Annotated in this window: 53 protein-coding genes (2 of these 53 only partly in view); 30 read left to right on the forward strand and 23 right to left on the reverse strand. The window is 70.4% G+C overall.

Features of this window, described 5'->3' with window-relative positions:
- The 5 genes from BJ969_RS09135 to BJ969_RS09155 form a co-directional block, all read right to left on the reverse strand.
- Positions 1–517, reverse strand: partial view of a type 2 lanthipeptide synthetase LanM family protein gene (locus BJ969_RS09135; protein ID WP_184478416.1) — the 5' end (the start) only. The gene continues 2,693 nt to the left of window position 1, outside the view; 517 of the gene's 3,210 nt are visible here — the first part of the coding sequence; the start codon lies at positions 515–517; its stop codon lies beyond the left edge, outside the window.
- 71 nt (positions 518–588) lie between these two features.
- The gene (locus BJ969_RS09140; protein WP_184478418.1) at positions 589–825 is read right to left on the reverse strand and encodes a cinnamycin family lantibiotic; all 237 of its coding nucleotides are present in this window, start codon (positions 823–825) and stop codon (positions 589–591) included.
- Positions 826–865: 40 nt separating this feature from the next.
- The gene (locus BJ969_RS09145; protein WP_184478420.1) at positions 866–1,237 is read right to left on the reverse strand and encodes a DurN family substrate-assisted peptide maturase; all 372 of its coding nucleotides are present in this window, start codon (positions 1,235–1,237) and stop codon (positions 866–868) included.
- Between the two features lie 369 nt (positions 1,238–1,606).
- Positions 1,607–2,251 (reverse strand): response regulator transcription factor, encoded by a 645-nt coding sequence (locus tag BJ969_RS09150; RefSeq protein WP_184478422.1) that lies wholly within the window; start codon positions 2,249–2,251, stop codon positions 1,607–1,609.
- A complete protein-coding gene (locus tag BJ969_RS09155; protein ID WP_343071308.1) occupies positions 2,248–3,369 on the reverse strand; it encodes a sensor histidine kinase in 1,122 nt (373 codons plus the stop codon). Before BJ969_RS09155 ends, BJ969_RS09150 begins: the two co-directional genes overlap by 4 nt.
- 131 nt (positions 3,370–3,500) lie before the next feature.
- On the opposite strand from BJ969_RS09155, the gene BJ969_RS09160 reads away from it, so the two are divergent.
- A complete protein-coding gene (locus BJ969_RS09160) occupies positions 3,501–4,178 on the forward strand; it encodes a methyltransferase domain-containing protein (RefSeq protein ID WP_184478426.1) in 678 nt (225 codons plus the stop codon).
- Positions 4,178–4,813 carry a DedA family protein gene (locus BJ969_RS09165; RefSeq protein ID WP_184478428.1) on the forward strand — a complete coding sequence of 212 codons (636 nt, stop codon included), beginning with the start codon at positions 4,178–4,180 and terminating at the stop codon, positions 4,811–4,813. The genes BJ969_RS09160 and BJ969_RS09165 overlap by 1 nt, the downstream gene beginning before the upstream one ends.
- A gap of 2 nt (positions 4,814–4,815) precedes the next feature.
- Here BJ969_RS09165 and BJ969_RS09170 read toward each other — a convergent pair whose 3' ends face one another.
- Complete coding sequence (locus BJ969_RS09170; RefSeq protein ID WP_184478430.1) at positions 4,816–5,637, reverse strand: BTAD domain-containing putative transcriptional regulator; 822 nt, start codon at positions 5,635–5,637, stop codon at positions 4,816–4,818.
- A gap of 611 nt (positions 5,638–6,248) precedes the next feature.
- On the opposite strand from BJ969_RS09170, the gene BJ969_RS09175 reads away from it, so the two are divergent.
- From BJ969_RS09175 to BJ969_RS09185, 3 genes are all read left to right on the forward strand, one after another.
- Positions 6,249–7,619 (forward strand): MFS transporter, encoded by a 1,371-nt coding sequence (locus BJ969_RS09175; protein WP_343071309.1) that lies wholly within the window; start codon positions 6,249–6,251, stop codon positions 7,617–7,619.
- Between the two features lie 527 nt (positions 7,620–8,146).
- Positions 8,147–9,340 carry a CaiB/BaiF CoA transferase family protein gene (locus tag BJ969_RS09180; RefSeq protein WP_184478435.1) on the forward strand — a complete coding sequence of 398 codons (1,194 nt, stop codon included), beginning with the start codon at positions 8,147–8,149 and terminating at the stop codon, positions 9,338–9,340.
- Positions 9,337–10,110 carry an enoyl-CoA hydratase/isomerase family protein gene (locus BJ969_RS09185; protein WP_184478437.1) on the forward strand — a complete coding sequence of 258 codons (774 nt, stop codon included), beginning with the start codon at positions 9,337–9,339 and terminating at the stop codon, positions 10,108–10,110. The genes BJ969_RS09180 and BJ969_RS09185 overlap by 4 nt, the downstream gene beginning before the upstream one ends.
- 15 nt (positions 10,111–10,125) lie before the next feature.
- On the opposite strand, the gene BJ969_RS09190 is transcribed toward BJ969_RS09185, so the two are convergent.
- Both BJ969_RS09190 and BJ969_RS09195 read right to left on the reverse strand, forming a co-directional pair.
- Positions 10,126–10,899 (reverse strand): IclR family transcriptional regulator, encoded by a 774-nt coding sequence (locus BJ969_RS09190; protein WP_221315757.1) that lies wholly within the window; start codon positions 10,897–10,899, stop codon positions 10,126–10,128.
- A gap of 54 nt (positions 10,900–10,953) precedes the next feature.
- Complete coding sequence (locus tag BJ969_RS09195) at positions 10,954–12,273, reverse strand: SLC13 family permease (RefSeq protein ID WP_184478439.1); 1,320 nt, start codon at positions 12,271–12,273, stop codon at positions 10,954–10,956.
- Between the two features lie 147 nt (positions 12,274–12,420).
- On the opposite strand from BJ969_RS09195, the gene BJ969_RS09200 reads away from it, so the two are divergent.
- From BJ969_RS09200 to BJ969_RS09230, 7 genes are all read left to right on the forward strand, one after another.
- On the forward strand, positions 12,421–13,587 hold the full coding sequence (locus BJ969_RS09200; protein ID WP_184478441.1) for a pyridoxal-phosphate-dependent aminotransferase family protein: 1,167 nt from the start codon (positions 12,421–12,423) through the stop codon (positions 13,585–13,587).
- Positions 13,587–16,457, forward strand: a complete 2,871-nt coding sequence (locus BJ969_RS09205; protein ID WP_184478443.1) for an FAD-binding and (Fe-S)-binding domain-containing protein — start codon at positions 13,587–13,589, stop codon at positions 16,455–16,457. The genes BJ969_RS09200 and BJ969_RS09205 overlap by 1 nt, the downstream gene beginning before the upstream one ends.
- Before the next feature lie 405 nt (positions 16,458–16,862).
- The gene (locus tag BJ969_RS09210; RefSeq protein WP_184478444.1) at positions 16,863–17,324 is read left to right on the forward strand and encodes a YbaB/EbfC family nucleoid-associated protein; all 462 of its coding nucleotides are present in this window, start codon (positions 16,863–16,865) and stop codon (positions 17,322–17,324) included.
- Positions 17,325–17,326: 2 nt separating this feature from the next.
- The gene (locus tag BJ969_RS09215) at positions 17,327–17,641 is read left to right on the forward strand and encodes a type VII secretion target (protein ID WP_184478446.1); all 315 of its coding nucleotides are present in this window, start codon (positions 17,327–17,329) and stop codon (positions 17,639–17,641) included.
- The gene (locus BJ969_RS09220) at positions 17,638–18,339 is read left to right on the forward strand and encodes a WXG100-like domain-containing protein (protein WP_184478448.1); all 702 of its coding nucleotides are present in this window, start codon (positions 17,638–17,640) and stop codon (positions 18,337–18,339) included. The genes BJ969_RS09215 and BJ969_RS09220 overlap by 4 nt, the downstream gene beginning before the upstream one ends.
- A 123-nt stretch (positions 18,340–18,462) precedes the next feature.
- On the forward strand, positions 18,463–22,317 hold the full coding sequence (locus BJ969_RS30780; protein WP_184478450.1) for a DUF6531 domain-containing protein: 3,855 nt from the start codon (positions 18,463–18,465) through the stop codon (positions 22,315–22,317).
- Complete coding sequence (locus BJ969_RS09230; RefSeq protein WP_184478452.1) at positions 22,314–22,757, forward strand: hypothetical protein; 444 nt, start codon at positions 22,314–22,316, stop codon at positions 22,755–22,757. Before BJ969_RS30780 ends, BJ969_RS09230 begins: the two co-directional genes overlap by 4 nt.
- 272 nt (positions 22,758–23,029) lie before the next feature.
- Here BJ969_RS09230 and BJ969_RS09235 read toward each other — a convergent pair whose 3' ends face one another.
- Positions 23,030–23,209, reverse strand: a complete 180-nt coding sequence (locus BJ969_RS09235; RefSeq protein ID WP_184478454.1) for a hypothetical protein — start codon at positions 23,207–23,209, stop codon at positions 23,030–23,032.
- Positions 23,210–23,440: 231 nt separating this feature from the next.
- Here BJ969_RS09235 and BJ969_RS09240 point away from each other — a divergent pair, with 231 nt between their 5' ends.
- On the forward strand, positions 23,441–24,280 hold the full coding sequence (locus tag BJ969_RS09240) for a helix-turn-helix domain-containing protein (RefSeq protein ID WP_343071310.1): 840 nt from the start codon (positions 23,441–23,443) through the stop codon (positions 24,278–24,280).
- Complete coding sequence (locus BJ969_RS09245; RefSeq protein ID WP_184478456.1) at positions 24,280–24,459, forward strand: DUF397 domain-containing protein; 180 nt, start codon at positions 24,280–24,282, stop codon at positions 24,457–24,459. Before BJ969_RS09240 ends, BJ969_RS09245 begins: the two co-directional genes overlap by 1 nt.
- A gap of 53 nt (positions 24,460–24,512) precedes the next feature.
- Here the strand turns inward: BJ969_RS09245 and BJ969_RS09250 are convergent, their stop codons facing one another.
- The 4 genes from BJ969_RS09250 to BJ969_RS09265 form a co-directional block, all read right to left on the reverse strand.
- Positions 24,513–24,782, reverse strand: coding sequence for a hypothetical protein (locus tag BJ969_RS09250; protein WP_184478458.1), 270 nt, complete (start codon positions 24,780–24,782; stop codon positions 24,513–24,515).
- Between the two features lie 14 nt (positions 24,783–24,796).
- The gene (locus tag BJ969_RS09255) at positions 24,797–26,140 is read right to left on the reverse strand and encodes a TRAP transporter large permease subunit (RefSeq protein ID WP_184478460.1); all 1,344 of its coding nucleotides are present in this window, start codon (positions 26,138–26,140) and stop codon (positions 24,797–24,799) included.
- A 109-nt stretch (positions 26,141–26,249) separates the two neighbouring features.
- Entirely contained in the window at positions 26,250–27,086 is an 837-nt protein-coding gene (locus BJ969_RS09260; protein WP_184478462.1) for an HpcH/HpaI aldolase/citrate lyase family protein, read from the reverse strand.
- Positions 27,083–28,270 (reverse strand): CaiB/BaiF CoA transferase family protein, encoded by a 1,188-nt coding sequence (locus tag BJ969_RS09265; protein WP_184485045.1) that lies wholly within the window; start codon positions 28,268–28,270, stop codon positions 27,083–27,085. Before BJ969_RS09265 ends, BJ969_RS09260 begins: the two co-directional genes overlap by 4 nt.
- Positions 28,271–28,406: 136 nt before the next feature.
- On the opposite strand from BJ969_RS09265, the gene BJ969_RS09270 reads away from it, so the two are divergent.
- The 3 genes from BJ969_RS09270 (at position 28,407) to BJ969_RS09280 (ending at position 30,044) form a co-directional block, all read left to right on the forward strand.
- Positions 28,407–29,057 (forward strand): FCD domain-containing protein, encoded by a 651-nt coding sequence (locus BJ969_RS09270; protein ID WP_221315758.1) that lies wholly within the window; start codon positions 28,407–28,409, stop codon positions 29,055–29,057.
- A gap of 142 nt (positions 29,058–29,199) precedes the next feature.
- Positions 29,200–29,598 (forward strand): hypothetical protein, encoded by a 399-nt coding sequence (locus BJ969_RS09275; RefSeq protein WP_184478464.1) that lies wholly within the window; start codon positions 29,200–29,202, stop codon positions 29,596–29,598.
- Positions 29,599–29,609: 11 nt separating this feature from the next.
- Entirely contained in the window at positions 29,610–30,044 is a 435-nt protein-coding gene (locus BJ969_RS09280; RefSeq protein WP_184478466.1) for a protein-tyrosine phosphatase family protein, read from the forward strand.
- A 17-nt stretch (positions 30,045–30,061) separates the two neighbouring features.
- Here BJ969_RS09280 and BJ969_RS09285 read toward each other — a convergent pair whose 3' ends face one another.
- Together BJ969_RS09285 and BJ969_RS09290 are read right to left on the reverse strand one after the other, a co-directional pair.
- Positions 30,062–30,847 carry an alpha/beta fold hydrolase gene (locus BJ969_RS09285; RefSeq protein WP_184478468.1) on the reverse strand — a complete coding sequence of 262 codons (786 nt, stop codon included), beginning with the start codon at positions 30,845–30,847 and terminating at the stop codon, positions 30,062–30,064.
- Positions 30,848–30,864: 17 nt separating this feature from the next.
- A complete protein-coding gene (locus BJ969_RS09290) occupies positions 30,865–31,716 on the reverse strand; it encodes an HTD2 family dehydratase (RefSeq protein ID WP_184478470.1) in 852 nt (283 codons plus the stop codon).
- Positions 31,717–32,038: 322 nt separating this feature from the next.
- On the opposite strand from BJ969_RS09290, the gene BJ969_RS09295 reads away from it, so the two are divergent.
- Positions 32,039–33,205: an acyl-CoA dehydrogenase family protein gene (locus tag BJ969_RS09295; RefSeq protein WP_184478472.1), complete on the forward strand. Its 1,167-nt coding sequence runs from the start codon at positions 32,039–32,041 to the stop codon at positions 33,203–33,205.
- 116 nt (positions 33,206–33,321) lie between these two features.
- Positions 33,322–34,074 (forward strand): GntR family transcriptional regulator, encoded by a 753-nt coding sequence (locus tag BJ969_RS30785; protein WP_184478474.1) that lies wholly within the window; start codon positions 33,322–33,324, stop codon positions 34,072–34,074.
- A 61-nt stretch (positions 34,075–34,135) separates the two neighbouring features.
- On the opposite strand, the gene BJ969_RS09305 is transcribed toward BJ969_RS30785, so the two are convergent.
- Positions 34,136–34,531 carry a cold-shock protein gene (locus BJ969_RS09305; protein WP_184478476.1) on the reverse strand — a complete coding sequence of 132 codons (396 nt, stop codon included), beginning with the start codon at positions 34,529–34,531 and terminating at the stop codon, positions 34,136–34,138.
- Positions 34,532–34,838: 307 nt separating this feature from the next.
- Between BJ969_RS09305 and BJ969_RS09310 the strand changes: the two genes are divergently transcribed.
- Together BJ969_RS09310 and BJ969_RS09315 are read left to right on the forward strand one after the other, a co-directional pair.
- Entirely contained in the window at positions 34,839–35,303 is a 465-nt protein-coding gene (locus BJ969_RS09310; RefSeq protein WP_343071701.1) for a MarR family winged helix-turn-helix transcriptional regulator, read from the forward strand.
- Positions 35,304–35,448: 145 nt separating this feature from the next.
- Positions 35,449–36,909, forward strand: coding sequence for an aldehyde dehydrogenase family protein (locus BJ969_RS09315; RefSeq protein WP_184478478.1), 1,461 nt, complete (start codon positions 35,449–35,451; stop codon positions 36,907–36,909).
- A 627-nt stretch (positions 36,910–37,536) separates the two neighbouring features.
- Here the strand turns inward: BJ969_RS09315 and BJ969_RS09320 are convergent.
- Together BJ969_RS09320 and BJ969_RS09325 are read right to left on the reverse strand one after the other, a co-directional pair.
- A complete protein-coding gene (locus BJ969_RS09320) occupies positions 37,537–39,030 on the reverse strand; it encodes an acyl-CoA synthetase (protein WP_184478480.1) in 1,494 nt (497 codons plus the stop codon).
- 113 nt (positions 39,031–39,143) lie between these two features.
- Positions 39,144–40,010: a p-hydroxycinnamoyl CoA hydratase/lyase gene (locus tag BJ969_RS09325; RefSeq protein WP_184478482.1), complete on the reverse strand. Its 867-nt coding sequence runs from the start codon at positions 40,008–40,010 to the stop codon at positions 39,144–39,146.
- A 442-nt stretch (positions 40,011–40,452) separates the two neighbouring features.
- Here BJ969_RS09325 and BJ969_RS09330 point away from each other — a divergent pair, with 442 nt between their 5' ends.
- Positions 40,453–42,234: an FAD-dependent oxidoreductase gene (locus tag BJ969_RS09330; protein ID WP_221315759.1), complete on the forward strand. Its 1,782-nt coding sequence runs from the start codon at positions 40,453–40,455 to the stop codon at positions 42,232–42,234.
- Positions 42,235–42,473: 239 nt separating this feature from the next.
- Here the strand turns inward: BJ969_RS09330 and BJ969_RS09335 are convergent, their stop codons facing one another.
- Positions 42,474–42,995, reverse strand: a complete 522-nt coding sequence (locus BJ969_RS09335) for a hypothetical protein (RefSeq protein ID WP_184478486.1) — start codon at positions 42,993–42,995, stop codon at positions 42,474–42,476.
- 132 nt (positions 42,996–43,127) lie between these two features.
- Positions 43,128–44,255: an NDMA-dependent alcohol dehydrogenase gene (locus tag BJ969_RS09340; protein WP_184478488.1), complete on the reverse strand. Its 1,128-nt coding sequence runs from the start codon at positions 44,253–44,255 to the stop codon at positions 43,128–43,130.
- Between the two features lie 442 nt (positions 44,256–44,697).
- Between BJ969_RS09340 and BJ969_RS09345 the strand changes: the two genes are divergently transcribed.
- Together BJ969_RS09345 and BJ969_RS09350 are read left to right on the forward strand one after the other, a co-directional pair.
- On the forward strand, positions 44,698–45,339 hold the full coding sequence (locus tag BJ969_RS09345) for a carbonic anhydrase (protein WP_184478490.1): 642 nt from the start codon (positions 44,698–44,700) through the stop codon (positions 45,337–45,339).
- Positions 45,340–45,477: 138 nt separating this feature from the next.
- On the forward strand, positions 45,478–46,239 hold the full coding sequence (locus BJ969_RS09350) for an MBL fold metallo-hydrolase (protein ID WP_184478492.1): 762 nt from the start codon (positions 45,478–45,480) through the stop codon (positions 46,237–46,239).
- A gap of 7 nt (positions 46,240–46,246) precedes the next feature.
- On the opposite strand, the gene BJ969_RS09355 is transcribed toward BJ969_RS09350, so the two are convergent.
- On the reverse strand, positions 46,247–47,266 hold the full coding sequence (locus tag BJ969_RS09355; protein ID WP_184478494.1) for a GTP-binding protein: 1,020 nt from the start codon (positions 47,264–47,266) through the stop codon (positions 46,247–46,249).
- 283 nt (positions 47,267–47,549) lie between these two features.
- Here BJ969_RS09355 and BJ969_RS09360 point away from each other — a divergent pair, with 283 nt between their 5' ends.
- The 4 genes from BJ969_RS09360 (at position 47,550) to BJ969_RS09375 (ending at position 52,421) form a co-directional block, all read left to right on the forward strand.
- Complete coding sequence (locus BJ969_RS09360) at positions 47,550–48,125, forward strand: 2Fe-2S iron-sulfur cluster-binding protein (protein ID WP_184478496.1); 576 nt, start codon at positions 47,550–47,552, stop codon at positions 48,123–48,125.
- Complete coding sequence (locus BJ969_RS09365) at positions 48,122–49,117, forward strand: FAD binding domain-containing protein (protein WP_184478498.1); 996 nt, start codon at positions 48,122–48,124, stop codon at positions 49,115–49,117. Before BJ969_RS09360 ends, BJ969_RS09365 begins: the two co-directional genes overlap by 4 nt.
- Entirely contained in the window at positions 49,114–51,204 is a 2,091-nt protein-coding gene (locus tag BJ969_RS09370; protein ID WP_184478500.1) for a xanthine dehydrogenase family protein molybdopterin-binding subunit, read from the forward strand. Before BJ969_RS09365 ends, BJ969_RS09370 begins: the two co-directional genes overlap by 4 nt.
- Positions 51,205–51,626: 422 nt before the next feature.
- A complete protein-coding gene (locus BJ969_RS09375; protein WP_184478502.1) occupies positions 51,627–52,421 on the forward strand; it encodes an acetoin reductase in 795 nt (264 codons plus the stop codon).
- 156 nt (positions 52,422–52,577) lie between these two features.
- Here the strand turns inward: BJ969_RS09375 and BJ969_RS09380 are convergent, their stop codons facing one another.
- On the reverse strand, positions 52,578–53,492 hold the full coding sequence (locus BJ969_RS09380) for a CPBP family intramembrane glutamic endopeptidase (protein ID WP_184478504.1): 915 nt from the start codon (positions 53,490–53,492) through the stop codon (positions 52,578–52,580).
- 188 nt (positions 53,493–53,680) lie between these two features.
- Between BJ969_RS09380 and BJ969_RS30060 the strand changes: the two genes are divergently transcribed.
- Entirely contained in the window at positions 53,681–55,039 is a 1,359-nt protein-coding gene (locus tag BJ969_RS30060; protein ID WP_184478506.1) for a histidine kinase, read from the forward strand.
- Between the two features lie 16 nt (positions 55,040–55,055).
- On the forward strand, positions 55,056–55,706 hold the full coding sequence (locus tag BJ969_RS09390) for a response regulator (protein ID WP_184478508.1): 651 nt from the start codon (positions 55,056–55,058) through the stop codon (positions 55,704–55,706).
- Between the two features lie 795 nt (positions 55,707–56,501).
- Here the strand turns inward: BJ969_RS09390 and BJ969_RS09395 are convergent.
- Positions 56,502–56,779, reverse strand: the 3' end of a protein-coding gene (locus BJ969_RS09395) for a carbohydrate ABC transporter permease (protein WP_343071311.1). The gene runs 547 nt beyond the window's last position; the window shows 278 of its 825 coding nt (coding positions 548–825); its start codon lies off the right edge, out of view — the gene reads right to left on this strand; the stop codon is at positions 56,502–56,504.

Raw genomic sequence — 56,779 nt, forward strand, 5'->3', positions numbered from 1 at the left:
GGTCGTCGATCAGCCCGTCGCCGATCGAGCCCGGCAGCCCGGCGCGGGCCGCCGCCAGCCGCCGCCCGAGTTCGACGAGGAAAGGTTCGCAGGCCGTGGCGAGCCTGCCGTAGTACACGTCGACCTGCCGCCAGGTCGCGCGGGCGTCGGACCGCGCCGGGTCCCATCCGAGCACGGCCGCCCGGTAGGTCGGCAACCAGTCCCGGTGCAGTTCGTCGAGCAGCTCCCGCACCTCCGCCGCGGCCTGGTCCGGGGCCGATTCGAAGCGGCGGTAGGCGGTGAGCGCGTCCACGAGCTGCTCGCGGTCGTGGCGCTGGGGCTTCGCGCAGTGCTGCGCCTCCTGCTCGAACTTGTCCGCGAGCCGCCCGGCCAGGTGCTCCAGGCGCCACCGCTCGACGGGATCGGACAGCGGCTCGTCCTGCGGACGACCGCGGGCGCGCAGCGCCGCGACCACGCGCAGCCGCTCGCTCAGCGTGGCCGCGCGGGCCGCCAGATCGAGTGCACGGTCGGTCTGCATCGAACTCCTGTCCGGCGATCGGAGGCGGGCGAGGAAACGCGGTGAGCCCGGAGGCTCACCGCGCCGGTGCTCTACTTGGTGGAGCCGTCGCACAGGATCGTGGCCGGGCCCGAGCTGCACGTGGAGGCGCAGGCGAAGATCTCGGTGGCGGCGACCCCCTCGGTCCAGAAGTCGAGCGTCTCCTGGTCGATGCGCTCGACCGCGTCGGGCAGGTCACCCGGGGTGACGCCGAACGCGGCCGGGTTCTCGATCAGCGCGGTGCGGAACTCGGCATCGATGACGGCTTGGCGCAGAATGGTGTCGGACATGACTTCCTCCTGAACATCGGCTTTCTCGGACTGCTTGCGATCATTCGGATGGTTCAGCGCGCAACCGGGCGACCAGCGAGATGCCCAGTTGTTGTTCGACGTTCTTCAATTCCACGAGCGCCGGGCTCATGTTCTCGTCCTTGTTCTGCCAGGCGACCACCTCCTTCTCGTTCGCGGGCAGGTCTGCGTGCATCCACAGCGACTCCATCCATTCCTTCGTGGAGAAGGGATGCAGGTCGGTGACCGGCCGGAGCCGGGACAACATCGGTTCCTCGTGCAGGGCGAGGGCGAGCTCCAGCACCTCGCGCAACTTCCCGTCAGGGGGCAGCAACGAGCAGAACAAGACGAGTTCCTGGATCTGCCGGATCGCGTCGACTTCCGGGTAGATGGTCGGAACATCCGAGTGCTTCATCGACGGTTCCCATTCCGGTCGGAGGCCAGTGGGAACAACGCTAGGAGGAACCGGTTGCAGTCCGCCTTCAATCCTGTTTCACCGCACGACGCCCGAGGTGCAAGAAAGGTCGATCCCCCACCGAGAACCAGTCCTCGCCCCCGATTCCAGGCGAGCAATGCTTTTTGATCATTGTCCTGTCAGCGGCGAAGCCGCTGAGCAGTGACCACCAGAGCAACCGGCACCGCCGCGGGTTCTCAGGTGCTTCCTCGCGAGGACGGCTTTTTCCCTCGTGGCGGAGCCACTCGGGAAAAAGATCCCGCAGCGAGGAAGCACCTGAGGTTCCGCCACCCGAACCCCTGCTCAAGCCGAGACCGACAGCAGGCGGGCTCAGTTCTCGGCCAGCCAGGCGCAGAGGGCTGCTTGGACGCGGTTGCCCACTTCGAGCGCGGCGAGGATGCGGCTCACGTGCGCCTTCACGGTGCTCTCCCGCATCCCGAGGGCGGTCGCGATCTCGGCGTTGCCGCCGCCCGCAGCCAGCTCGGCCAGCACTTCGCGTTCCCGCGAGGTGAGCCGGTCGATCTTCGCGCGCGCCGCGGCGGCTTCCGCGCCGGTGTCGCGGTGGTAGTGGTCGACGAGCCTGCGCGCCGCCGCCGGGTGCAGCATCGCCTGCCCGTGCGCGACGACCCGCACGGCGCGCACGATCTCGGCGGGTTCGCTGTCCTTGAGCAGGAATCCGGCCGCGCCCGCGGCGAGCGCGCCGTGGACGTACTCGTCGAGGTCGAACGTCGTCAACGTGACGACCTGCGGCGGATCGGGCAGCGCGCGCAGCTTCCCGGTGGCCTGGATGCCGTCCATGCGCGGCATCCGCACGTCCATCAGCACGACGTCGACCCGGTGGGCGGTAGCCTGCTCGACCGCTTCGAGCCCGTCGCCGGCCTGGGCGACGACGTCGATGTCGGGGGCGTCGTCGAGGATGTCGGCGAGCGCGAGGCGCACCAGCGTGTCGTCGTCGACGATCAACGTGCGGATCATGTCCCCTCCGGGGAGTGGTCGCCGGCCGGGATGCGCGCGCTCAGCCGCCAGCCGCCCGCGCCGGACGGCCCGTGCTCCAGCGTTCCGTGCAGCGCGTCCACGCGCTCCGCCAAGCCGAGCAGGCCGTGCCCGCCCGGTTCCCGGCGCGAGCCGGGATCGCCCGCCGTGTTCTCCACGTCCACTGTGGACTCCGGCGGGCCGTGCTCCACCCGCACCCGCACGCTCGATCCCGGAGCGTGCTTGCGCGCGTTGGTCAACGCCTCCTGCACCACGCGGTAGATCGCGAGCCGGTGGCTGAACGGCAGCGCGGTCGCGGCGCCCCGGATCTCCGCCTCCACCTGCTGGCCCGCCGCGCGCGCCTCGTCCAGCAGCACCGGCAGCTCCCGCAGCTGCCGCGGTCCCGGAGCGCCCTCGGTCTCCGGGGCGCGCAGCCCGCCGAGCACGTCGCGCAGGTCCCGCAACGCGTCCGTGGAGGTGGCCCGCAGCAGATCGATGCGATCGGCGACCTGCGGGGGCAGGTCCGCCGAATGCCGTTGCAATGCGCCGGTGTGCAACGCCAGCACGCTCAGCGAGTGCGCCAGGGCGTCGTGCAGTTCGGAGGCGACGCGGATCCGCTCGGCCATCCGGGCGTGCTCGGCCCGCAGCTCCCGCTCCACCCGCAGCTGTTCGACCTGCGCGGTCATGCTCGTCAGCAGCCGCCTGCGGCTGCCCGCCCACATCCCCAGCGCCACCACCGCGACCAGCAGCAGCACCGGCCCGTACGAACGGGTGCTCCACAGCGATTGCTGCGGCTGCCCCAGGAAGTTCCCCGCCATGGCCGCCGCCGCGCACACCGCCGCCGCCACCAGCCTGCCGCGGGAGGCGAACGAGAACAGCACCACCACCAGCGGCAGCACCGCGCCCAGCGCCGCCGCGAGCGCCGTCGCCAGCACGGCGGGCACGGCCGGGTACCTCGTGCGCCACGCGAGCGCGGCCGTGGTCAGCACCGCCGCACCGACCTGCGGGCTGAGCACGGTGCCTCCCGCGACCACGTACCCCTCCTGCGCGGACAGCAGGCCTACCGCCAGCAGCAGCGCCGCCTCGGCCCACGGCCGGAGCGGACGTTCGGTCCCGTCCACCGCGCACCTCCCGCCGCGTCCGCGGTCATGACGGTCGAGCATAGAAATCAGCCGACCCCCTACTTTCGTACCGGTCGCCGTGTCCGAGCGACCGATGCCGATTCGGCCACCGCGCCCTACCGTGGGCGAACGTGGCCCAGATCCAGACACCGAACACCAGAGCCGGATGGCTGAACTTCTCCCGCGAGGCCGTCCGCAGCTTCCACACGACCGGCGCGTTCGCGCCGAGCAGCGCCCGCCTGGCCGCCCGGCTCGCCGCACCGCTCGCGCCGCCGCAGCAGCGGAACCCGGCGCGCGTGCTGGAAGTCGGCGCGGGCAGCGGTGTCGTGACCCGAGCGCTTGCCCGGCGGCTCGGCCCCGCCGACCGGCTCGACGTGGTCGAGGTCAACCCCCGCTTCGTGCGGATGCTCGCCGAGTCGCTGCGCACCGACTTCGCGCTCTCGGCGGCGTCGGACCGCATCCGGCTGCACGAGCGGTCGATCCTCGACGCGGAGCTGGAACCCCGCTACGACGTCGTCGTCTCCGGATTGCCGTTCACGAACTTCGACCCGGCCGTGGTGCGGTCGATGCTGCAACGCCACGTCGACCTCCTGGTGCCGGGTGGGGACCTGACGTTCTTCGGCTACCTCGGCACCCAGCGGGCGCGGACCGCGTTCGCCGGTCGCGCCGAAGCGCGGCGGCACCGCGGGGCGGTGGCGGTCGAACGCGAGTTCATCGACCGCTACGGCCTCGGCCGGGCGACGGTCTGGCGCAACCTGCCGCCCGCGCACGTCTGGCACCTGCGCGCGCCGAGCCCGGAGCAGACCTGATGCCCGCCCCGGCCGAGTGGCTCGCGCAGCTGCCGCCGCTGACCGCGTACGGGCTGCTCGCGGGCCTGGTGTTCGTCGAGGGCGTCCTCGTGGTCAGCCCGTTCGTGCCGACCTTGGGGCCGTTGCTGGTCGCGGGAGCGCTCGCGTACTCCGGCGCGCTCGACCTGTGGCTGGTGGTGCTGTTCGCCGCCCTCGGCGCGGTCTGCGGCGACGCCCTGGGCTTCTACACCGGGCTGCGGCTCGGGCCACGGCTGCGTTCCACCCGCGTCGCCCGCCGCGCGCACCGGGCGTGGGACCGGGCGAGCGACCTGTTCCGCCGCCACGGCGGCCCCGCGCTCATCCCGTGCCGCTTCGTCCCGCTGGTCCGGTCCGCGGCACCGCACCTGGTGGGCGCCTCCGGCATGCCGTACCGGCGGATGGCGCCCTACAGCGCGCTTGCCGCGGTGCTGTGGACGTGCGGCGAAGGCGGTGTCGGCTACCTCGTCGGCGCCTCCTACACCGGCCTGTCCGGGGTGTTCGGCGTGGTGCCGGTGGTCGCGGCCGTGGTCGTGGCGCTGGGCATCGTGCTCTGGCGGCGTCGCCGTCGCCGCGAGCGGCACGAGGACCCGCGGGCGGAAGCCGAGCCGGTGTCGTAGCACTACGGTGCGGGCACTCGGCATTCGGTGAGCGCCCGCTCGTCGTCGCGCAGGATCGCCAGGTGCAGCGCGCGCACTTCCGCGCTCGGGTCCACGCCGAACTCGTCGCGGATCCGCACCGTCAGTTCGCCGTAGGCCATCAGCGCCTCCACCCGACGGCCGCAGCGGTACAGCGCGAGCATGAACTGCCGCCAGAACGGTTCGTGGAAGGGGTGCTCGAAGGTCAGCGCGCGCAGTTCCGCGACGAGTTCGTCGTGGCGCCCCATGGCGAGGGACAGCGCCGCGCGGCGTTCCAGCGCCCACATCCACTGCTCGTTGAGCCGGGGGACGACCTCGCGGTGCAGCGAGTCCGAAGCGACGTCCGGCAGCACCCGGCCGCGCCACAGGGCCAGCGCCGCGCGCAGCGCCTCGGATTCCCGGGCAGGGTCGCCCGAGCGGGCCGCCGCCCGCGCGGAGCCCAGCAGCTCGGTGAACCGGGCGAGGTCGAGGTTCTCCGGCGGCAGCTCGATCATGTACCCGGCGTGCGAGGTGCGGATCAGTTCGGCCGCCGGTCCGAACGGGTCCTTCATCGCGTGCCGGAGCCGGGTCAGGCAGGTGTGCAGCGCGCGTCGCGGCCGGTGCGGCGGGGTGGCGTCCCAGATCCGGTCGACCAGTTCCTCCACGGACACGACCTGGTTGAACTTGACGAGCAGGGCCGCGAGCAGCACGCGTTGCCTGCCGCCGGGGACCGGGAGCCCGCGGCCTCCGACCTGCACCGACAGCGGTCCGAGCACGTGGAACGACAGCGACCGGTTCACCTCGAACCTCCCCAGTGTGGCGTCCACCGACCGCCTGCTCGCGGCCGCTCGCCGGCCGTGCGGTGAGTTCCGGCGCGCCGCGGTCGCCGTGGAATGCGCCGGGCCGGGCCGGAATTGGATCGCCTCTTTCTAGCACCGTTGTTCAGGGCGCGGCAATGGAATTGTCCGATGTTCGGCGAAGTGCGGATTCGAGGATCGATGCTTCCTTTGCAGCTCGTATTTGCAATGGTGTCGAGCGATGCTTCGCCGATCGTGAAAGTGGCAAATTATCCACGTTTATGAGAAGTGATCACTCGGCGTGGCGGGGCCTTGTTCCTTCGTTGGGGTGAATATCGTCGGCAACCCGGCGAGTCCGGCGGTCCGGTTTGTCGCGCTTGTTTCTCATGTCCAGGATATGCTGCCTGAACTGCGAAAAGAACAAATCGGACGACGCGGGTGGGGATTCGGCTCGAATTCGCGCGGTGGCTCTCGATTCGCTCGAAGGGGGAACTAGGGTGGCCCCCGAGACCTGGAGATCAGTTGCTCCGCGAGGGCTCGGGGATCGCTCGGGCCGGCGGCGAGAAGCAGGTAGAGGGGTGTTCGCCTTGTCAGGGGATGGCTCGTCCGACGCGAATTCGGGCGAATTTTCTGTATCGGACGTGACGGTCACCGAACCGAACGTGATTCGGCGCGCGGTCGGTGCGGCTGCCATCGGCAACGTCACGGAGTGGTTCGACTTCGGCGTCTACTCCTACTTGGCGGTGAAGATCGAGGGAGTGTTCTTCACCGGCCTGTCACCGACGATGGGCACGATCGCGACGCTGGGGACCTTCGCGGCGGCGTTCCTGGTGCGCCCGTTCGGAGGCCTGTTCTTCGGGCCGCTCGGTGACCGGATCGGCAGGCAGAAGGTGCTGTCGCTGACCGTGATCATGATGGCGATCAGCACGTTCATCATCGGCATCCTGCCCGACTACCACGCCATCGGTGTCGCGGCACCGATGCTGTTGTTGCTGGCCAGGCTGCTGCAAGGCTTCTCCACCGGTGGCGAGTACGGCGGGGCGATGGCGTTCATCGCCGAGTACGCGCCGGACCGCAGGCGCGGATTCCTGTGCAGCTTCCTGGAGTTCGGCACGCTGACCGGCTACGCGCTCGGCGCCACGTTCGCGACGGTGCTGGAGGCCACGCTCTCCGAGGACGCCCTGCTCAGCTGGGGCTGGCGCATCCCGTTCCTGATCGCGGGCCCGATCGGCGGCGTCGGGTTGTACCTGCGGATGAAGCTGGAGGAGACCCCGGCGTTCGCGAAGATCGCCGCGGAGTCCGAGGGCCGCGAGGGCAACCAGACGCTGAGCGAGTTCCGCAAGATCTTCATCAACCACTGGCCCGCGATGCTGGTGTGCGGCGGGATCGTGCTGGTCTTCAACGTCACCAACTACATGCTGACCAGCTACATGCCGACCTACCTCACCCAGACGCTGCCGCAGCACGGGCACGCGGGCACGCCCAGCGTGGTCTCCGAGGTGCTGCAGATCCTCGTGCTGCTGGCGTCGATGGTGCTGATCACGTTCGTGGGGCGGCTCAGCGACAAGATCGGGCGCAAACCGGTGCTCTACACGGGCTGCGTGCTGCTGGTGGTGCTGTCCATCCCGGCGATCATGCTGCTGAAGATCGGTGGCACGGTGGCGACCTTCGGCGGCCTGCTGCTGATGGGGTTGATGCTGCTGTGCTTCAACTCCACGTGTCCGTCGGTGCTGCCCGCGCTGTTCCCGACCGACATCCGCTACGGCGGGCTGTCGATCGCGTTCAACATCGCGGTGTCGCTGTTCGGCGGCACGACGGCGACGGTGGTGGCGAGCTTGATCGCGCTGACCGGCAACATCGACATCCCCGCCTACTACCTGATGGGGGCCGGGGTGATCGGCGCGGTCGCCGTGTACTTCGCGAAGGAGACCGCGGGCAAGCGCCTGCCCGGTTCGCCCCCGGCCGCCGTGGACCACGCGGAGGCCGAGCGACTGGTCGCCGCCCAGAAGTAACCCGACCGGAACGACCGAAGGGGCCCGTCGCGCGTGCGACGGGCCCCTTCGGCGTCGGCACCCGTCGGAAAGCGGTGCCGCCTGCTAGGGCGGGGACGTGTCCGGAAGCCGTCCCTGCGGTGGGCTCAGCGGGGGGTGGCGCGCAGGACCGAGCGGGTCCAGGCGGTGATGGCGCCTGCGATCGAGAACAGTCCGAGCGCTTCGACCGACAGCGCGACGATGATGTGGTTCATCCGGAACTCCTGTGACAACGCGACGTGATCATGTCCGGGAAACGTCGTGAAGGCTGATCGAGGCGACCTGCCGCCTCTCGTTGCCACTGCTCGACCCATCTCCCGCCCGGTGCATCGCTGCGCTCGACCTGTGTATTTCAAGCGACCGGGAAGTCGATGTGTGAGTCGGGTCACCTGATCGCGGGCGCCTTCTCCCGGTGGTTCGCGGCGGTTGACCGCGCCTTCGATGTGCTCGTACGGTTATGCCGTCACAAACAGGCTGTGCCGCATGACGGCACGGATCGGCGGGCAACGATGACGTTCGCGCTGGAGAACCTGACCGTGCTCGACCTGACCCAGGTCATGGCCGGGCCCTACTGCTGCCAACTGCTCGGCGACCTCGGCGCCGACGTGATCAAAGTGGAGCCGGTCGGCCGGGGCGACGCGACCCGCCAGGCGACCGGGCACCGGCTGCCGCACGGCGAGAGCGCCGCCTTCCTCGCGGTGAACCGGAACAAGCGCGGCATCGCGCTGGACCTCAAGTCCGAGGCCGGGCGGGAGACCTTCTACCGCCTGGTGGACGAGGCCGACGTCGTGGTGGAGAGCTTCCGGCCGGGCGTGGCGGCCCGGCTCGGCGTGGACTACCCGACGCTGCGCGAGCGCAACGAGCGGATCGTCTACGCGTCCATCTCCGGTTTCGGCCAGACGGGTCCGTATTCGCAGCGCGCCGGTTACGACCTGATCGCCCAGGCGATGTCGGGGATCATGAGCGTGACCGGGGACGCGGGCGGTCCGCCCACCAAATCCGGGGTGCCCGTCGCGGACCTGTCCGCCGGGCTGTTCTGCGCGGTCGGCATCCTCAGCGCCTGCCTGTCCCGTGCGGCCACCGGCCGGGGCCAGGCCGTGGACACCTCGCTCTACGACGCCGCGCTGGCGTTGTCGATCTGGGAGACCTCCGAGCTGTGGGCCACCGGCCGGGCGCCGGGCAGGCTGGGCTCGGCGCACCGGGTGAACGCGCCGTACGAGGCGCTGCCCACCCGCGACGGCCACCTCACGATCGGCGCGAACAACGAACGCCTGTGGCAGCGGCTGTGCGCGGTGCTGGAACGGCCGGAACTCCCGGCCGACGAGCGGTTCGCCACGAACACCGATCGGGTGCGCCACCGCGTGGAGCTGGCGGGCGAACTCGCCCGGACGCTGCGCACCCGCGACACCGAGGAGTGGGCGGAGCTGCTGCTGGAAGCGGGCGTCCCGGTCGGGCCGATCCGCGACTACGCGCAGTCCTGCGCCGATCCGCACACCCTCGCCCGCGAGATGGTCCTGGAACTGGAGCACCCGACCGAAGGCACCGTCCGATCGCTGGGCGTGCCGGTGAAGCTCAGCGGCACCCCCGCCGGAGTGCGCCGGGTCGCGCCGGGACTGGGGGAGCACACCGACGAACTGCTGCGCGCCACCGGGCGCTCCGACGAGGAGATCCGGGCGCTGCGAGCCGAAGGAGCCGTGGAATGACCGGGCAGCTGCGCACCGAGTTCACCGGGACCGTCGCCACCGCCACCTTCGACCGGCCCGCGGCGCGCAACGCGATGACCTGGGAGATGTACGACGGGCTCGCCGAGTTCTGCGAGCGCGTCGCCGCCGATCCGCGGGTGCGGGTCGCGGTGCTGCGCGGGGCGGGCGGCAAGGCCTTCGTCGCGGGCACCGACATCGCCCAGTTCCGCGATTTCCGCACCGGCGCGGACGGGCACGAGTACGAGCGCCGCATCGACGCGGTGGTGGACGCGGTGGAGCGGATCCCGGTGCCGACGATCGCGGTGATCGACGGCTACGCGACCGGCGGCGGGCTCACCCTCGCCGCGTCGTGCGATCTGCGGATCTGCTCGCAGCGCGCGAAGTTCGGGCTGCCCATCGCCCGGACCGTCGGCAACTGCCTGTCGATGCGCAACTACGCGCGCCTGGTGAGCCTGATCGGAGCCGGACGCGCGATGCACTTGATCTGCACGGCCGGGTTCATCGGCGCGGAGCAGGCCGAACGCGCCGGCCTGGCCTCCGAGGTGCTGGCGGAGTCCGAATTGGACGGACGGGTCGCGGAGCTGTGCGCGCAGCTCGCCGACCAGGCGCCGCTGACGATGCGAGCGAGCAAGGAGGCGATCCGCAGGCTGCGGGAGCACGCGCTGCCCTCCGGCGACGACCTCGTCGAATCCTGCTACGGCAGCGAGGACTTCCGCGAAGGGGTGCGCGCGTTCACCGAGAAGCGCCGCCCGCAGTGGCGTGGCCGGTGATGGCCGGTGGGTGGTTCAACGAGGATCCACCGCCGGTCGGTGTCCCAGTGTCGCGCTGACCCTGGCCGCGGCCTCGACGACCAGCGCGCCGTAGCGCTCCCGCAGTTCCGGTGTGATCCGGTCGGCGGGAGCGGAGATGGACAGGCCCGCGATCGGTTCCCCGGTGTCGTCGAAGACGGCCGCCGCGACCGCCGCGATGTCCGCGCGCCACTCGGCGAAGTTCGCCGCGTACCCGAGCTCGGCCACCCGGTCGAGCTCGGTGGAGAACTCCGACCAGTCGACGATGGTGTTGTCGGTGTAGCGCGCCAGGTCCTCGCCGACGATCCGCCGCGCCGACTCGCGCGGCATGCCCGCCAGCATCGCCTTGCCGTTGGACGAGCCGTGCAACGGCACGGTGCTGCCCAGCGGCAGCACGGCCCGGATGGGGTGCTCGGTCTCGATCCGCTCGATGAGCACGGCGTGATCACCTTCGCGCACCATCAGGTGCGCGGTCTCGCCGGTCTCCCGGCGCAGCTCGTGCATGACCGCGGTGGCCGCGTCCCGCACGCCGATGTCGGACACGGCGTGCTGGCCCACTTGGAACGCGCGGGTCGTGAGCACCCAGCGGGTCACGTCGGCGCCGTCCGGGCAGATCCAGCCCGCGGTCCACAGCGTCCGGAGCGCGCGCTGCACGGTGCTCTTCGGCATCCGCAGCCTGCGGGCGAGTTCGCCGACTCCGGCGGGCTGGGTGTGCGCGACCTCTTCGAGCACCCGGAAAGCGGAGAGCACGGTGCGCATTCCTTCGCTCATACCGGCAGTTTATCCGGTTCGGCCCGCCGAGCCGCTGCTCGGCGGGCCACCGGATCACAGCCAGCCGGGCAGCACGAACAGCGCGCAGGCCACCACGGGGCCGACGGCGATCATGCTCATGCCCCAGGCCATCAGCTTCCGGAACACGCCGTCGCGCAGTTCCGGCGGGGAGCTCGCGACGACCAGGGCTCCGCTGGTGGAGAACGGCGAGGAGTCCACCACGGACGACGCCACGGTCAGCGCGATGATCAGGCCCATGGTGCCGACCTGACCGGTCAGCAGGAACGGCACCGCGAGCGGGATGAGCGCGCCGAGGATGCCGGTGGTGGAGGCGAACGCGGACACCGCCGCGCCGATCAGGCAGATCACGAAGGCCGCCAGCAGCGGAACGCCGATGCCCGCCACGCCGTCGCCGAGGAATTCGATGGTGCCGATGCGTTCCATCATGCTCACGTACGTCACCACCCCGCAGATCAGCAGCACCGTCGGCCAGGCCACCTGGCCCACGCACGCGGTGGTGGTCCGCGGGAAGATCACGCACAGCACGGTGGCGATGCTCAGCGACAGCAGCCCGACGTCGAATTCGAGCGCGAGCGCGCCGATCGCGAGCACGATCAATCCGGTCAGCGTCAGCGCCCGCTGCGCGTTGAGCGCGGTGACTTCGGTGATGGTGGCCGTTCCGGAAGCGGTGATCGTAGTGGTCCCGGCACCGCCGGACGGTTCTTCCTCGATTCGGACGGGCGGTTCGGATTCGGTTTCGACTTTTCGGTGCAGCAGTTCTCGGCCGCCGAAGATGAAGAAGACGACCACGCTGAGCGCCAGGTTGAACGCGAATTGGCTGCCCCAGAGCAGCAGCGGGTTCCCGGGAAGTCCGCTGCGTTCGACGACGCCGTTGGTGATGCTGCCGAAAATGCTGATCGGCGAGAAGCCGCCCGCGGTGGCGCCGTTGATGATGAGCAAGCCCATCAGCATCGGGCTGATCCGGTAGCGCGCCGCGAAGCTCAGCCCGATCGGGGCCATGATCGCCACGGCGCCCGGAACCACCGCGCCGACCATGGTCAACAAGCTCGTGACCAGGAACATCACCCAGGGTACGAGGGCGATTCGCCCGCGCACCGCGCGGACTCCGGCGTGGATGAGCCAGTCCACGGTCCCGTTGCTCTTGGCGATGGCGAACAGGAGGGTGACGCCGACGAGCACCGCGAAGAGGTCGCCGGGAAAACCCGCGAACAGATCATCGGCACTCTCGCGGATCAGGAATGTGCCGACCAGGAATGTTCCGAGAAATGCCACGGCTCCCATGTTCACCGAGCGCAACGTGGCGATGAGAAATATGAGGACAAGACCGATGATGGACCAGATCTGTACGGACATGTGACTCCTCGATTCGAGGCGGTCGTCGGCTCGGGGAGGGAGCGGAATCAAATTCCGTGATGCGAGATCAACGTCTCGCCGCCGGGGAAGTATGACCCCGGACACAATTGACGGTCAAGAGCTCTGAATAGACCAGGAGAGATTCCGATGGCGCAGCCGATCGGCCGGCACTTCCTGCAAATTCCCGGCCCCACGAACGTTCCCGACCGCGTTCTCCGCGCGATGTCCGCCCCCACCATCGACCACCGCGGGCCCGAGTTCGCGGCGCTCACCCGCGAAGTGCTGTCCGCGGTGCGGCCGGTGTTCGGCACCAGCGGGCCGGTGCTGATCTACCCGTCCTCGGGGACCGGGGCGTGGGAGGCCGCGCTGGTGAACACGCTGAGCCCCGGTGACCGCGTGCTCGCCTTCGAGACCGGCCACTTCGCGACCCTGTGGCGGGAGATGGCCGAGAACCTGGGGCTGCGAGTCGATTTCATGCCGGGGGACTGGCGGCGCGGCGTCGACCCGGAGGTGGTGCGGCAGCGGCTGGCCGACGACGCCGACCACGAGATCAAGGCCGTGTGCGCCGTGCACAACGAGACCTCGACGGCGGTCACCAGCCGCATCGAGGAGGTGCGGCGGGCGATCGACGACGCGGCGCACCCGGCGCTGCTGCTGGTGGACACGATCTCGTCGCTGGGCTCGGTGGACTTCCGCCACGACGAGTGGGGCGTCGACGTGACGATCTCCTGCTCGCAGAAGGGCCTGATGCTGCCGCCCGGTCTGGGCTTCAACGCGATCAGCGAGAAGGCGTTGCGCGCGCGGGAATCCGCGACGCTGCCGCGGTCCTATTGGGACTGGGGTCCGATCCTGGCGGCGAACGAGCGCGGGTTCTTCCACAGCACCCCGGCGACGAACCTGCTCTACGGCCTGCTCGAAGCTCTGCGCATGCTGGAAGAAGAAGGCCTGCCGGAGGTGTTCCGCCGCCACCGCCGCCACGCCGCCGCGACCCGCGCGGCCGTGCGCGGCTGGGGCCTGGAGACGTTGTGCCTGGACGAGCGGGAGCATTCGCCCGCGCTGACCGCCGTGCTGCTGCCGCAGGGCCACGACGCCGACGCGTTCCGGGGGCTGGTGCTCAACCGGTTCAACATGTCGCTGGGCGCGGGCCTGGGCAAGCTCGCGGGCACCGTGTTCCGCATCGGCCACCTGGGAGATTTCAACGACGTGTCGTTGGCCGGAACGCTCTCCGGGGTGCAGATGGGCTTGGAACTGGCGGGCGTGCCGATCGACCAGGGCGGCATCACCGCCGCGCTGCGGGTGCTGGAGGAGGCGTGATGAGCGACCTGGAACGGCGGCTGAAGGCGGACGTGGCCGGTGAGGTCGAGTTCGACGACTACACCCGGCACCTGTTCTCCCGCGACGCCAGCATGTACGCGATCACGCCGCTGGGCGTGGTGTTCCCGCGCGACGCCGACGACGTCGCGGCGGCGGTCGCGGCGGCGGCCGAGCACGGCGTCCCGGTGGTGCCGCGCGGCGCGGGGACCAGCCTCGCGGGCCAGACCGTGGGCCCCGGCATCGTGCTCGACATGTCCCGTCACCTGCACCGGATCGTGGAACTGGACCCGGAGGCGCGGACCGCGCGGGTGCAGCCGGGCGTGGTGCAGGACCAGCTCAACCGCGCCGCCGCCCCGCACGGGCTGATGTTCGGCCCGGACACCTCCACGAGCAATCGCGCCACGCTCGGCGGCATGATCGGCAACAACTCGGCGGGCAGCGGTTCGGTCCGCCACGGCATGACGATCGACCACGTCCGGGAGCTGGACGTGGTGCTCTCGGACGCGTCCACGGCCCGGTTCGGACCCGTCGACGACGAGCAGCGGCAGCGGCGGGCGGCCGGGTCGACGCTCGAAGCGCGGCTGTACCGGGAACTGCCGCGGATCGTCGCCGAGGACGCAGACGCGATCTCCCGCGGTTTTCCCGAGTTCTGGCGCCGGGCGGGCGGCTACCGCCTGGACCGGCTGGCCGAGCCGACGCCGTTCGACCTCGCCGAGTTCGTGGTGGGTTCGGAGGGCACGCTCGTCGTGGCCACCGGCGCGCTGGTGAACCTGGTGCCGAAACCGCGCACCACGGTGATCGCCGTCGGCCACTTCACCTCCACGCAGGCCGCGATCGCCGCCACCGACGACGCGCTGTCCTGCGACCCGTCCGGTGTGGAGCTGATGGACCGCACCATCCTGGACCTGTCGCGGCAGCGCATCGAGTACGCCTCGCTCGGCACCATCCTCGAAGGCGATCCGGACGCGCTGCTGTTCGTCAGCTTCACCGGCGACGACGAGGACGAGCTGGTGGGGCGGCTGCGGCGGCTCACCGCGCGGTGGCGCAAGCACGGGCACGGCTACCACACCTTGGAGGCCGTGACCCCGCAGCAGCAGTCGGCGCTGCTGAAGGTCCGCAAGTCCAGCCTGGGCCTGCTGATGGCGGCGGGCGAAGGGACGCGCCGTCCGCTGGCGTTCGTCGAGGACACCGCCGTCGACCCGAAGCACCTCCCGGAGTACACCGCGAAGTTCGCGCAGATCCTCGACCGCCACGACATGAAGGCCGGCTTCTACGGCCACTGCTCGGTCGGCTGCCTGCACATCCGGCCGTTCGTGGACTTGGCGCGGCCCGGCGAGGTGGAGAAGATGCGGGCCGTCGCCGAAGAGGTGAAGTCGCTGGTCACCGAGTACGGCGGGGTGAACTCCAGCGAACACGGCGACGGCCTGGCGCGCAGCGAGTTCAACCGGGAGCTGTTCGGCGAGGAGCTCTACGCCGCGATGTGCCGGGTGAAGCGGCTGTTCGACCCGGCGGGCACCCTCAACCCCGGCAAGATCGTCGAAGCCCCGCCGATGACCGAGCACCTGCGCGACGCCGAACAACCGGTGCCGGGACCGTTCCGCACCCGGTTGTCCTTCGACGTCGTCGGCGGGATGCGCGGCGCGGCCGACCGGTGCATGAACATCGGGTTGTGCCGCAAGAGCTCCAGCGGCGTGATGTGCCCGTCGTACATGGCCACGACCAAGGAAGAAGACGCCACTCGCGGCCGGGCGAACGCGCTGGTGAAGGCGCTGTCCGAACCGGACCCGAAGCGCGCGCTCGGCGACGAGCGGCTGCACGAGGTGCTGGACCTCTGCTTGATGTGCAAGGCGTGCAAGAGCGAATGCCCGCTGGGCGTGGACATGGCCAAGCTCAAGAGCGAAACCCTGTCGCACCACCACGACGAGCACGGGGTGCCGCTGCGCTCTCGGGTGTTCGGATCGATCCGCGCGCTGAACCGGCTCGGGGCGGCGACGGCTCCGCTGTCGAACCTGCCGGGGCGGATTCCGCTGCTGCGCAAGCTGATGCGGCGAGCGCTGGGCATCACCGAGCACCGGCCGCTGCCGCGCTTCGAACGCCGCCACCTCGGTTCGTGGTTCCGCGGGCGCCGGGTTCGCGAGCGGGCGCCGCGCGGGCCGATCCTGTTCCTCGCGGACTCGTTCACCACCTACACCGAACCGGCGATCGGCCGCGCGGCCGTGGAGCTGCTGGAACGCGCGGGCTACGAGGTGCGGCTCGTCGACGAGGGGTGCTGCGGGCGTTCCAGCCTGTCGAAGGGCCTGGTCGACGACGCGAAGGCCAAGGCGCGCGACCTGGTGTCGCGGCTGGCCGGGTCGGACGCCCCGATCGTCGGGTGCGAGCCGTCCTGCGTGCTCACCTTGCGCGGCGAGACCTTGTCGCTGCTGCCCGACGACCCGGCCGCCCGCGACGTCGCGGGCCGGGTGCGCCAGATCGAGGAGGTGCTGTCCGAGGCGATCGACGCGGGCGACCTGGAGCTGTCCGAGGACACCTGGCCGGCGCGGCGGCGAGTGCTGTTCCACGGGCACTGCCACCAGAAGGCCGAAGTGGGCACGGCCGCGACGGTCGGCCTGCTGCGGCGCATCCCGCAGGCGGCGGTGGAGGAGGTCGACGCCGGGTGCTGCGGCATGGCCGGGTCGTTCGGCTTCGAGGCCGAGCACTACGAGATGTCGATGACCGTCGGCTCGGACCGGCTCTTCCCGGCGGTGCGCGCGGAACCCGCCACGACGATCATCGCGGCCACCGGGGTGTCCTGCCGCCAGCAGATCGCCCACGGCACGCCCCGCGAAGCCCACCACCCTCTGGAACTACTACACGCATCACTGAAGCGGTGAGTGCCTGTCTTCGTCTCGGCTTGCGCAGTGGGGCGGGTGGCGGAACCTCAGCGTTCTTCTCGCTGCGGGATCTTTTTCCCGAGTGGCTCCGCCACGAGTGAAAAAGCTGTCCTCGCGAGAAGAACGCTGAGAACCCGCTGCGGTGCCGGTGGGCATGGTGGTCGCTGCTCAGCGGCTTCGCCGCTGACAGGACACAGACCGAGAACGCTGCTCACCAGGGGACGACAAGATCAATGTGCTGCCGTTCGTGGATCATCGGTGGCGCTAGGCTGATCGAGTGATCGGCGGGCTTTTCGCTCCCCGTGCGAGTGGTTGGTGGGACGCTGGTGATCGAGTTGTCTGCGCCAGCGTTCCTGGGGGAGTGACCGTGTCGAGCGAAGCACGTGTGGTTGATCGGGGCGCCGCGTGAACGGCGACGTCCTCGACCCGGATGCCGCTCGTGAGCGGCTGGCCGCGTGGCGGGAGCGGGCCGAGCAGGTGGCCGCCAACACCCAGGCCATGAGCGAGCGGATCAACGAGGTCAAGGTCAGCGCCTCGGACCCGCAGGGCTTGGCGGAGGTCACGGTCGACTCCACGGGTTCGCTCGTGGACCTGCGCTTGACCGACGAGATCAAGCGCAAGGCCCCGGCCGTCGTCGCCCGAGCGGTCATGACGGCGCTCGGCCTGGCGCGCAACCAGGCCGCCGACCGCTCCCAGGAGATCGTCACCGACACCCTCGGCGCCGACTCCGCCGCGGGCCGCGAGATCGCGCAGCGCCTCGGCGACCGCCTGCGCAGCGGACCGGCCGCGGAGGAGCCCGCGACCCCCGCGCGGCGTCCTCCCGACGACGACGAGGACTACGACGTGACCTCGGACTTCCGGAGCTGAACATGGGTGACGGTTTCAACGTCGACGCCGAGAAGCTGCGGGCGCACGCGGGCAAGGTCGAGGCGATCCAGGAGCGGTTCGGCGCGGTGAAATCGGCCAGCGGGCACATCGCGCAGGACGACCAGGCCTACGGCGTCCTGTGCTCGTGGATCGCCGGCATCCTGGAGGGCAGGCACACCAAGCAGGACGAACTGCTCGCCTACGTCGAGGAGAACCTCGCGCAGGCCGCGTCCGCGCTGCGCGCCACCGCCGACGACTACGACCGCCGCGAGGACGAGCACGGCCAGAACCTGCGGGCCGCCGGAGGTGGCCTGTGAGCGAGGAATCACTGGTCGCCCCCGTCCAGTCGACGCAGAAGGCGTGGACCGGCGCCGGTACCGCGGAGAGCGTCGAAGGCCTGGTCACGGCGATCCAGAGCGAGGACTGGGTCAGCGGCGTGCTCTCCGGCGTCGGCGTCGGGCTGGAGGTCGCCTCCGCCGTGCTCGACCCGTTCGGCACTTTGCTGTCCAACGGCCTGGGCTGGGCGATGGAGCACTTCGAGCCGTTGCGGGAGATGCTCGACGAACTCACCGGCATGCCCGACGTCGTCACCTCCCACGCCAACACGTGGACGAACATGGCCACCGAACTCGCGTCGATGTCCGAGGACCTGAAGTCGGACCTGGAACGGGACCTGCCCGGCTGGGAAGGCCAGGCCGCCGACGCCTACCGCGCCATGATGGGCGCGAACGTGGACGCGATAGGGGGCCTGGGCGCGACCTCGGCGGCGATGGCCGCCGCGACCGAAGGCGCGGGCGGCCTGGTGAAGATGACCCGCGAACTGGTGCGGGACCTGATCGCGGACCTGGTGGCGCGCGTCATCGTGTGGGCCGCGGAGGCGATCTTCGTGGTGACCATCCCGGTAGTGGCCGCGCAGATCGCATCCGCCGTGGTCAAGTGGGTCGGGCGGATCACCGGCTACATCGGCGACCTGATCGACAGCCTGACCAACCTCACCAAGCTCGTCGACGGCTGAGGACACGGCGGGGGCGATCTCGCGAACCTACGGCGCCGCAACGGATTCTCAGGGGGAACCGTTGCGGGCCCGAGCTGAACATCGAATCGGAACTCGTACTGGGACGACCCGGAGGCGGCGGAAGTGGCGAGGAAACCTCACGGCGGCGACGGCGGCGGTGACGCGCCCGGCAGCAGGCCTTCGCAGCGCCACGGGAACATCGACGCGAGCAGTAGCGTGTCCGGCGCGCAGGACAGCATCCAGCAGTCGGCGCAGGCCGGACGTCCGGGCGGTTCCGGTCCGGCGTCCACCGGCAGCACCAGCGCGCCGCCCGCGAGCAACGGGCACCAGACCGGACCTGAACTCGGCGGTTCCGGCCCGGACAGCACCAAGCCGTCCGGCGCAGACACCCCGGACGGCCCGAACGGGACGTCGCCGTCCGGCCGCACCGGCTCGCCGGACGACTCGTCGATCCAGGGAAACAACCGCGGCGCCGACGCCGAACGAGTGCCGGACAAGGACAAGAACACCTGCGGTGACCCGATCGACGTCGCCAGCGGCGACATGGTGCTCCCGCAGACGGACGTGGAACTGGCGGGCGTGCTGCCGCTGGTGCTGAACCGGACGCACCTGTCGTCGTACCGGGTGGGACGGCACTTCGGCCCGAGCTGGTCGTCCACCGCGGACCAGCGGCTCGAGGTCGACGGGAACGAGGTCTCGTTCGCCGCCGACGACGGCACGCTGCTGTTCTACCCGCTGCCCGCGGACGACTCGCCGGTCCAGCCGCGCACCGGTCCGCGCCGCGCACTGACCCGCACCGCCGACGGCTTCACGATCACCGACGTCGAGCAGGGCCGCACGCTGCACTTCGGCGTCGGCCTGGGGCGCGCGGTGCTGCCGCTGCTGGCGATCACCGACCGCAACGGGCACCGCATCGACTTCGACCGCGACGCGGCCGGAACTCCGCTGGAGATCCGCCACAGCGGCGGCTACCGCATCCGCGTCGACTCTGAAGACGGCCTGATCACCGCGTTGCACCTGCGGGACGCGGCCGACGGCGAAGACGTTGCGCTGGTGCGCTACGGCTATTCCGGACGGCGGCTCACGGAAGTCACCAACGCCTCCGGCATGCCGTTGACGTTCACCTACGACGACACGGGCCGGATCACGAGCTGGACCGACCGCAACGGCGCCTGGTACCGCTACGGCTACGACCACGAGGGCCGCGTCGTGCAGGCCGATGGTTCCGGCGGTTTCTTCAGCGGAAGCATGTCCTATGAGGACGGTGTGACCCGATGGACGAACTCGCTGGGGGAGCAGACCGCCTACCACCTCAACGAACGCGGCCAGACGATCCGGGAGGTGAACCCCGCGGGTGACGAGGTCCGTTCCGAGTGGGACGAGTTCGACCGGCTGCTGTCCCAGACCGATCCGCTCGGGCGCACCGTGCGCTACGACTACGACGAGTCCGGCAACCTGCTGGCCGCGTCCCGCCCCGACGGCTCGCAGACCCGCTTCGAGTACAACGAGCTGCGGCTGCCGACGACGGTGATCGCCCCGGACGGCACCGTGTCGCGCCGCGAGTACGACGAGCGCGGCAACCTCACGCGATCGCTCGACGCGATGGGCGCGGCGACGACCTACGCCTACGACGAGCACGGTCACCTCACGGCCATCACCGACGCGCTGGGCGGAGCACGCCAGGTCGAGACCGATGCGGCCGGGCTGCCGCTCACGATCACCGACGCCGCAGGTGCGACTACCCGCTACGAACGCGACGGCTTCGGCCGGGCGTCGGCCGTGGTCGATCCGCTCGGCGGCACGACCCGCTTCGGTTGGACCGTCGACGGCAAACCCGCGTGGCGCACCCTGCCGGACGGTGCCGCGGAACGGTGGATCTACGACGGCGAAGGCAACCTCCGCACCCACGTCGACGCGCTCGGCCAGGCCACCCACACCGAAGTCACCCACTTCGACCTGCCCTCGGCGGAAGTGCGGCCCGACGGCACCCGCCTGGAGTTCGGCTACGACACCGAACTGCGGCTGACCAGCGTCACCAACGAGCAAGGACTCGTCTGGCGCTACGCGTACGACGAAGCCGGGAACCTCGTGCGCGAGACCGACTTCAACGGCCGCCAGGTCACCTACCGGCACGACGCGGCCGGGCAGCTGCTGGAACGCACCAACGGCGTCGGCGAGACCACCACGTTCGTGCGTAACGTCCTCGGCGACGTCATCGAACGCCGCACCCCCGGCGCCACGACCACGTTCACCTACGACCTGGCCGGCCGCCTCGCCGAGGCGAGGGACGGCGACACCCAGATCCGCTTCCAGCGCGACGCGACCGGGCGGGTGCTCGCGGAGAGCGTCAACGGCCGCACCGTGCACTCCGCCTACGACGCGCTCGGACGACGGGTGCGGCGGATGACGCCGTCCGGCGCGGAGAGCGCGTGGGAGTTCAACGCCGCCCACCAGCCCACCGCATTGCACGCGGGCGGCCGAACGCTGCGCTTCGACTACGACGCCGCCGGGCACGAGACCTCCCGCGCGCTCGGCGCGAACGCCGTGCTCACCCAGGACTGGGACGCCAACCACCAGCTGCTGTCGCAGCACATCACCGGAGCCACCGGTCACCAGGTGCAGCAGCGTTCCTACAGCTACCGGGCCGACGGCCTGCTGACCGGCGTCGACGACACCCTCACCGGCCCCCGCACCTTCGAGCTCGACCGCGCGGGCCGCGTCACCGCGGTGCGCGCCAGCGGCTGGACCGAGCGCTACACCTACGACGCCGCCGGGAACGTCACCGACGCGGCCTGGCCGGTGCCCGCGGGCTCACCCGACGCCGACTCCGTCGGGGACCGCGAGTACTCCGGCACGCTGGTGCGCCGAGCAGGTTCGGTGCGCTACGAGCACGACGACCAAGGCCGGATGATCCTGCGCCAGCGCAGGCGGCTGTCGCACAAGCCCGACACCTGGCGCTACTTCTGGGACGCCGACGACCGGCTGACCGGCGTGCTCACACCGGACGGTTCCCGCTGGCGCTACCGCTACGACCCGCTGGGCCGCCGCGTCGCCAAGCAGCGCCTCGGGCCCGGCGATCGAATCCTGGAGCAGATCGACTTCACCTGGGACGGCGTGGTCCTCGCCGAACAGGCCCACACCGACGGGGTGCCCGGCGGTCTCCAGTTCGCCGACCTGCACGTGACGGTCTGGGACTACGAGCCCGGCACGTTCCGCCCGCTGGCCCAGCGCGAACGCGCGCCCCTGCGCCACGCGCCCCAGCAGTGGGTGGACCAGCAGTTCTACTCGATCGTCACGGACCTGGTCGGCTCCCCATCGGAGCTGATCAACGACCAGGGCGGAGTGGCCTGGTTCCACCGCACAACGCTGTGGGGCAACACCCTCGACCACAGCCGCACCGGCGCCTACACACCACTGCGCTTCCCAGGCCAGTACGCCGACCCGGAAACAGGCCTGAACTACAACTTCCACCGCCACTACGACCCGAGCACGGGACGGTACGGCAGTGGGGACCCGCTGGGGTTGGCGGCGGGGCCTAGGCCCCACGGTTATGTATTCAATCCTCAGGCCCTCGTTGACCCCTTGGGGTTGACGGCGGAGGATTCTACTAGGTGGGTTGACCCAAACACGATTAACTTTTCCCAGCGCACCATTTCCGGCAATGACTACGCTGAACTGATGCGGCAGAATAAGTGGGATTGGAATCGGTCTGATGCTGCGCTGCATGTGCTTGAGGTGGACGGGCAGCTGGTAACGTATGACAATCGAAGGCTTGATGCTGCTCGTGAGGTGGGCACTCCACTTGTTCCAGTGCAGCAGGTCAACCCCAATGCTCCTCATCCTGACAGCAGTAAGGGGATGACTTGGCAAGAAAAGTTTGAGCAGCGATTCAACGATCGAAGAAACAAGAAGGCTGGTGGCGTGGTTCCTGACACGGGCCTTCGGGAAAGGCCAGCGAAGCCGGGGTGTAACAAGTGACCAAGATTCAAGATCTGTGGAACCAATGGATGCTTCCGATTAGAGATGGCATCTATGGTGCCAGTGGTGAAAGCTTCGCTGCAAGGTTGAGCTTCTCGGGGGGTTCGAAAGTTGAGGTGCTGGAGGAGTTTAGTCTCGATGAGATGATGGAGAACGACCCCGAGGAGGTGACCTTTATCGATATTACCAATAAGGTGGAGTGGTCTGGGGCGTACTTCTTCGCGGGGGAAGGGTCGTACGGGTCGGAAGGATTTTTCGGGCGAGAAACATCCGATGGTGAACTGATGTGGGTTGCCTATTTTGAAGAAGGTAATCCATTTCGGGATATCGAAGTTCGCGACGGCGTGGTCGGGTTTACCTCGACCGCGGGTTTTACGGTATACGCCGATGCTGATTCGGTCAGATTTCGTCCCGTGTCCGTTGATGAAGGGTCGGCCTGATGAAGTTCGGGCGGCCCGACCTGTCGGTCGATGTGCAGGGGTGATCGTGGGACACCGCTGCCACGCACCTGGTGCAGCGGTGTTCGGTGGGTGGGTTGTTGAGGAGGCGGCGGTGTACCGGGCCGGTGAGGAAGTGGCCGCAGGCGCAGGGGATTCGGAACGTTTCGTAGTGCGCGGGCACCAGGTGCCATCCGGTTTCCAGGACCGAGGTCATCCACGTGCAGCCCGCTACCGGGTGGTGGTCGGGGAGCGGGACGACTGATCCGCACCGGTCATGAACCGGCATCGCCGTCGCTCCGGGCGAGGGCGGCGAGCGCTTCGTGGATTCGTTCGCACTTGGTCGCGTCCACGGCGGCCCGGTACGGCTGGCGGCAGTAGTAGCAGGTGCGGATCGTCCGTTCCAGCGGTGTCCAGTCGGACGTCTCCGCCGCGTCCGCGCGGTGTTCGATCATTGATTCGGGTGGGTCGTGACGTTGCATTGCTCAGCCCCCTGCTCGGTCAGGTGAATCCGCGACGCCACTTCCGCTGCGACCGGGCCGTTGCCGAATCCGCTGGTAGCTTCGCTCCGTTTTGGTAATGGCGATCTTCGTAGGAGCATGGTGATCGCCTCAACCGAGTTGCCGGCTGCGCAGCGGGTGAACGTCGGGCGAGCGCCGTGCGGACGAGAACCGGGGAGTGAGCAGGTGGCAGCGACTCCGAAAGCACGTGCGCTGGGCATCGCCGTGCGCAAGATCCGCAACGAACGCCAGGTGACGTTGCGCGAGTTAGGGGAGCGGATCGGACGCCACTCCGGCGAGATCTCGCGTTGGGAGAACGGGGAGCGCCCGTTCACGCCGGAGCGGGTTGCGCAGATCCTCGGGGCGTTGGACGTCAACGGGACGCGATTCCAGGAGATCGTGTCGCTGGCTTACGAGACGAAGAACCCGCCGTGGGTGGCGACGGCGTTGCCCGAGCGGGAGCAGCAGCTGTCGGCCTTGATCGACTTCGAGCAGGCCGCGACGCGGATCACCGAGGTCTCTCCGTTGCTGGTGCCGGGCTTGTTGCAGGAAGCGGGATACATTCGGGCGATCATGGGAGCGGGCGGAGTGCCGTCGAGCGAGGTGTCGGCGCGGGTCGCGCTGCGACTGGGGCGCCGCGAAGTGCTCACGCGAACCGATCCGGTGACCATGCGGGCGTTCCTCGGCGAGGCCGTGCTGCACCAGATCGTCGGCGACGCCGGGACCATGGCGGCGCAGCTGCGGCATCTGGTCGACAGCGCACGGCGCCCGAACGTCGAGCTGCGCGTGGTTCCGTTCCGCAGCGGCTGGCAACCGGCGCTGGAAGGCGCGTTCACACTGCTCGAATCGGAGGTGTCCACCCCGATCGTGCAGTTGGAGAACCGCCGTTCCACCTTGTTCCTGCACGAGGACGACGACATCAGGGCGTACCGCCAGGCCGTTGATCACCTGGACGACATCGCCCTCGGTGCGGCGGAAACGAGCAGAGCCATGGCCCGACGGATCCAGAGTCTGGAGCGAATGTGATGAGCGAACAACGCCGGTGGCTGAAGTCCAGCCGGAGTCAAAACGGCTCCGCGTGCGTGGAGGTGTCGGCGGATCTCCGCTTGGTGCGGGATTCGAAGGACCCATCAGGTCCGGTCTTACGCGTCGACGTGCCCGCGTTCACGGAGGCGGTCAAGCGAGGTCGTTTCGACCGCCGATGATCCGGGGCAGAGTCGCGCGCCCGGAACCCGCTGAGAGTTCCGGGCCCACCGCCTCAGTCCTCGCCCGATGTCCACGGGAATACGTAGGACATCGCGAACCCGAGCAGTCCAGTGACTCCGGCCGCGATGGTCGTCGGCGCGCCGAGCAGGTCGACCGCGCCGGACACCAGGGCGGCGTTGCCGATGACGATGCCAACGGCTTGGACGAGGACCAGCGCGACGCCGAGCACCAGGAACACGACGAGGCAGACCTTGAAAACCGGCATGCTGATCCGCTGCGCGAGGGCGCGGGCGGTGCCGGGCTGGTGGGATTCGTTCGACATGGTTTCCCTTTCGCTCAGGCGGGAACGGGGAGCAGGCCGGTCGCGACGAGCACTCCGATGGCCAGGATCGGCAGCACGAACCAGAGGATGAGCCGCAGGAACGTGCGGGACGGATCGACGCCGGCGATGCCGGTGGCGATGTAGATCGGCGCGGCACCGGGCGGGGAGGCCCCCTCGGTCGAGGCGAAGATGAGGATGGCGGTGGCCGCGGCGGCCGGGGGTGCTCCGGCGGCGGTCAGGGCGCTGAAGGCGACGCCGCCGACCGCGGCGATGGTGGCGGTTCCGGTCAGCGGCGCCGCGATCACGACGAGCAGCAGCCCCACCACCGAGGCGACGATCCACAGCGGAGCCTCGAAGCCTTCCATGATGGTGGTGAGCTGCGCGACCAGTCCCAGCTCGCCGAGGCTGGCCGCCGCAGCGAACGCGAACAGCAGGGTGGCGCCGATGACCGCGTAGCGCGAAGCCATGTTGCCGAGGTACGTGCTCCACTCGCGTCCCGTGCGAGGCAGCCGCCGCCACGCCACGAGCAGCGTCGCGAGGATGGTGAGCACCGGGATCCACACGATGACGCTGATGTCGTCGGCCGCGTCGCCGACGCGGGATTCCAGGAATCGCACGCCGAAATCGAGCGTCAGCACGACCGGGATGGCGATGCCCGCGTACACCAGCAGCGAGCTGAAACCCTGCTTCAGCGCGACCCGCAACGGCGCGATGTCCTCCCCGGAGATCTTCGCGATCTGGAACCGGCGGACCCAGATGAACACCACGACGAACCGGTACAGCACCGTCCACAACCCACCGGCGAAGGCCGCGACGATGAGCTGGTCCGCGCTGAGCACCGGCGCCACCGCCGCCGAACCCAGCAGCAGGAACATCGACGAGCTCGGCGGGATGGAGATCCCCAGCCCGGCGTTGCCCGCGACCAGCGACGCCGCCAGATCGGGCCGCCACCGCGACCGGATCATCCACGGGATCGTCACCGACCCGACGGAGGCGGCGATGCCGGAGCCCGATCCGGCGGGGCCGCCGAGCAGGGCCGCCGCCGATGTCGACACGTACGCGGAACCTCCCCGGAGCCTGCCGAACACCGAGTTGAGCAATGTGACCTGCCGGTCGATGAGGCCGAGCTCGGTCATCAGGTAGCCCATGAACACGAACGCCAGGGCAGCGAACACCACCTCCTCGGAGAGGGCTTCGTCCAGCCCCGCGCTCGCGAGCTCCAGCGCGTCGCCGCCGCCGAACAGGCACACGGCGACGAATCCGACGAGCATCGCTTCGCCGATGTTGCGCTTCAGGACGGTGTTCCAGACGACGATGATCGCGATGTAGGTGATGAGTGCCCACACTGCTACGCCCACGACGAGCTCCTTCGAATCGTTGCGGGGTCACCGGGAAGGTGAGCTGATCGGACGGGCGCGTCGTCGGGACCTGCGACGGCGGCGCCGGACTTCGGTGGCCGGCTCCGGCTCAGCCGCGTTCGGCGAGCCGGTCCGCGAGCGCGAGGGTGCTGCGGGCCTTGGCGATGATGGGCGCGTCGACGAACCGCCCGTCGGGCAGTGCCAGCGCGCCCTCGCCGCCGTGCTGCTCGGCCGCCGCGACGACCTCACCGGCGCGGGCGATCTCCTCGGGTGTCGGGCGGAACGCGGCCCGGATGGTGGGGACTTGGCGGGGATGGATCGCGGAGCGGCCGAACATGCCGAGGGATCTGCCGTGCGCGCAGGACGCCCGCAGTCCCGCCTCGTCGTGGACGTCCGCGTGCACCGACATCGCGACCGGGGGCAGGCCGGCCGCTGCTGCGGCCAGCACCAGCCGCAACCGGAGGTGGTCGAAGGCGCGTTGGTCCGTGATGGACAGTTCCGCCGCGAGATCCTGCTCGCCGAGCCCGACACCGGCGACCCTCGGGTGCGCGCAGATCGCCGCCGCGTCGGTGAGGCCGCGTGCCGATTCCAGCAGCGCCTGCACCGGTGTCGGCCGGTCGCCGAAAGCCTCGTCGACGACGGCGAGATCCCGTACGCCGTGGATCTTCGGGACCCGCACCGCGTCCAGGCCCGGCAGTTCGGCGAGCGCGGCGAGGTCCGCCCGACCGCGTTCCGTCGCCGGATCGTTGATCCGCACGTGCAGTTCGGGACCTGACCTGCGTTCGGCCAGGTGAGCGCACACGTTCTCGCGCGCCACGTCCTTGCGGTCGGCGCCGACCGCGTCCTCCAAGTCGAGGATCACGATGTCGGCGCCGCTGGCCGCGGCCTTGCCGAACCGCTCCGGACGATCACCGGGCACGTAGAGGGAGCACACCGGCGGCGTCATGCCACGACCCCGCTCTCCCGCAGCTCGGCGATGCGCTTCGCGGAGTAGGACAGCTCCGCCAGCACGTCGTCGGTGTGCCGTCCCAGCGGTGGGCCGAGCCAGCGCACTTCGCCGGGCGTGTCGGACAGCCGGAACAGCACGTTCTGCACGGTGGTGGCGCCCAGTTCGTCGTCGTCGAGTTCGACGAAGGTCTGCAACGCCTCGTACTGCGGGTCCTGCGCGATGTCCGAGACGTCGTAGACGAGCGCGATCGCGGCCTGGGCCTGCTCGAACGAGTCGATCACCTCGTCGGCGTCGCGTTCGGCGATCCAGGTGGCGACGGCCGAGTCCAGCTCCTCGACGTGTTCCACGCGCCCGCGTCCGTGCTGGAACCACGGTTGTTCGGCGAGGTCCGGCCGTCCGACGAGGTGCATGACGCGTTCGGCGATGGCCTGCGCGCTGGTGGAGACCGCGACCCAACGGCCGTCGCGGGTGCGGTAGGTGTTGCGCGGAGCGTTGCTGCTGGATCGGTTGCCGGTCCGCGGCGGGATGGTGCCGAGCATCTTGTACGCGGTCATCTGCGGACCGAGGATGCTCACGATCGGCTCGATGATGGCCATGTCGATGACTTGGCCGCGCCCGGTCTCGTCCCTGGCCCGCAGCGCGACCATGATCGCGTAGGACATGGCGAGCCCGGCGATCCCGTCGGCCATCGCCAACGGCGGCAGTACCGGTGGCCCGTCCGGTTCGCCGGTGGATGCGGCGAACCCGCTCATCGCTTCGGCGAGCGTGCCGAAGCCCGGCTGCCGCGACATCGGGCCGTGCTGGCCGAACCCGGTCATCCGGGCGACCACGAGCCGCGGGTTGATCGCTTGGAGGTCGGCGGGGGACAGCCCCCACCGTTCCAGCGTTCCTGGCCGGAAGTTCTCGATGAGCACGTCGGCGTCGGCGCAGAGTTCGCGGATGATCAGCTGGCCTTCGGTGGTGGAGAGGTTCACGGCGGCGGTCCGCTTGTTGCGCGCCAGGGTCTTCCACCAAAGACCGACGCCATCGGCAGATGCGCCGTGGCCGCGCGCCGGGTCGCCGCGGGTCGGGTGCTCGATCTTGATCACGTCGGCGCCGAAGTCCGCGAGCAGCATCGCGGCGGACGGCCCGGCGAACAGGGTCGCGGCGTCGATGACGCGTAATCCGGTGAGGCTGGTCATGGAGATGTAACTTATAAGATGCAACTTGTAAGTCAAGGGTTGTTCGTGGTCGAACCGGGAGCGCTCGGGCAGGTGCGGGAGACTGGTCGTCCGTTTCCCGACACGAAGGATGGCGATGCAGTCAGGAGAACCGGCAGTGAACCGGCCACCGATGAGCAAGGCGGACTACGTCTACGACGTGCTGCTGGGCGAGCTGCGCAACGCCAGCATTCCGGGCGGCACGCCGTTGAAGGCGAACTCCATCGCCGAACGCCTCGGTGTCTCGATCACTCCGGTGCGGGAGGCGTTGCGGCGCCTGGAGAAGGACCGCCTGATCAGCTACGAGAGCCACCACGGCGCCACCGTGATCGACCTCAGCGACGACGCGTTGCGGGAGTTCTACGATGTGCGGGCCGTCGTCGAGGGGCTCGGCGCCAAGCTCGCCGCGGAGCGGATCACCGCGGAGCAGCTCGACGAACTCCGCCGCGTGCACCGCTCGATGCTCGACGACGCGGCTCGGGAACGCCACGACCTGCTCGGCGAGCAGAGCCGCCGCTTCCACCTGCTGATCACCGACATCGGTGGACCGGCGTTCCTGGGGCGGCAGGCTCGGGCCATCCGGAACAGCTACCCGGTGCCCGCGGGGGCGTCGCTGTGGCTGGAACCGGTGCGCGCGCAGGGACACCTCGACGCGCACCAGCAGATCATCGACGCGTTCGCCGATCGGGACGGCTACACCGCCGAGCGGATCATGATCGAGCACGTCCGCTTCAGCGGCAGGTACCGCGCCGACCGCGACGTCGGCTGAACCGGCGAGCGACGTCGGGCGGGAAGAGGTCGGCGGTCGTTCGGCGTCGGGTAGCGGCCTTTCGGCCGAGGTTCCGCTCGGGCCGGGCCAGGCATGCTGGCATGCGTCCCACCGGCCCGTCGTCGCAGGGAGTTGGCTCGTAGTGCCGCGTTCGTTCTCGGTCGTCCTCAAGGCGCTTCTCGGCGTGGTGGTGCTGTGCGTCGTCGTTCTGGTGGTGGTCGGGCCGTCGTCGGTGGCGTTGCACGAGGAAGTGCTGCACGCGGAGCGCTCGCAGGATGCCGGGGTGACCTACGAGTACGGCGGGTCGCGGTACTCCAGCGATCTGTACCTGCTGCGGATTCTGCGGCCGACCGGTGTCGAGTACGAGTTGCACCTGGGGCCGCACGCCGAGGTCTCCTACTACCCGGTGGAGGTCGGCTTCGGGGCGGCCGATGAGCCGCGAATTCACGACGTCCGGTGGCTGCCCGATGGTGTCCGGGTGCTCTTCGCGTCGGGGGAGGCGTTGGAAGTGCCCGCCGACAACTTCCGCAGTGTTCGTTGAGGGATGGTGCCATGACGAACACCTGGCCGTCCGCCGGTGCGGGAGTTCTGCCGCTGCCCTCGGGAAAGCTCGTTCGCGGACGCGGGCTGCGGAACCCGCTGCCCGCGGGGCCGATGCCCGATTTCGCGCTGCACCTGCTCGGTCGCCGTCCTGAACCGGCGGAGTGGGAGAGCCGTTGGGTGCGCTGGCCCGACTTCCGGCTTCCGCTGGACCGGTGGGACTTCGCCGATGCCTTGCGCGACTTGCTGGAGCGGGCGAGTGCCGAACGCGTCGAAGTCGCCTGCGGGGGCGGTGTCGGGCGGACGGGAACCGCGCTCGCATGCCTCGCCGTGCTCGACGGCGTTCCGCGCGCGGACGCGGTCGGCTACGTTCGGCGCCACTACTCGCCGCGCGCCGTAGAAACTCCGTGGCAGCGGAGGTTCGTGCGCCGCTGGAGCGCGAGTTGACAGCGCTACACCGTGCGTCAGCGCGAGTCGGTCAGGAAGTCCACGACCAGGGGTGAGGCGATGTCGCGGAACTCGTCGAAGTAGGCGTGGCGGGCTCCCGGCAGAACGTGCTTGGTGGCATGGGGAATTCGCTCCTCCAAGAGGTCGGCGTTGACGACGGGGGCGAAGCGGTCGGCGTGGCCGTGCAAGATCAAGGTGCGGGACTGGATCTCCGACAGGTGGTCCCAGGCGTCGTGCCGGGCGCTGACCCGCAGGTGCAGGCGGGTGGCTCCCGGCGTCATCGACGGGTCGCCGAGGACGGTGCTCTGCTCCGGCGTGCCGGTCCACGCGTCGGTGTACATCAGCTCGAACAGCGCGCGCCGGCGTTGCGCCGGGTCGGGGTTCATCAACGAGCGGCGCACCTGCTGGTCCCGCTCGACCGCGTGCGCGCCTCCGGGCGTGGTGCACCCGAGCACCAACCGGTCCACCAACTCCGGACGGTCCACGGCGAGCCACTGCGCGATGCGTCCGCCCATCGACGTGCCGTAGACGTGGGCGTGCGAGTGACCGGCCTCGTGCAGCACCGCGGCGGCGTCCGCGGCGAAGGACCTGGTCGTCCAGTCGGCCTCCGGTGCCGACGTGGCCCCGGTGCCCCGGTAGTCGAAGGTGATGGTGCGGAACCGGTCCTCGAAGTCCGAGCGCACCCCGTCCCACCAGCGTTGCGAGTTCGCCTGCCCCTGTAGCAGGAGCAGTGCGGGGCCGTCTTGGTTCCCCTCGACGCGGTAGCCGAGCCGGGCGCCGTCGGTGGTGGTGAACTCGCTCATGGCGGCAGTATCGTCCTTCACCCGAAGCCGACCGTGGCCCGGGCGTGCACGGTGTCGGGGTCGCTTCGCACCGAGAGCTCGGCCTCGTCGGCGGGATCGCCCACCACCAGCACGGGATCTCCGGCGAACACGGGTCTTCGAAGCCGGTAGTCCACATTGGACACAGGGCGATCCGGGATGCCGCGCCGGGCGAGTTCGGTCATCAGCAGGACCAGGATCGGGCCGTGCACGACCAGATCCGGGTAGGACTCGACCTCGCGCGCGTACGGCGCGTCGTAGTGGATGCGGTGCGAGTTCGCCGTCAGCGCGCTGAACCGGAACAGCCGCACCGGGTCACCGGTGAACGACTGCTGCCACGCCGCGTCGGAGGTCGGAAGCCGGTGCGGTCGCGCCACTTCCGGGGTCTTCGCCGTGCTTTCGCCGCTGCGGTAGACGTAGTCCTGCTCCTCGGTCAGGCGCAGGTCGCCCCCTTGGCGGTACTCGCTGCGCACGGTCACGAACGCCATCTCGCCCGAGCGGCCGGTCTTCACCGCGACGGCGCCCAGCGACCGCGTCCGCTCGGCGGGGACGCCCACGGTGAGCGGGCGGGTGACGGTGAGCCTGCCGCCCGCGAACATCCGCCGGCGATCGGGAACGGGCGGCAGGAAGTGCCCGGCCGCGGGATGTCCGTCGTCCCCGAGCTCGCCGTGCGGTGGCCAGTCCAGGAAGTACGCCCAGTGCCACAGCGCGGGCAGTTCGTCGCCCTCGGCGAAACCGTCGCCGGTCTCCAGGACCGCGGCGAGCGCGCCCGCCGGTTCGGGTGGCATCGGGTCCATCTCCACGACCGGTCGCGGAGCCCATCCTCGGAGGTGATCGTCGAGGTTCGACATCGGTGCTCCTCTCGGTGCGCGACGCGCATTTCGATCGGTGCCGCCCGGCGCTCAGGGGAGCGGCCGATGCGTGATTCCGCCGTACAAATGACCCGGCAAGCTTGTGGTTCTGGGTGCGCGGGTGTCAACGCTTCGGCGATGCGGAGTGCTGGATACACCCTGATCAAGTGATTTTCCATTTATGCGGCCGAAAACGGGCATCGGCCATCGATCCAGTTGACCGCATCGGGTCATTGACCCGTCGTCGGATTCCGCCGTACAAATGAGCTGCGGCGCCGCCGACCTGCGCGCCCCACGCCGTCAGCCGGGCAGGAGCGAGATCATGAGCACGCTGGACGTCCTGGACCCCGACGAGCGGCTGATCCTCGACACGGTCCGGGACTTCGTCGACAAGGACGTCAAACCCGTCGCGCGGGAGCTCGAACACGCCGACACCTACCCGGAGGCGCTGATCGAGCAGATGAAGAGCCTCGGCATCTTCGGTCTCGCCATTCCGGACGAGCACGGCGGCACACCGGTGTCCACGGCGTGCTACGTGCTCATCACCGAAGAGCTGGCGCGCGGATGGATGAGCCTGGCCGGGGCGATGGGCGGGCACACCGTCGTTTCGAAGCTGCTGCTGCACTTCGGCACCGAGCAGCAGCGCCGCCACTACCTGCCGCGGATGGCCACCGGCGAGATCCGCGCGACCATGGCGTTGACCGAACCCGGCGGCGGGTCCGACCTGCAGGCCATGAGCACGCACGCCCGGCGCGACGGGGACGGCTACTCCGTCAACGGGTCCAAGACGTGGATCACGAACTCGCGGCGATCCCAGCTGATCGCGTTGCTGTGCAAGACGAATCCGGACGCCGATCCCGCGCACCGGGGCATCTCGATCCTGCTGGTGGAGCACGGTCCGGGCCTGACCGTTTCCCGGGACCTGCCGAAGCTGGGCTACAAGGGAGTGGAGAGCTGCGAGCTGTCCTTCACCGACTACCGCGCCCCTGCCGACGCGGTGCTCGGCGGGGTCGAGGGCGGGGGTTTCGCGCAGATGATGAAAGGACTGGAGACGGGCCGCATCCAGGTCGCCTCCCGCGCGCTGGGCGTGGGCCGGGCCGCGCTGGAGGATGCGCTGCGCTACGCCCAGGAGCGGGAGAGCTTCGGCAAACCGATCTGGAAGCACCAGTCCATCGGGAACCTGCTCGCCGACATGGCCACCAAACTCACCGCGGCCCGCCAGCTCACCCTCCACGCGGCGCGGGAGGCCGATGCGGGCCGCCGGGTGGACATGGAAGCGGGCATGGCGAAGCTGTGCGCGTCCGAGACGGCGATGGAGATCGCGCTGAACGCGGTGCGGGTGCACGGCGGTTACGGCTACTCCACCGAATTCGACGTGGAGCGCTACTTCCGCGACGCTCCCCTGATGATCGTGGGGGAGGGGACCAACGAGATCCAGCGCAACGTGATCGTCTCGCAGCTGGTGTCGCGCGGCGGCCTGGACGCGTGAGCGGCCCGGGAGGTCGGCTCGACGAGCCGGGTGATCGCGGGGGTTTTCGCCGTCGGCGAAGGGAAAACGCCGGTTGAACCGGGTGGGTTCCACGGGTGGAAGGGGAGGTGACGGGCGTGGCGGCAGCGGGTGCGGATGGCCGCGAGAGCGCCTACTCGCGGCTCGAACGCGAGCTGCGCGCCGCCATCCTGCGGCGCGAATATCCCGAAGGCACCCGGTTGCCCACGGAGGCCGAGCTCGCCGAGGACCACCGGGTGAGCCGCCAGACGGTGCGCCGCGCCTTCCAGGACCTCGTGGCCGAGGGCATGGTGCACCGGGTCCCGGGGCGCGGCACGTTCGCGTCGCCGCGCGACGAGCAGTACCTGCGCCAGTTCGGTTCCGTCGACGACCTGATGGGCTTGTCCCTGGACGCCACGATGATGCTGGTGGCGCCGTTGCGGAGGCAGATCGATCTGGACGCCGCGGGCAGGCTGCGGGTGCGGACCGACCGGGTGCACACGCTGTCGTTCCTGCGGTTGCACGACGAAGTGCCGTTCTGCCTCACCACCGTGTACCTCCCGCCGGCGGTGGGATCACTGCTGGAATCGGTACCGGAGCTGACCGAAGTGGGCGCCCGCAGCGAGGTGACGATCATCGGACTGCTCGACGAGCGGATGGCCGACCCGATCGCGGAAGCCGAGCAGAGCATCACCGTCGGCCACGCCTCGTCGACCGTGGCCGAGCACCTGCGGTGCGAACCGCGTCGCGACCTGCTGCGGATCGACCGGATCTACCACGACACGGCGGGTGTGCCCGTGGAGCTCGCGGTGAGCCACTTCCTCCCCGAGCACTACTCCTACCGGGTGCACCTCCGCCGCACGCTCCGCTGAACCCGCATTCGGCCGCTGCGCACCGAGCCCGTCGTGGGCCGGTGCGGTACCGCGCGGAGCCTCAGGCTTCGATCCAGTTGTGCGTGCGGGCGAGGTCGGTGAGCTTGCGGCGCACTTGCAGGATCTGCGCGGCGGTCAGGGTGGGGACCGCGTCCAGCAGTGCTTCGGTGAGTTCGGTGCGGAATTCGAGCACCGACAGCACGTCGCACAGGCCGTCGTCGTCGTGGTCCCGGCGCGGCCGGCCTTCCGGTTCGGCGTCCAGCAGCCGCACGTTCGAGGCCTTCAGGCCGCGGTCGCCGGCTTCGATCGCGAACTCGACGCGGGCCCCCGGCCGGAACTGCTGCTTGGCCTCTTGGATGTCGTTCGCGTGCACGAAGACGTCTTCGCCGCCGTCGTCGGGCGCGAGGAAGCCGTAACCACGATCGTCGTCGAACCGGACGACCTTGCCGTTCACCATCGAGTGAACCCCCATGAGTCGGTTGCAGAGCTGAACTGGTGCCGGTTGGCATAGTAATGACGCGCTCGCGACGGGCGGGAGTCGGCTCGTCCGATCGGCCGCCGAGGATGGTCCGTGCGGCAGACGACCTTCGTCATCGGTCCACAGTAGATTGATGCGGGTCCGGGCTCGGGGGAACGAGCCGCGAATGAGATCAGCAATGCTGATCTGTTCGTGGACTGTGCTGGTCGTGCAGGTGATGCGGATGCGTCCGTTCGGAGGTGACATCATGGCGCGGGTGAGCAGCCAACCAGAGCGGTCCGGTCCGGTGGACGAGGCGGATGCCGCGCTCCCGCATCCACCGTTGACGCTGTACCTCGTCAAGAGGCTGGAGCTGGTGATCCGGGCGCTGATGGACGACGCGCTGCGCCCGCTCGGGTTGACCACGTTGCAGTACACGGCGTTGACCGTGCTGCAGAACAAGGGTTCGCTGTCGTCGGCCCAGCTGGCCCGCCGCTCGTTCCTGCGTCCGCAGACCATGCACGAAATGGTGCTGACCCTGGAGAAGCGCGGTCTGATCGCGCGCGGGCAGGACGAGGCGAACAAGCGGGTGCTGCTCGCGTCGCTGACCGATGCCGGGTCGCGGTTGCTCGCCGAGTGCGCGCCCGCGGTGCTGGAGTTGGAGGCCGAGCTGCTGGCCGACCTCAGTCCGGGGCAGCGCGAAACGTTCCGGGAAGGGCTGGAGCACGGCATCGCCACGCTCGCCGCGGTCTCCGAGGCTCGGCGGGCCTGAGCGGCGCGTCGGCAGGCGGCGGCGCATCGCCCGCGCGTGCCGCGCAGGAATCCGGATCTTGATGTCCGGTGACGCCTTGTCCTCCGCGTCCCGATGTAACATTATCAGGAACCCTGAGCCTCCAAGTGGCGAACGGGAGCGGATCATGGGATTGCTGCAGGACGCGGACTGGACCGGCCGGATCTTCACCGACGGCTGGCGAGCAGGCACCGGCGGTCCGCCGCACCAGGCGATCGAACCGGCCACCGGCACCGTGCTGGCCGAAGTCGGACAGGCGAGCGCGCACGACGCCCTCGACGCCGCGCGCCGCGCCGAACAGGCACAACGGGACTGGGCCGCGACACCCGCGTTCGAACGCGCCGCCGTGCTCTCCCGCGCGGCCGTCCTGTTCGAGCAGCACGCCGCCGAAATCGGCGACTGGATCGTGCGCGAATCCGGCTCCACCCGGTTCAAAGCCGGCATCGAAACGAATGCCGCCACCGCCGAAAGCACCGAAGCCGCCGCGCTCGCCTCCGCGCCGCACGGCGAACTGCTGCACTCGCCGATGCCCCGGTTCAGCGTGCAACGCCGCGTCCCCGCAGGCGTCGTCTCGGTGATCTCCCCGTTCAACTTCCCGTTGATCCTCTCCATCCGGTCGGTGGCACCGGCATTGGCACTGGGCAACGCGGTCCTGCTCAAACCCGACCCGCGCACCGCGGTCTGCGGCGGAGTCGTGATCGCTCGCATCTTCGAAGAAGCCGGACTGCCGCCGGGCGTGCTGCAACTGCTGCCGGGCGGAATCGAAGTCGGCAGCGCCCTGATCGACGCGCCGCAAGTGCGCGTCGTGTCCTTCACCGGATCCACCCCCGCAGGCCGGGCCATCGGCGCGCAAGCGGCGAAGACGTTCACCCGCACGCACCTCGAACTCGGCGGCAACAGCGCGCTGATCGTGCTCGACGACGTGGACGTGGCGGCAGCGGCGTCCTGCGGCGCGTTCGGCAACTTCATCCACTCCGGACAGGTCTGCATGGCCGTGGGCAGGCACCTGGTGCACGAATCGATCTACGAGGAGTACGTCGACGTGCTGGGCCGCAAAGCCGACGCGCTGCGGGTCGGCGACGGCTACCGGGACGACGTGCAGCTCGGCCCCATCATCGACGGCGAGCAGCTCGACCACGCGAAGGACCTCGTCGACCGCAGCGTCGCCGCCGGAGCCCGGCTCGTCGCGGGCGGCACCCACGAAGGGCTGTTCTACCGGCCGACGGTCCTCGCCGACTGCACCTCCGACACCCCGGCCTACGCCGAAGAGGTGTTCGGGCCCGTCGCCAGCGTGCGCCCGTTCTCCGACGTGGACGAAGCGGTCGCACTCGCCGCCGACAGCGAATTCGGCCTGAGCCTCGGCGTGCTCGGCAACGACCTCGCCACGGCGATGTCCATCGCCGACCGCATCCCGTCCGGACAGGTGCACATCAACGACCAGACCGTCAACGACGACGCCAACGCGCCGTTCGGCGGAGTCAGGGCGTCCGGCTCGTCCAGAGTCGGCGGGCCGCACGCGAACGCGGAAGCCTTCACCGAAACCCAATGGGTCACCCTCAGGCCCACCGCACCCACGTATCCGTTCTGACCCTGGTTCGGCTTGGTGCGTGGGCGGGTTGTGGAGGTGAGTTCGGCTTGGCGTGCGGGGTCGGGTTTTTGAGCCGGGCCCGGTTTGGGCGTGTGGCTGGGCTTTGGAGTCTTGTTCGGCTTGGCGTATGGCGTCGGGTTTTAGAGCCTTCCCCGGTTGGGCGTGTGGTTGCTGTGGTGCGTGGAATGCCGGGTTTACTGATTGCTTCCACGGCTGGTGTTGCTGGGGTGTCCGGGTAGCGGAACCTCAGTCTGTCTCTCGCTGCGGGATCTTTTTCCCGAGTGGCTCCGCCACGAGGGAAAAAGCTGTCCTCGCGAGAGACCGACTGAGAACCCGCCGGTGGTCGGCTTTTGGACGTGGGCTATTCGCTGCGCGAATACAGGCACGGCCTTCGGCCGCAAGGCAGGCTGGCTTCGCCGCCCAAGGCACGGCTACGCCGCGGGGCACGGCCTTCGGCCGCAAGGCACGGCTTCGCCGCTAGACACTGCTTCGCCGCTAGACACGGCTTCGCCGCTAGACACGGCTTCGCCGCTAGACACGGCTTCGCCGCTGGGCGGGGTGGCTTTGCTGTCCTGAGTGTGGGTTCGGCTTGAGGTGGCGGCTTTGTCGTCTTGGGGAGCTGGTCGGTCAGTCGCCGTGGAGGTCTCGGACTTCTGCTTTGCGGATCTTGCCGGAGCCCGTGGTGGGGAGGTGGTCGGCGAAGCGGACCGAGCGGGGGACCTTGTAGCCCGCGAGCCTGCCGCGCAGGTACTCCAGCAGGGCTGCGGGGTCGATGGTGGTGCCGGGGGCGGGTACTACGACGGCGCGGCCCACCTCGCCCCACTTGGCGTCCGGGACCCCGATCACCGCGCAGGCCGCGACGCCGGGGAAGCCGTGGACGGCGTTCTCCACCTCGGCGGGGTGCACGTTCTCGCCGCCGGAGATGAACATGTCCTTGAGGCGGTCGACGATGTAGACGTAGCCGTCCGCGTCGACCGTGGCCACGTCACCGGAGTGGAACCAGCCGTCGCGCAGCACCTCGGCCGTCTCGGCGGGCAGGCCCCAGTAGCCGGGCATCACGTTCGGGCCGCTGACCAGGACCTCACCGTGCTCGCGCGGGTCGACGTCGCGGCCGGACTCGCCGACGACGCGCACGTCGGTGAAGAACGACGGCACCCCGGCCGAGCCGATCTTGCCGGTGGCGTGCTCGCGGTCCAGCAGCAGCGCCCCGGGTGCGGTCTCGGTCATGCCGTAGCCCTGCACGAAGCTCAGCCCGCGCTCCAGGTAGCGGCGGATCGTCGCGGTCGGCACCGGGGAACCGCCGCACAGCAAGGTGCGCACTCCCGACAGGTCCGTGTCGAGCCAGCGCTCGTGCGCGGCGAGCGCGTCGTACATCGCGGGCACGCCGAACATCAACGTCACCCGCTCGCGCTCGATCGCGGCCAGCGCCGCCGCCGGGTCGAAGGACGAGTGCAGGACCACCGTGCCGCCCTTGAGCAGCGTGGGCAGGCACACCATGCCCAGCGCGGCGGCGTGGAACAGCGGAGCGGCGACCAGCGCGCACTCGTCGGCGGCCAGGTCGGTTTCGACCAGCACGTTCACGCAGTTCCAGGTGAGGTTCCCGTGCGTGAGCACCACGCCCTTGGCGCGGCCGGTGGAACCCGAGGTGTACATGATCAGGCACGGATCGTCGGTGCCCACCGGCAAGTCCACCCGTTCCGCCGGGGTGTCGGCGCCGAGTCCGATCTCGCCGTCGGCGGCCACCGCGACCGGGCGGGCGCGAGTGGTGAGCGCGGCGACCGTCGCGGCGTGCTCGGAGGTGTGGATCAGGAGGGTAGCGCCGGAATCGTCGAGCACGTGCTCGATCTCCGGTGCGGTCAGCCGGAAGTTCACCGGCACGAACACCGCCCCCGTCGAGCCGCACGCGAACAGGACTTCCAGGTACGCGGGATGGTTCGGTCCCAAGTAGGCGACCCGGTCGCCGGGGCGCACCCCCGCCGCCCGCAGGCCGTGCGCGAGGCGCCGCACCCGGACGTCGAGCTCGGCGTAGGTGGTGGACCTGCCGTCGTGGCGCAGCGCGGTCCGGTGCGGCGTCATCCTCGCCCGCCGAACGGGCCAGGAGCCGAGACCCTGGTTTCGCAACGGGTTCACCTTTCGCCGGGCGTCCGCCGGACGCGGACCGCGGTCTCCTGGGACGATCTCGCGCCGGGCCTCGGCGGGCGAGACCCGGCGCGGTGAATTTCCGCCGAGCGGCGCTACTTCTCCGGGTCGAAGGTGCTCAGGCCCGGCCGGTAGGTCTTGTCGTCCAGGAACTGGCTGAGGCCCTTCGCGCGGGCTCCGGCCTGGTCGGCGAACTGCGACTGGTCGAGCTTCGCGTACAGGTAGTCCTCGGACTGGTCCCACGGCATGTCCGCGGCCACCTTGTAGCCGACCTTCGCGGCGTGCAGCACCACCTGGTTCATCGAGGCGAGCTTCGACGCGAGCTCGCGGGTGCGTTCCCGCAAGCGTTCGGCGGGCACCGCCTCGTTCACCAGCCGCATGCGCGCGGCCTCGGTTCCGTCGAAGGTCTCGCCGGTCATGATGTGGTACAGCGCGTCGCGCTGGCTGACGGTCGCGGCGAGCGCGCGGCTGACGACGCCGCCGGGCGGAATTCCCCAGTTCACCTCGGAAAGCCCGAACTGCGCGCGTTCGTCGGCGATGGCCAGGTCGCACGCGACGAGCGGGGTGAAGGCCCCGCCGAAGCACCAGCCGTTGACCATCGCGATCGTCGGCTTGATCCAGTGCGCGAGCCGCTTCCACTGCCACTCGGCGCTGGCGCGGCGAACCCTGGTCTGCACGGCGGCGCTGCCGGTCGCGTCGACCTCGCGGAAGTACTCCTTGAGGTCCATGCCCGCGGAGAACGATTCGCCCGCCCCGGTCAGCACGAGCACGCGGCACCGGTCGTCGCCTTCGAGGTGGTCGAGCACGCGGACCATCTCGTCGTTGAGCGCCGGGTTCATCGCGTTGCGCTTGTCCGGCCGGTTCAACGTCACCCAGGCGATGCCGTCCTCGAACTCCACCTGCACCGTGTCGCCCCAGGGCTCGGGGGCCCCTCGCCGTTCGTCGTTCACCGCAGCACTCATCGGCCACCTCGCTGTGTTCATCAGGTTTCCTGATGGATTTTTTACAGCGCGACCGGCCTTCGGTCAAGGTCGGCGGGCGGGTGGTGATCCCGCCTCGGCGCCTCGTCGTGACGCGGCCGGGATCGCGGGATTCGATCGGGCGGTGATCAGGGTCACGATCGAAAATCGGCGAAGTGGCGCGGAGGTGTTCCGGCTTCACTTCGTGCGGAAATTGCTTTCCGGGAAGATGTCCGGATTCGGTCCACTGTGGACGAAATGCCCGCTTGGCGCCCCGGAGTCTTGATCATGGGTGGGGCGGCGGTTGTAATCCGTGCTGAACTCGGGCCGCCGCACCGGCCCGGCGAGCCCGATCAGAGGGCCCGCCGCGCGGTGGTGCGGACGGAACGCCCTGCTCGGACCGTCCGCAGCGATCCGGATCAGCGACCGTTGCGGAGGAATGCAGATGACGGTGTCCGAACCCCCATCCGGACCCCCGGTGGAGACCGATGTCCTGATCATCGGATCCGGTCCGGCCGGAGCCTCGGCCGCCCTGTTCCTGTCCACGCTCGGCGTGGACAACGTCATGGTGACCAAGTACCGCTGGACCGCGAACACACCCCGCGCGCACATCACCAACCAGCGCACCATGGAGATCTTCCGCGATGTCGGCATCGAGCAGCAGGTCCTCGCCGAGGCGACCCCGCACGAGCTGATGGGCGACACCGTGTTCTGCACCGCCATCGCCGGTGAGGAACTCGGCCGGATCCGCACCTGGGGGACCCACCCGGCGCGGCACGCCGACTACGAGCTCGCCTCGCCGTCGTGGAACTGCGACATCCCGCAGACCTACCTCGAACCCATCCTGGTCAAGAACGCCACCCAGCGCGGCACCCAGACCCGGTTCGCCACCGAATACCTGTCCCTGGAGCAGGACGCCGACGGCGTCACCGCTCGCGTGCGGGACCGGTTCACCGGGCACGAGTACGACATCCGCGCCCGGTACCTGATCGGTGCTGACGGGGCGAGGTCGCGGGTCGCGGAGGACGTCGCGCTGCCGATGCGGGGTGAGCTCGACACCGCCGGGTCGATGAACATCACCTTCAGCGCGGACCTCGCCGAGCACGTCGCGCACCGGCCCTCGGTGCTCTACTGGGTGGTGCAGCCCGGAGCGAACGTCGGCGGCATCGGCACCGCCGCGGTGCGCATGGTCCGGCCCTGGCACGAGTGGATGATCGTGTGCGGCTACGACGTGCGCGGCGAGCCGCCGGTGCTCGACGACGACGGGGCCACGGCGATCGTGCGGCGGCTGCTCGGACTGCCGGAACTCGACGTGAAGATCACCGGAACCTCGTTGTGGGGCAACAACGAGCAGTACGCCACGCGGTTGCAGTCCGGGCGGGTGTTCTGCGCCGGGGACGCGGTGCACAAGCACCCGCCGAGCAACGGCCTCGGCTCCAACACCTCCATCCAGGACTCCTACAACCTGGCGTGGAAGCTCGCCGCCGTCCTGCGCGGGCAGGCGTCGGAAGAGCTGCTGGCGACCTACACGGCGGAACGCGCGCCGGTGGCCGAGCAGATCGTGTTGCGCGCCAACCGATCCGGGCGCGAGTTCGGCCGGTTCTTCGAAGCGCTCGGCATCGCGGAACCGGGTTCGGACGCCGAGATGGTCGAGAACATGGAGCAGCGCAAAGCGGCCACCCCGGACGGCGTCGCCAAGCGCGACGCGCTGCGGTCGGCGATGGAGCTCAAGGACTACGAGTTCAACGCCCACGGCGTGGAACTGGGCCAGTTCTACGAGTCCGCCGCGATCGTCGCCGACGGCTGCGCTCGACCCGAACCGGAACGCGACCCGGAGCTGTACTACCAGCCCTCCACGATTCCCGGCTCGCGGTTGCCGCACGCGTGGGTCGGGGACAGCACCCGGAAGCTCTCCACCCACGACCTCGCGCCCGCCACCGGGTTCACGCTGCTCACCGGCATCACCGGACAGGTCTGGAAGGACGCCGCGGACAAGGTCGCCCACGAGCTCGGCGTGGAGCTGAACACCGTGGTGATCGGCCCCGGCCGTGAAATCACCGACCTGTACTTCGACTGGTCCCGGCTGCGGGAGGTCGAGGAGGACGGCGTGCTGCTTGTCCGGCCGGACAAGCACATCGGCTGGCGCTCCCGGCGATTGCCCGCGGACCCGACCTCGGCCCTGCACGAGGCGATGAGTTCGATCCTCGGATCGAGCGCCCGCGCGTAGGGGTCCGTTCAGAATGATCTTTCGGTCCTTGTCTTGTCAGCGGCGGAGCCGCTGAGCAGTGACCGGCTTGAGCAGGCCGACCACCGGCGGGTTCTCAGCGGCTTCCTCGTGAGGACAGCGATTTCGCCGGGTATGGAAATCGCAGCGCCATACCGAGAAAACGGGCAGCGAGGAAGCCGCTGAGGCCGCTGAGCGACCCGCTACGCAGGTCATCCTGAAAGGACTCCTTAGCGGACGAGCTACTCGTGCATGGACTTCGCGAGTTCGTTGGCGATGCGGAGGTCGAGTCCGAGCCGTTCGCGCAGCAGGCGGACGACCTCGATCTCCGCCTTGTGCTCGACCAGCGGGCGCAGCCGGGCGTCCAGTTCCGGGTCGCGCTCGCGGATCTCCCGCACGACCTCGGCGTACCCGGTGGGGTGGTCGTCGTGCTCGACGAGCCGGTCGGTGAGCAACTTGGCCTGCAAGAGCGACACCGCGGGAATCGCCTCGCGCAGCACCGAGACCGCGCGGGCCTGGTCACCGGAGCGCATCAGCTCGCGCACCGCCTGCCGGATGTCCCACGGGACCGGGATCGCCCACAGCAGCTCGCGCTGGCGCTGCGCGCTGAAACCCTGCCGGAACCGCAGCCACTTGCTCAGCGCCACCAGCACCAGGGCGATCGCCAGCAGCACCAGCACGAGCACGAACACGACGCGCATCGGATCGGTCGGCGCGGCCTGCGGCGCGGCGATCGGCGCACCGAGCAGGAGGAAGATCGGCATGATCGCGATCATGCCCGAGCGCGTTCCGCCGCGGGAGCACGGGTACCCCGGCGCTGCGCCGGTCGCCGTCCGCGCCGCGTCCGGACGGGGGAGCGCGGTGCGCCCTCGCGCGCCCGGACGCGGCTCAGCGGATCACCAGTCGGCGTCGGTGTAGCGGACGATGCCGCGCAGGTTCTTGCCCTCCCGCATGTCCTGGTAGCCCTTGTTGATCTCGTCCAGCGAGTAGGTCCGGGTCACCAGCTCGTCGAGCTTCAACCGCCCCTGCCGGTAGAGCTCCAGCAGTCGCGGCACCTGGGTGCGCGGGCTCGCGCCGCCGAAGATCGCGCCCTGGATGCGCTTCTGCAGCAGCGTGAGCTCGAACATGCCGATCTTCGCGTCGGTGGCGGTCATGTCGGCGAGCGCGGTCACCACGACCTGCCCGCCCTTGCCGGTGATCGCCAGCGCCTCGCCGAGCTGATTGCCCTGGAGCTCGCCGACGGTGAGGATCGTGGTGTGCGCGAGGCGGCCCCAGGTGACGTCGTGCAGCGGCTCCAGCGCCTCCTCCATGGACGCGAAGGTGTGGGTGGCGCCGAACTCGACGGCCTTCTCCCGCTTGAACTCCACCGGGTCGATCGCGGCGACGAAGCGGGCGCCCGCGGCAGCGGCGCCCTGCACCGCGTTGATGCCGATGCCGCCGGCGCCGACGACGACCACGGTGTCGCCGGGACGCGTCGCGCCGACCTCCGTCGCCGAACCCCATCCCGTCGACACACCGCATCCCAGCAGGGCGGCGGTCTCCAGCGGGATGTCGTCCTCGATCTTGATGACGCTGGACTGGTTGACCGTCACGTACGGCGCGAAGGTGCCCAGCAGGCACATCGGGGCCACCGGCTTTCCGCGGTGGGTCACCCGGTGGGTGCCGTCGGAGATGGCTTGACCGGTGAGCAGCCCGGCGCCCTGGTCGCAGAGGTTCTGCATCCCGGCCGAACAGGGCCGGCAGACCCCGCACGCGGGGATGAAGCCGAGGACCGCGTGATCTCCTTCCTGCACCCCGGTGACGCCGGGGCCGACCTTCGTGACCACGCCGGCGCCCTCGTGTCCGCCGAGCACCGGGTACACCGGGACCGGCATCGCGTTGGTGCGCAGGTGCTCGTCCGAGTGGCACAGGCCCGTCGCCGCCAGTCGGAGCTGCACCTCGCCCGCGACGGGATCGCCGATCTCGATCTCGTCGACGGCCCAATCCTGACCAGGTTCGTGAAGGAGTGCGGCCTTGGTTCGCACGATTCTGTCCTCCCGCGAGGAGTGGGCGGACAGCGTGGTCCGCCGGGAAGCGATGGCGTCGTCGGCATCGGGCGGGGAGCGGAAGCGATCCCGCGTCCCGGCCACGGGGAAGTAAGTGACCTGAGTCTCATGCAGACCGTGTCATGTGTCGCGGCAAGCGGTCAAGCGGTCAGCGTTGACTCCGTTGGGTGCAGGAGCGAGCCTCGACGGGGTGCGCATTCCGCCCGTTCGGCGCATTGCCCGGGGGCGCTCGGTCGTGCTGGCTGCAGTGAACGGGGCCGTCGGTGCTGGTGCGAACGGCGGCGAACGCCGTCGCTCTCCGCGAGCGCCCGCGCCCGGAGAGTTCCGGCGCGGAGCGCCCGCCGGGCCCGCGGCCACTTACCGCGCCCCATCGTGATCGCGCGCACCGCTGAATCGGCGTGACCTGCGGTAGCTTGCGAATATGCCATTCTCCGATCCGGCCAATCCCGCCGAAGCCCTCCAGCTCCTGATCCAGGGCAACAGCCGCTTCGTGGACGGCACCCGGCTGCACCCGAACCAGGACGCCGACCACCGGACCGCGCTGGCGCCGGGGCAGACGCCGTTCGCGGTGCTGTTCGGCTGCTCCGACTCCCGGCTCGCCGCCGAGATCATCTTCGACCGCGGGCTGGGCGACCTGTTCGTGGTGCGCACCGCAGGGCACGTCGCCGGGTCCGAAGTGCTCGGCAGCATCGAGTACGGCGTCGGCGTGCTCGGCACCCCGCTCGTCGTGGTGCTCGGGCACGACTCCTGCGGGGCCGTCACCGCCGCCTCCAACGCCTACGACGACGGCAACTCGCCCACCGGCTACGTCCGCGACGTGGTCGAACGGGTGTACCCGAGCGTGCTCAGCGCCCGCGCCGCCGGTCGCACCTCGATCGACGAGATGGTCGACGAGCACATCCGCAAGACGACCGACTTCCTGGTGGAGCGCTCCGGCGTGCTGGCCGAGAAGATCTCCACGGGCGAGTGCGCGGTGGCGGGCCTGTCCTACCGCCTACACGAGGGCACCGTCCGGCTCGTGTCCGGCCACGGCGCTCTCGGCGAGCACCTGGTGACGAGCTGATCGACGCCCCTCCAGCCGGTGGTGCGCGGCGGGCCGAACTGCGGAGCTCCGGAGCTCGCCCCGCCGTGCCACCGCGCAGGTGACCTCGCTGTTCCCGCTGCTCGTCGATGCGGCATGATCGACGTGGGAGGGGATCCGATGAGCGAGAGCCGCGTCGTCCAGGCGGCCGAAGGTACGTACCTGGTCCACGGGAGCAGCACCAACTGGGTCATCCTCGTCGAAGACGATTCGGTGACGCTGATCGACGGCGGTTACCCCGACGACGCGGACGCCGTGGAGGCCTCGGTGCGCGAGGTCGGGTACCGGATGCGCGACGTGGAAGCCGTCCTGGTCACGCATGCGCACGTGGACCACATCGGGTCGCTGCCGCACCTGACGCGCAAGTACGGCATCCCCGTCCACCTGGACCGGGTCGAGGTGGCGCACGCGAAGCGCGAATACCTCCAGCAGTGCACCCCGAAGCAGATCGTCGCCAACGCGTGGCGTCCCGGAGTGCTGCCGTGGGCGGCGCACGTGCTGCGGGCCGGGGCGTTGAAGCCGTGCGCGATCCCGTCCGCCGAGCCCTTCCCCCGCGAAGGCGCGCTGGACCTGCCGGGCAGGCCGGTGCCGGTGCCCACCCACGGTCACACCTCCGGGCACAGCAGCTACCACCTGCCGGAGCGCGGGGTGCTGATCAGCGGCGACACGGTGATCACCGGGCATCCCACGTCGCGGGCCAAGGGGCCGCAGATGCTGCTGCCGATGTTCCACCACGACGGTGCTCGCGCCCTGCAGTCGCTGGACTCGCTGGAGGGCCTGCGCGCGGACGTGCTGCTGCCGGGCCACGGTCCGCTGCGCACCGGCTCGCTGAGCAAGGCACTGGGCGAGGCGAGGGAGAACGCCGCGCGCCACTTGCGGTGAGGCCGCCTCAGGCGGTGAAGCGCAGGACCGGCAGCATCGCGTACTCGTCGGCGTCCTCGGGTGCCTCGGCGGCGCAGTCCGCGAGGCGCGCGCGGAGGTCGGCCGCGTCCAGGTCGGTGCCGATCAGCACCAGCGCCGTGCGGTGCGCTTCGCCGCTCGACCACGGCGCGCGGTGGAATCGCACGTAGTTGCCCACGGTGTGGAGCAGGAACTTCTGCCGGTGCCCGGGAATTCCGAAGTGGACGGTGCCTTTCATGCGGTAGAGGCCGCTGGGCCGGTCGTCCAGGAAGCCCATCAACGCCCGCGGGTCCAGCGGCCGGTCCGAGGTGAATTCCACGCTCTGGTAGGCGGAATGCGCGTGCTCGGAGCAGTCGTGCTCGGCGAGGAGGTCCGTGAAGGACAGTTGCCGCGGGCCGGTGTCGGCGGGCCGTTCCGGATGGTCGAACAGGAACGCCGGATCCACCTGGCCGCGCACCGCCTCCAGCACCGGGGCGCCGGGCGCTTCGGCGTCCACCGTCGCGCGCAGCGCGGCGAGCTCGTCCGCCGACACGCGGTCGACCTTGTTCAGCACCACCGCGTCGGCGTAGCGCAGGTGCGCGGCGAACTCCGGATGGCGCCGGCGGGTGGCGTCGAACTCGACGGCGTCCACCACCTCCACCAGCCCGCCGTAGCCGGTGTTCGGGTCCTCCCCGGCCAGCAGCATCCGGATCAGCTCGCGCGGATCGGCGAGACCGCTGCACTCCACGACGATCACGTCGATGCCCGCGCTCGGCTCCGCCAGCCGCGCCAGCATGGCGTCCAGGCCGCTCGCGTCGACCGCGCAGCACAGGCAGCCGTTGCCCAGCGACACCATCGAGTCGACCTGGCCGGCCACGTTCATCGCGTCGATGTTGATGCTGCCGAAGTCGTTGACGACCACGCCGATCCGGGTGCCGCCCGCGGTGGCGAGCAGGTGGTTGAGCAGCGTCGTCTTGCCCGACCCGAGGAAGCCCGCGACCAGCACCACCGGGATCTGCCTGCCTGCCACGGAATTCCTCTCAGGATGAGCTGCGCAGTGGTTGAGAACTCGCCGCCGGCGGGGCGCAGGCCGTGCTGCGCGAACCCGCCCCCGCCGAACCTACCGGGGGCGCCACGAGCGGTCTCGGAGGGTGGGCATGGCGCACCTAGGACATTTCGACCCTGGTAGCGCCCGCGCGCCGCGCAGCACAGTGGGGACGTCCCGGCTCGTGCACGCGGCCCGGCGACCTGTTGCCCACACTCGCCGCCGGTCGAACGCGGCGGCGAGCGCACGCGAGGAGTGTGACCCGACGATGACCGGCGATCCCACCACCACCGACCTGGTGCTCCACGTGAACGGGCAGGCCCTGCCCATGACCGTCGACAACCGGGTGACCCTGCTCGACGCGCTGCGGGAGCACGCGGGGCTGACCGGAGCGAAGAAGGGCTGCGACCACGGGCAGTGCGGTGCCTGCACGGTGCTAGTCGACGGCAGGCGGGCCAACGGCTGCCTGCTGTTGGCGGTGGCGGCCGAAGGCCGTGCGGTCACCACCGTCGAAGGCGTCGGCGCGGCGCGGGACGACGCAGACCCGGACTTCGTCGAAGACCTGCACCCGCTGCAGCGCGCGTTCCTGGAACGTGACGGTTTCCAATGCGGCTACTGCACTCCGGGGCAGATCTGCTCGGCGATCGGCGCGCTCACCGAAGCCGACGAGGGCTGGCCGAGCCACGTCACCGCCGACGTCGCCGACGGCGTCGCGGACGCGGCGGCCCTCGACGACGCCGAGGTGCGGGAGCGGATGAGCGGCAACCTGTGCCGCTGCGGTGCCTACGCGGGCATCCGCGCAGCCGTCCTCGACGTCGCCGCACAGGTGGAGGCGCACCGATGAGGCCGTTCAGCTACGCCCGCGCCACCGACGTCGCCACCGCCTCCCTCGCCGCGCAACGACCCGGCGCGATGCTGCTCGGCGGCGGCACGAACCTCGTGGACCTGATGAAGCTCGACGTGCTGCGCCCGAGCGCGCTGGTCGACGTCACCGAGCTCGGCCTGGACCGCATCGAGCACGGGGCCGACGGCGGCGTGCGCATCGGAGCCGGGGTGCGCAACAGCGACCTGGCCGGGGACGTGGAGATCCGCCGGCGGTTCCCGCTGATCGCCGAGGCGGTGCTCGCGGGAGCCTCCGGCCAGGTGCGTTCGATGGCCACCACGGCGGGCAACCTGGTGCAGCGCACGAGGTGCCGGTACTTCCAGGACACCACCAAGCCCTGCAACAAGCGGGAACCGGGCTCGGGCTGCCCCGCGATCGTGGGCGCGCACCGCGACCTCGCGGTGATCGGCACCTCCGACTCGTGCGTGGCCTCGCACCCGTCGGACCTGGCGGTGGCGCTGTCCGCGCTGGACGCGGCGGTGCACGTGCGGCGCGCGGACGGCGCCGAGCAGCGCTACCCGCTCGACGACTTCTACCGGCTGCCCGGCACCACCCCGCAGCGGGAGACCGTGCTGGAACCGGGCGACCTGATCACCGCGGTGTCCCTGCCCGCCCCACCGGAGGGGGCGCGGATGCGGTACCGCAAGGTCCGGGACCGGGCGTCGTTCGCGTTCGCCGTGGTGTCGGTGGCCGTGTCGCTGACCTCGCGCGCCGATGGGTCGCTCATCGGGCTCAGCGCCGCTTTCGGGGGAGTGGCGCCGAAGCCGTGGCGGGCGCGGGCCGTCGAACCAGCGCTGCGGGGGCGGCGACCGGACGCGGAGCTGCTGCGCGCCGCTGGTCGCGCCGAGTTCGCCGACGCCCGGCCGCTGCCGCGCAACGAGTTCAAGATCGACCTGGCTGCCGACGTGCTCGCCGCCGTCGTCGCCGATCTCGGCGGAGGTGCCGCGCGATGACCACGGTCGAACGAGCCGCTGGCGCAGGCCTGCGCCGCAGCGAAGGACGGGCGAAGGTCACCGGCCAGGCCACCTACTCGTCGGAGTGGCGAATGCAGGACGCCGCCTACGCCTGGCCCGTCACCGCCACCATCGCGCGCGGGCGCATCGGCGCGATGGACCTCGGCGCGGCGCTGACCGTGCCCGGAGTGCTGGCCGCAATGGAACCCGGAGCGGCGGGGCGCTTGGTGCGCGGGGCCAACCCGGAGACGTGGATCCTGCAGGACCACGAGGTGCGGTTCCGCGGCCAGATCATCGGCGCCGTCGTCGCCACCTCGGCGGAGGCGGCGCGGGAAGCGGCGTCGCTGGTGCGCGTCGACTACGAGCAGCAGCCGCACCAAGTGCTGCTGGACCCGGACCGGGAGCTGGAGACGACGCCGACGGTGAACGCCGGATACCCCTCCACCACCGACCGGGGCGACGTGGACGCGGCGTGGAACTCGGCGCCCGCCCGGATCGCCGCGACGTACTCGACGCCCGCCGAGCACACGAGCTCGCTGGAGCCCTACGCCACCATCGCGCGCTGGGACGGCGAGGAGCTGACGCTCTACAACTCCGATCAGGGGCCTGCCGTGTCGGCCCCGGAGTTCGCGGCGCTGTTCGGCCTGCCCGAGGGCGGGGTGCGGGTCGTCGCCGAGCACATCGGTGGCGGCTTCGGCGCGAAGGCGTTCCCCCGCTCCGTCCCGGTGCTGGCCGGGCTCGCCGCGAAACTGGTGCGGCGGCCGGTGAAAGTGGTCGCGACCCGCAAGCAGATGTTCAGCCTCGCCGGGCACCGCACCCCGACAGTGCAGCACGTGCGGCTCGCCGCCGACACCTCGGGGGCGCTCACCGCGGTGGACCACGAGGCGATCATGCACACCTCGCGCTACGGGGAGTTCATCGAGCAGACCGCCACCGTGGCCCGGGTGATGTACCGGACGCCGAACCTGCGCACCGCGCACCGCGTGCAGCGGGTGGACCTGCCGACACCCGGCCCGATGCGGGCTCCGGGGGAGATGCCGGGCCTGTTCGCGCTCGAATCCGCGATGGACGAGCTGGCGCACGAGCTGGACGTGGACCCGATCGAGCTGCGGGTGCGCAACGAACCGGACGTGGAACCCGACTCGGGACTGCCGTTCAGCAGCCGCAACCTGGTGAGCTGCCTGCGCGACGGCGCGCGGCGCTTCGGCTGGGACGGCCGGGACCGGACACCCGGCGTGCGCCGGGAGGGGCGCTGGCTGCTCGGCACCGGAGTGGCGGCGTCCAGCTTCCCCGCGTTCGCGCTGCCCTCGTCGGCGACGGCGTTGGCCGAGCAGGACGGCACGTTCACCGTGCGGATCGCCGCGGCGGACATCGGGACCGGCGCGCGCACCGCGCTGCTGCAGCTGGCCGCCGACGAGCTCGGCGTGCCACCCGAGCGCGTGGTGGTGCAGGTGGGGCGCAGTGCGTACGGACCGGCGCCGTTCGCGGGCGGATCGGCGGGCACCGCCTCCTGGAGCTGGGCGATGATCAAGACGATCCGATCGCTGCTCGCGGACCTCGACGAGCGCGGCGGCGTCATCCCTGACGGCGGGCTCGCGGCCACCGCGGACACCACCGAGGACATCGCAGGCAGGTCGAAGCTGTCCCGGCACGCGTTCGGCGCTCAGTTCGCCGCGGTGCGCGTGGACGCCGACAGCGGTGAGGCGCGGGTGGACCGGCTGCTGGGCGTGTTCGCCGCCGGGCGCATCGTCAACCCCCGGACCGCGCGGTCGCAGCTGCTGGGCGGCATGGTGATGGGCCTGTCGATCGCACTGCTCGAACGGGGCGAGATCGACCCGGTGCACGGCGCTTTCGTCAACGACGACCTGGCGAGCTACCACGTCGCGGCGAACGCCGACGTCGGCGCGATCGAAGCGCACTGGATCGACGAGCACGACGACGAGCTGAATCCGGCCGGGGTGAAGGGGATCGGCGAGATCGGCACCACCGGAACGGCCGCCGCCATCGCCAACGCCGTCCACCACGCCACCGGCACCCGGCACCGCCACCTCCCGCTGACGCTCGACCGCCTCCGCAACACCTCCTGATCCGCGCACGGGGCTCGGCGTGCCCTCACCGGACGCCCGGCGCGGTGTCCGGCGACGTGACTTTCCGCGCCCGCGACCTGCTTCGGATTTTCACCCGCCCCTGCGCGAGTTCGCGAGAAAGGGGCGCACACCAGGGGAAACGGCATCACGATCGCGGAGGTGTGCGCGGGGCGGAGTCATTGCTCGCCGGGGGGGGGGCACCGGACGAGGGGCGGTGAGGTCGCGCGGATCGTTCGTGACTCGTCGCGCCGGGTGTTCGATCTCGGCGTGGCGGAGTCGTCGAGTTCCGGGCTGCGCACGACACTCGGGAGGTGGCCGTTTTCAGCATGTGACAACGCTGGTTGGTCGGGAGCGGGCGGCGCGGCAGCATTCGGGTCATCCGGCTCGGGTGGGCCGGGTCACAGCGAACGGGAGGGCACCTCATGGCCGCATCGGCAACGACGCCGCGGGTAGCGCTGGTCACCGGAGCAGGGCAAGGAATCGGCCGGAGCATCGCGCTGCGGCTCGCCGCCGACGGGCTGGACGTCGCGGTCAACGACATCCCGTCGAACGCGGAGGCGCTGCGGGCCGTCGCCGCCGAGATCGAGTCCGCCGGGCACCGGGCCACGACGGTGCTCGCCGACGTGTCCGACCCGGTGGCCGTGGACGAGATGGTCGAGCAGGTCGCGACGGACCTCGGCAAGCTGGACGTGATGATCGCGAACGCCGGGATCGCGCACGTCAAACCGCTGCTGGAGGTCACTCCGGACGAGTTCGACCACCTGATGTCGATCAACCTGCGCGGCGTGCACCTGTGCTACACCGCCGCCGCCAAGCGGATGATCGCCCAAGGCGGTGGCGGCAAGATCATCGGTGCGTGTTCGATCGTCGGGTACCGCCCCTTCCCGCTGCTGGGGCCGTACTCGGCGTCGAAGTGGGCGGTGCGGGGGCTCACCCAGGCGGCGGCGATGGAGTGGGCGCAGCACGGCATCACCGTCAACGCCTACTGCCCCGGCATCGTGGGCACCGCGATGTGGGACCACATCGATGAGAAGCTCGCGGAGAACGAGGGCCTGCGCAAGGGCGCGGCGATCGACAAGTACTCCGAGCTGATCCACCTCGGCCGGGTGTCGGTGCCCGAGGACGTGGCGAAGTTCGTCTCCTACCTCGCCTCGCCCGACTCCGACTACATGACCGGCCAGTCCGTGATGATCGACGGTGGCATCCAGTTCTCCTGACCCGTCGAATCCGGCCGAGTGAACGGACCGTTCGTCCAACCAGATCGGACGAACGGTCCGTTCACTCGAACCCCCGAGGCTCCAGCGGCGGTGTTCGCGCCGCTCCGGAAGGAGTGAACGGACCGTTTGCCCAACGGGATTGGACGAACGGTCCGTTCACTCCGCGGATTCGGCTCGCCGGAAGGTGCGGGAGAGGCCGGAGCGGCGGAAGAGGCGATCGATCCACCAGGTGTAGAGCACCGTCAGGATCGTGATCGGCAGCACCTGCCATGCTGAGAAGTCGCCCGCCTGCTCCAGTCCCGGCACGCCCTGCGTCGAATCCAGCAGCACGGCGCTGACGTTGTTCACCACGTGCAGCGCGATGGCGGCCTCCAAACCACCGGTGCGGATCGTCAGCCAGCTCATCGCCATCGCGGTCACGAACAGGTCGGCGATCACCAGCGGGTCGTCGTACTCGTGCAGGACCACGAACAGCAGCGCCGCGAGCACCGCGCCCGGCCACGGGGTGCGCAGCCAGGAAGCGAAGCCCTGCAGCAGGAATCCGCGGCACAGGTACTCCTCGGCGGCGGCTTGGAACGGCACCACCGCCAGCGTGATCAGCGCGAGCAGCAGGTAGTGCGGCCAGCCGGGCCACCCGGCCAGGTCCGGTGTCGAGCCGCGCGCCAGGTCGAACGCGAGGACGGCGGCGTACCCGAGCAGCGCCCACCCCGCGCAGCGCCACATCCACCGCCACCGCAACCGTCCGTCCACACTGGACAATTTGCCGACCGGGCGGCCGTGCACCCAGCGAGCCGTGACCAGCACCGCGGGCAGCAGCGCGGCGACCGACAGCATCATCGCCCCGTACTCCCAGGTCGGGTCGGTGAACCCGAAGTCGTCCATCTCGACGCCGTTCAACGCGGCCAGCCCGATCAGCGCCCCGGCCACCACGAGCGCGAAGGCGCCGGCCAGCACCGGGAGCAGCACGAACCCGAGCAGGGGGCGCCACCAGCGGTGCCGGGAGGTGCGCTGCAACAGGTGGTACGGAACGGCTTCCATCGGGGTGGTCGGCGGCTGCTGCTCTTGAAGCATCTGAATCCTCACGTCGAACGGTCCTGATCGACGCTAGTGGCGCGGGCCCGGTCCGCTCTGCCGCCGACCGGCCACGACCGGTGGCCGATCGGCCACGGATCACTGGCCGCCCGGTGCTACCGGTCCAGGCGGGGTGCGGCAAGAATGTCGTTGTGCTCTGGGAGAAATTCGCGCGGATTCCGTCCGCTGTGGCCGCTGAGGCGGACGAGATCCGCGCCGCCGTGCGCGCCGCGCCCCGCCGCACGGTGGTGCTGGAGTCGGTGTGCTTCGTGCTGCTGCTGGCGGACGGGCCGTTCAGCGCGGCCGTGGTGCGGTTCGATCCGCCGCCGCTGCCCGTCACCCTGCTCAGCGCGCTGTTCGCCGCCGTGCTCGTGCTCGCGCGCAGGAGGTGGCCGGTCGGCGCGCTGGTGATGAGTCCCCTGCTGGTCACGGGTGGTGCCGTGATCGCCGGGTTGATCGCGTCGATGATCGTCGCGTTCACCGCGGCCAGGCGGGTGCGGTGGGACCGGCGGCTGTGGTCCGCGGTGCTGTTCGCGGTCGTGGCGCGGGCGGTGCTCTCGACGCTGGTCGAATCCCCCGCCGCGACGCCGGGCGAGCTGGCCGGGCTGCACGTGACGGTGCTCGCGGTCGAGCTGGTGCTGCCGATGATCGCGGGGGCCCTGCTCGGGGAGCGGCAGCCGCTGGTGCGACTGCTGCGGGAGCGCAACGACTACCTGGAGCAGGCCCGCCACCTCACCGCCGAGCAGGCCCGTTCCGCGGAGCGGACGAGCATCGCGGGCGAGATGCACGACATGCTCGGCCACCGGCTCTCGCTGCTGTCGTTGCACGCCGGGGCGTTGGAGCTGTCCGCGGCGAAGGAGACGCCGAAGCTCGGCGACCAGGCGACGTTCGTGCGCACCACCGCGGGGGAGGCGCTCACCGAACTCCGCGAGATCCTCGGCGTCCTGCGGTCCGGAACGGACGAGCCGCACCACGCGCTCGACGAGCGCAGCGGCCGTCGCGGCGACGTCGAACACCTCGTCGCGGAGTCGCGGGCCGCGGGGCTGCCCGTGTCGCTGGACTGGCGCGGCGCGGACCTCGACGAAGCGGACCCGCGGACTCGGCACGCCGTGCACCGCATCGTGCGGGAAGGGCTCACCAACGCGCACAAGCACGCGCCGGGAGCGTCCACCGTGGTCGAGGTGACCGCGTCGGACCCGATCCAGGTCCGCGTCGAGAACGGTCCGGGCGAGGGCGCGAACCGGCACGCGCCCGGACTGCGCAGCGGCCTCGCCGGGTTGGAGGAACGCGCCAGGATGCTCGGCGGTGCGCTCGCGGGTGCCGCCGCACCGGGCGGCGGGTTCGCGCTCACGGCGGAATTGCCCGCGCGGCCACCGGTGTCCGCGCCGCGGCAGGACACCGGGCCGGTGCGGGAGCCGCCGCCGGTGCTCGACGCCGACGTGCTGACGTTGCCGCGCGCCGTCGGCGCCGGATGCCTGCTGGTGTTCCTGGGGCTGCTGATGTTGCTGGCGGTGGCGGTCCTGGTGGCCGCCGCCTTCTACGGGTGACGTTACGATGACGTCCATGATCAGGGTGCTCATCGCGGACGACGAGGCCTTGATGCGCACCGGCATCCGGCTGATCCTGGACAACGCCGACGACGTCGAAGTGGTCGCGGAGGCCGCCGACGGGCCCGCCGCGCTGCACGCCTGCCGCAACCAGGAGATCGACGTGGCCCTGCTGGACGTGCAGATGCCCGGTGGCGACGGCATCACCGCCGTGGCGGGGATCGCGCGGGAGGCGCCGCGCACCCGCAGCATCGTGCTCACCGCGTTCGGCGACGATCGCAACGTCGCTCGGGCGCTGCGTGCCGGGGCGGGCGGTTTCCTGCTCAAGGACACCGGGCCCGCCGAGTTGATCCGGGCGGTGCGCCAAGTCTCCGACGGCGAACCGATCCTCGCGCCGCAGATCACCCGGAGCCTCATCGAACGCCACCTGCTCTCGCCGGACGCCGCCGAACCGGCCCGGCGGCGGCTCGCCGCGCTCACCGAAGCGGAGACCGATGTGCTGCGGCAGGTCGGCGCCGGGTCGTCGAACGCGGAGATCGCGCAGCACCTGCACATGGCGGTCGGCACGGTGAAGGCCCACCTGAGCCGGCTGCTCGCGAAGCTGGACTGCACGAACCGCGTCCAAGCGGCCATCCTCGCCCACGACGCGGGCCTGCTCGACACCTGAGCCATCCGCGCCGGGATGATCGGCGCGCCCTCAAGATCAACTGCCTGCCGAGGCTCGTCGGCCCGTGCGCACCCGATGCGAAGTGAACGGACCGTTCGTCCAACGAGATGGGACGAACGGTCCGTTCACTCCGACCAAGCCCACCTCCAGCATGCGAACCGCGCCGATCTGAGCGAGTGAACGGACCGTTCGACCAACGACATTGGTCGAACGGTCCGTTCACTCGTGCCGTGGGTTCGACGGTGGGCGCTGTGGATCTTGCGCGGCGGGTGCCGTTGTGGGGTGAACGGACCGTTGGTCCAAGGGGATTGGGCGAACGGTCCGTTCACTCGGCAACGAGAGGCGTGGCGAGCGTTGTGGATCTTGTGATGCGCTGCGGCAGGTCGAGGGATTCGGAGTGAACGGACCGTTGGTCCAAGGGGATTGGGCGAACGGTCCGTTCACTCAACGTGCCGTGGGTTCGACGGTGGGTGTTGTGGATCTTGCGCGGCGGGTGCTGATGTGGGGTGAACGGACCGTTGGTCCAACGGGATTGGACGAACGGTCCGTTCACTCCGAAAGCGTCGGCGCCGACGTGCGGTGGGCGTCGAAGCGGTATCCGGCGCAGAAACCGGCGATGGCCGCGGTGACGACGGCGAGAGCGCCCAGGGCGTGCAGCACGGTTCGGCTCCTTCCTCGTGCGACGTCCGGGCTCCGGACCGAGCGATCGGCCCGTGCGACCGGAGAACTCCAGTCTCGGCCCGGCTCGTGTCGGAGCCGTGAAACCGCGGCAACAGGGCCGTTACCAGCGAAGAGTCACCCGTTGACGCCGGTCTCCGTCACGCCGCGCACCAGGTACCGCTGCAGGCCGACGAACAGCAGCACGATCGGCAGGATGGAGATCGCCGCCGCCGCGAACAGCAGGTTCAGCTGCGGGTTCTGCGCGGTGAGCAGCCCGGACAGCGCCACCTGCACCGTCCACGACGAGGAGTCCTGAGCGATGACCAGCGGCCACAGGAACGAGTTCCAGCTCCCGATGAACGTGATCGCCGCGATGGCGGCGAGGAACCCGGTGGAGTTCGGCAGCACGATGC

Origin of the sequence: Saccharopolyspora gloriosae (assembly GCF_014203325.1) — a bacterium.
GTDB classification, from domain to species: domain Bacteria; phylum Actinomycetota; class Actinomycetes; order Mycobacteriales; family Pseudonocardiaceae; genus Saccharopolyspora_C; species Saccharopolyspora_C gloriosae.

Excerpts from the sequence above, each read along its gene's own strand:
- BJ969_RS09265 (WP_184485045.1), bottom strand. The coding sequence starts at position 28,270 with ATGACCAGCCTCACCGGATTACGCGTCATCGACGCCGCGACCCTGTTC.
- BJ969_RS09250 (WP_184478458.1), bottom strand. The coding sequence starts at position 24,782 with ATGTCGAACGAATCCCACCAGCCCGGCACCGCCCGCGCCCTCGCGCAG.
- BJ969_RS09325 (WP_184478482.1), bottom strand. The coding sequence starts at position 40,010 with ATGAGTGCTGCGGTGAACGACGAACGGCGAGGGGCCCCCGAGCCCTGG.
- BJ969_RS09375 (WP_184478502.1), top strand. The coding sequence starts at position 51,627 with ATGGCCGCATCGGCAACGACGCCGCGGGTAGCGCTGGTCACCGGAGCA.
- BJ969_RS09205 (WP_184478443.1), top strand. The coding sequence starts at position 13,587 with ATGAGCGACCTGGAACGGCGGCTGAAGGCGGACGTGGCCGGTGAGGTC.
- BJ969_RS09345 (WP_184478490.1), top strand. The coding sequence starts at position 44,698 with ATGCCATTCTCCGATCCGGCCAATCCCGCCGAAGCCCTCCAGCTCCTG.
- BJ969_RS09350 (WP_184478492.1), top strand. The coding sequence starts at position 45,478 with ATGAGCGAGAGCCGCGTCGTCCAGGCGGCCGAAGGTACGTACCTGGTC.
- BJ969_RS09260 (WP_184478462.1), bottom strand. The coding sequence starts at position 27,086 with ATGACGCCGCCGGTGTGCTCCCTCTACGTGCCCGGTGATCGTCCGGAG.
- BJ969_RS09295 (WP_184478472.1), top strand. The coding sequence starts at position 32,039 with ATGAGCACGCTGGACGTCCTGGACCCCGACGAGCGGCTGATCCTCGAC.
- BJ969_RS09390 (WP_184478508.1), top strand. The coding sequence starts at position 55,056 with ATGATCAGGGTGCTCATCGCGGACGACGAGGCCTTGATGCGCACCGGC.
- BJ969_RS09315 (WP_184478478.1), top strand. The coding sequence starts at position 35,449 with ATGGGATTGCTGCAGGACGCGGACTGGACCGGCCGGATCTTCACCGAC.
- BJ969_RS09140 (WP_184478418.1), bottom strand. The coding sequence starts at position 825 with ATGTCCGACACCATTCTGCGCCAAGCCGTCATCGATGCCGAGTTCCGC.
- BJ969_RS09190 (WP_221315757.1), bottom strand. The coding sequence starts at position 10,899 with ATGAGCGAAGGAATGCGCACCGTGCTCTCCGCTTTCCGGGTGCTCGAA.
- BJ969_RS09370 (WP_184478500.1), top strand. The coding sequence starts at position 49,114 with ATGACCACGGTCGAACGAGCCGCTGGCGCAGGCCTGCGCCGCAGCGAA.
- BJ969_RS09145 (WP_184478420.1), bottom strand. The coding sequence starts at position 1,237 with ATGAAGCACTCGGATGTTCCGACCATCTACCCGGAAGTCGACGCGATC.
- BJ969_RS09235 (WP_184478454.1), bottom strand. The coding sequence starts at position 23,209 with ATGATCGAACACCGCGCGGACGCGGCGGAGACGTCCGACTGGACACCG.
- BJ969_RS09330 (WP_221315759.1), top strand. The coding sequence starts at position 40,453 with ATGACGGTGTCCGAACCCCCATCCGGACCCCCGGTGGAGACCGATGTC.
- BJ969_RS09215 (WP_184478446.1), top strand. The coding sequence starts at position 17,327 with ATGGGTGACGGTTTCAACGTCGACGCCGAGAAGCTGCGGGCGCACGCG.
- BJ969_RS09290 (WP_184478470.1), bottom strand. The coding sequence starts at position 31,716 with ATGTCGAACCTCGACGATCACCTCCGAGGATGGGCTCCGCGACCGGTC.
- BJ969_RS09335 (WP_184478486.1), bottom strand. The coding sequence starts at position 42,995 with ATGCCGATCTTCCTCCTGCTCGGTGCGCCGATCGCCGCGCCGCAGGCC.
- BJ969_RS09185 (WP_184478437.1), top strand. The coding sequence starts at position 9,337 with ATGACCGGGCAGCTGCGCACCGAGTTCACCGGGACCGTCGCCACCGCC.
- BJ969_RS09165 (WP_184478428.1), top strand. The coding sequence starts at position 4,178 with ATGCCCGCCCCGGCCGAGTGGCTCGCGCAGCTGCCGCCGCTGACCGCG.
- BJ969_RS09360 (WP_184478496.1), top strand. The coding sequence starts at position 47,550 with ATGACCGGCGATCCCACCACCACCGACCTGGTGCTCCACGTGAACGGG.
- BJ969_RS09305 (WP_184478476.1), bottom strand. The coding sequence starts at position 34,531 with ATGGTGAACGGCAAGGTCGTCCGGTTCGACGACGATCGTGGTTACGGC.
- BJ969_RS09365 (WP_184478498.1), top strand. The coding sequence starts at position 48,122 with ATGAGGCCGTTCAGCTACGCCCGCGCCACCGACGTCGCCACCGCCTCC.
- BJ969_RS09380 (WP_184478504.1), bottom strand. The coding sequence starts at position 53,492 with ATGCTTCAAGAGCAGCAGCCGCCGACCACCCCGATGGAAGCCGTTCCG.
- BJ969_RS09195 (WP_184478439.1), bottom strand. The coding sequence starts at position 12,273 with ATGTCCGTACAGATCTGGTCCATCATCGGTCTTGTCCTCATATTTCTC.
- BJ969_RS09200 (WP_184478441.1), top strand. The coding sequence starts at position 12,421 with ATGGCGCAGCCGATCGGCCGGCACTTCCTGCAAATTCCCGGCCCCACG.
- BJ969_RS09280 (WP_184478466.1), top strand. The coding sequence starts at position 29,610 with ATGACGAACACCTGGCCGTCCGCCGGTGCGGGAGTTCTGCCGCTGCCC.
- BJ969_RS09150 (WP_184478422.1), bottom strand. The coding sequence starts at position 2,251 with ATGATCCGCACGTTGATCGTCGACGACGACACGCTGGTGCGCCTCGCG.
- BJ969_RS09180 (WP_184478435.1), top strand. The coding sequence starts at position 8,147 with ATGACGTTCGCGCTGGAGAACCTGACCGTGCTCGACCTGACCCAGGTC.
- BJ969_RS09245 (WP_184478456.1), top strand. The coding sequence starts at position 24,280 with ATGAGCGAACAACGCCGGTGGCTGAAGTCCAGCCGGAGTCAAAACGGC.
- BJ969_RS09285 (WP_184478468.1), bottom strand. The coding sequence starts at position 30,847 with ATGAGCGAGTTCACCACCACCGACGGCGCCCGGCTCGGCTACCGCGTC.